Raw genomic sequence first — 56,152 nt, forward strand, 5'->3', positions numbered from 1 at the left:
GCGGCGGGCCGAGTCACCGGTGCAGGACTCCTCCTTGCCGAGGATCGCGAACTTGACGCCCGCGGTGTGCAGCAGTTCGGCGAAGGCCTTGGTGGGCGATGTGCTCAGGAGTGGACGGCTGCTCGCGCTGGACGAGGACGCGGCGCAGCTCGCCGCTGCGGGCCTGGTCCGGTTGGGTGTGCAGCAGTGGGAGGAGAGCGAGCTCGGGGCCGCCGCGTGGCGGATCCGCGCCAGCTCGTTCGCGCACGCGTGGCTGGACTTCGGCGACCCGCCGGGGCCGGACCTGCGGGTACCGGCCGGGCCGGTCCTGCGGTCGCTCGTGCGCTGGGCCGCGCAGCTGCTGCTACAGGTCCACGACGGGCACGGTCCGGCCGCACTGGAATGGCTGGGCCTGTGCTCGGCCGAGGCCCACGAACAGGCCCGCCGGGACAAGGTGGCGCACCCGGCCGAACCCACCGCCCTCGCCCTGGTCTGGCACGGCGTCCAGGCCGTCACCGCAGAAGGCGGGCGCGACCACGGCCGGCGCATCGACGACAGGTGCGAGGCGTACATCCGCGAGAACCATCAACGCCAGGACACCCTCGCGCTGATCCTGGCCTGCACCCGACTGGCTGCCACCGCCCTGGCGGAACTTACCTCGAACTCGGAACCTTCTACGGCGAGTTCGCCAAGGACTACACCGAGCGCCGCCTGCCGATACGCAGCGAAGAGCGCGACGCCGCAGTCGAGGGTGCGCACCGGCCACTTGGGCAAGCAGGATCTGGGCGACGGTGGCCAGCAGGGCAGCCAGGGCTGGACGTCGGGAGGCGGACGTCCGTGGCGTTGTGCTGGATCCAGCGTCCGTCCGCCGTGCCCGGCAGGTCCCGCATGCCGCGCAGCGGTGAGTAGTAGATCGGGACCCACACCACGGCGAGCCCCAGCGCACCGGCCCAGAGGGCGGCGCGGAGGGAGGCGACGGTGGTCAGCAGGGCGGCCAGGGCGGCGCCGATGGTGAGCGCGCCGGTGAGGAGGAAGCGCATGGTGGCGTTCATGCGGCCGAGCAGGTGGTCGGGGGTGGCGTGCTGACGGAAGCTCACCTTGATGACGTTGTCGATGCCGACCTTGAGCGTGACCAGCAGCCAGGCCCCGGCGGCGTACCAGAGCAGCGGGCCACGGTCGGCCAGTGCGACCAGGACACCCAGTGGCGCGACCGCCAGGCCCATCAGCCAGAGCACCCGCCCTGCGCCGAGTCGGCGGGCCAGCGGGCGGGCGAGCAGCGAGCCCAGGAAGACGCCCACGCCGCCGAGCGCGAAGAAGAGGCCGAGTACGCCGGCCGGCAGGTGCAGGGTGCGGGCGAAGAGCACCGGGAGCACGGTCTGGCAGAGCTGGATGGAGAGGTTGGTGCAGGCTCCGGCCAGCGCGATCGGGCGCAGCAGCGGGTCGCCCAGCACGAAGCGCAGCCCGTCCCGCACCTCGCCCGCCAACCCCCGCGCGCTGCCGCCGGCCGGCCTGGGGCAGACCGCCGGCTCCGGACGGCGCAGCCGTAGCAGCAGCACGGCCGAGCCCAGGTAGCTGACCGCGTCCACCAGCACCGCTGCGGGCGCCGACACCAGCGCAGTCAGGAGGCCACCCGCCCCGCGCCCGCCGACCTGGGTGAGGGCGTCCGCCGTGACCAGGTGCGCGTTGGCCCGGGTGAGGCCGGCCCGGCCCACCACCGCCGGCAGGTTGCTCTGCGCGGCCACGTCGAAGAAGACCGTCGCCGCTCCCGCGAGCAGGACCACCAGGGCGAGTTGGGCGAAGGTCAGGCAGCCGAGCAGCCAGGCCGCCGGAATCGAGCCGAAGAGCACGGCCCGGACCAGGTCGGCGGCTATCATCACCGGGCGCTTGGGCAGCCGGTCCACCCAGGCACCGACCGGCAGCCCGATCAGCAGGAAGGCGGCCGTGCTCAGCATCGCCAGCAGGCCCACCTGGCCGGCCGAGCAGTGCAGCGCGAGAACGGCCACCAGGGGCAGCGCGAGCGAGCTGACGGCGGTGCCGAGCTTGCTGACGGTGGCGGCGGCGAGGAGCAGCCGGAAGTCCGTATCAGGGGAGATGGCCGAATCGGGCGAGGTATCGGGCGAGGTGGAGCGGGCGGGCAGGTCGGCCCGCAGGTCGGTGGTCATGTGCGCAAGCCTGGCCGCGGCCGCCTACCCCCGGCCATGAATTTAGGCTGAGCTCAATTGACGGGCCGGTGCCCGCCGCTTACCGAGGAGGGCCTGCCCCGTGTTGGAGTTGGAGTTCACCGCCCGCGACCTGGCCCACACCCGGTTCGCCCTCTCACCGCTCTGGGAGGTGGTGGCCAGCGTCCGGGTCCTGCAGCGGCCCAAGGAGCACCCGCTGCACCGGCCATGGCTGGCGGCGGTCCGCCCGCGCCTGGCCGCCTCCCGGCTGGACTGGCGGCTGCTCGCCGACCTGGTGCCCGAGGGACCGTTGGCGATCCCGGTCTTCGTGGCACCGCCGCCGACCTCCTCGGTGCCCGATCTCGGGGTGGAGCTGGCGGCGCTGCGGGCCACCGCGCCCGAGCAGGTCCGGGCCGAGCTGGACGGGCCACGGGCGCCGCGCTCCGAGCGCATCGAGGCGCTGCGCCAGGACCCGCAGGCCGAACTGGCCCACCTGGCCGACACCGTGGCCGCGTACTGGGAACTCGCGTTGGCGCCGTACTGGCCGCGGCTGCGCGCCCTGCTGGAGGCAGACGTGCTGCACCGGGCCCGGCTGCTCGCCCAGGGCGGCATCCAGCAGCTCTTCACCGACCTGGACCCGCGGGTGAGTTGGGCCGGTGAGCGGCTCTCGGTCGAGCACCGCTACGGGGGCGGCGGGCGCCGACTGGGCGGGCGCGGGCTGCTGCTGATCCCCTCGGCGTTCGTCTGGCCGCGGCTGTTCTCGGTGACCGTCCCCGGCCGCCAGCCCACCCTGCGCTACCCGCCGCGCGCAGTGGCCACCCTCTGGGAGCGGCGCGAACGCGAGCCTGCGCAGGCGCTGGCGGCGGTGCTGGGGCGCACCCGGGCCCGGCTGCTGACCGAACTGGACGCCCCAGCAGCCACCGAGGAGCTGGCCCGCCGGACCGGGATCACGGCGGGCGGCGTCTCCCAGCACCTCGGCGCTCTGCGCGCCGCGGGACTGGTCGCCGCCACCCGGGCCGGCCGCCAGGTGCTGTACCGGCGCACCGAGGCGGCCGAGGTCCTGCTCACCGCGGCCGACCGCGACCCGAGCTGACCGGGCCCGGCCCCATGCTCCAGCGAGACCGGTAGGATCTCGTCGCACCCACTCAACGCGGCCACCACCCGATCGGACGCCCTGTGCCATGTGGCCGGTCGGGGGCCGTTCAGGTGGGCGGGTGTTGCGTCGGCGGTTGTGCCGGGTCTGGGATGAGGAGTCCTGCGGCCATGGTGGCGATCGCGGTGTCCAGGCGGTCGCGCGCGTCCTGGGGCATGGCGGCCAGCCGCAGCGGGCGGGCGGAGATCAGTGAGAGCAGCAGCCACGCGACTGCGGCGGGGTCCGCGTCGGCACGGATGTCCCCCGTCGCCTGGCCGTGGCGCAGCGCGTCGGCGAGTGCGTCGGCGATCCGGCGCACCGCGGCCTGGCCGGCCTGTGCGACGGCCGGTTTTCGGCGGCGGCGGACACGGAGTCGGCGAACAGGACGCCGAGCGAGCCCTTGGCGTGCAGCTGGTCGAGGTGGGCGGGCGAGAGCACCTCGACCACCAGGGCGGCGACGGGGATCCCGGTGGCGACCGTGTCCATCATCTGCCCGCACCCGTACGCCGGCAGGCGGTGGCCGAGATGTACCGGGTACTGCGCCCGGGTGGACGCCTGATGATCGCCGACTTCGAGCGCTGGTACAGCCGCGCTTCCGGCGGCGGGCGTGGCTCAGGGCCCGTGCCGCGCGTCTCAAGTGCGGCCCGGGCGCCGGCGCGGCGGCGCTCAGCCGTGGTAGCGGGCGATGAGCCTGGTGAACTCGTATGGCGACTGGTCGATCCCGCTGCAGGTGTCGCCGGCGGCGGTGCCGGCCGGGCAGGGGCGGTCGCGGTTGACGGCCCAGAAGGTGAAGCGAGCCAGGTGGTGGGTCCGGGCGTAGTTGAGCATGGTGGTGAAGTCGGCCGGGGACAGGGCCTCGTCGGCCTCGTCGGTGTCGCCGTTCATGGAGGAGATACCGATGTGGCGGTAGGCCGCCGCCAGGCTGCAGCCGTACGCGGCGGCCACGGAGTGCGCCAGGCTGTCGGCTGCCGCGGTGCTGGCCGCGCCCATGGAGCCGGTGTGGCCGCCGAAGTCGAACGGCATGATGACCCAGCCGTCGACCGGGAGCCGGGCCGCTGCGCCTCGGGCGATCAGGTCCAGCCCGGTGGCGTCCGGGCCGCTGGGGGTGGTGCCGAAGGTGACGTACACCTTCAGGCCCGGGTCGGCGGTCTTGAGGATCTTCAGTGCGCTGATCACCCGCTGGCGCACGGCGCCATCGGCGACCTCGGTGTTCTCGATGTCGATGTCGATCGCCCGCAGCCGGTAGGTGGCGATCACCTTCTGGTAGGCAGCCGCCAGCGCGCTCGGGGAGCCGCACGCCTGGCCCAGCTTGTTCCCGGCCCAGCCGCCGAAGGACACCACGACGTCGCCGCCCGCTGCCCTGATCCGGTCGATCGCGCTCTGGTCGCTGCCGCCGGTCAGCGGCCGAGTGCCGTCCCAGGCCGGGGCGCAGGTGCCGTCGCTGAGCATGAACGCGAGCGTCAGCTCCTTCACCCCGCCCGCCGACAGCACGCCCACCGGGTCCGGCGGGTTGCCCCACCCCAGGTACTCGTACGGGGCGTTGCGGCCGACTGGGTCGACCGCAGCGGCCTGTGCGGCGGAGGCGGTGGCGAGCGCTGCGGCGAGCAGGAAAGCGCCGGCGAGGGCGGCCAGTTGGCGGGCCAGGGTGCGTGGCGTCATGGTAGTCGAATGAACCAGGGCGGCAGGTACGCGTCAAGAGGCTGGCGTCGGCCCGGCGGACGGTGCGTCGGCCCCGCCCTGCCGGCACGCCCCAGGGTTTGCCGGACGGGCGGAGCTGCCCGGGTGGCGTCGCTCTCCCATGGTGATGGCCTGCCCTGGAGCGGTCCGGGGCAGGCCAACCACGGTGACCGGTCGGTCAGATGGTGGCGCGGACGCGTGCGGCGGCGAGGTTGGACACAACCCCACGGGCCGTAGACGTCAGCACGATGAGTAGTCGCCCCAGTTGGCGCCACTGGCGTAGGCGTGCCAGGAACCGCCGGCCTCGGAGCAGGCGTTGGGGATGGTGACGATGGCCTGCCAGGTGTCAGGGTTCGCGTTGTGGATGGGCACCCACCCGGAGTACACGTCCTGCGGGCCGTCGACCGTGTCGCCGGTGGCGCACGCCTGCCCGTGGTAGTCCAGCGTCTGCACGCACGGGTACGCCGACCAGCTGTCGCCCGAGTGGGTGTTCCAGTAGGTGGTGTCGTACTGGAAGTGGGCACGGACATTGCCGCAGCCGTCGTACTGCTGCTCCACCTCGCCCGCGTAGTAACCGTTGACGGAAATCCTGCCGGGGTTGCCGATGTTGCCGATGGTGCAACTGGTGGGCGCGGCCTGGGCGGTGCCGCCGACGCCGATGGCGGTGCCGCCGGCGATGGCGAGGGTGGCGGCGGCGAGGGCCGCGGCGCGGCGGGTGGTTCGGAGCTTGGGCATGGTGCTGTCTCCTCGATCTGACGAGTCTTCCCGGTGGGGGTTGCCAAGTACCTTCCGGCCGCCAGTGGTACGTGAGGCGGCAGGACCAGACTGGCTGAGGGGTCCGGCTGAAGTCCCGTTTCCCGTACGAATCCGTACACCCGCTCCTAGACTCGGTGGCCGGGAAGTGTTGCGTCACGGACCTGGGGGGCGTCGTGGGTGAGCGTGGGGCCGGGATGCCCGATCCGAGCAGCGCCGCCGACCTGGCCGACTTCATCGGCCTACTCGGGGAGTTGCGTGCGTGGGCCGGGACGCCGTCCTACCGCATGCTGGCCGAACGGGTGGGTCCACTGATGCGGCCGACGAGTGTGGTCTCGCACTCCACGCTGGTGGATGCGTTCAAGCCCGGGCGGCGCCGTCTGGACATGGATTTGGTGATGGCCACGGTCCGCGCCCTTGGCGTGTCCGAGCCGGAGGCGGTGCGCTGGCGGCAGGCGTGCATCCGCGTTCATGCCGAGGCCAAGACCGGCGGGCCGGTCGGGGTACTCAGTCAACTGCCCACGGATCTCGCGACGTTCACCGGGCGCCGCGAGGAACTCACGCGACTCATCGAAGCGGCGACGCACCAGCGCGATGAGGAGGCCGCGAACACGGTGGTGATCTCCGCGATCGAGGGCATGGCCGGAGTCGGCAAGACCCAGCTCGCGATCCACGCCGCGCACCAGCTGGTGCGCTCGGGCCGCTTCGCCGACGTCCAGCTGCACGCGAACCTGCGCGGCTTCGACGCCGAGCATCCGCCCACCGACCCGTCCGCAGTACTGGAGGCCTTCCTGCGCCAACTGGGTGTGCCCGCCCAGCAGATCCCCGGCACCCGTGACGAGCGGGCCGCGATGTTCCGCGACCGACTACGCGAGCGCCACGCCCTGATCCTGCTCGACAACGCCGCCGACGAGAACCAGGTCCGCGACCTCATCCCGGCCAACCCCACATGCCTGGTCCTCATCACCAGCCGCCGCAGCCTGACCGCGCTGGACAACGCGACCCCGCACCAGCTCGATGTCTTCACCGGATCCGAGGCCCTCGCACTGCTCGCCCGAATCGCCGGGCACGACCGCGTGGCAGCCGAACCAGAAGCCGCCGCCCGCATCGCCGAATACTGCGGCTACCTGCCCCTGGCAGTCTCCCTGGCCGCCGCCCGCCTGCGCTCCCGACCCGCCTGGCCCCTGCAACACCTCGCCGACAAACTGCGCGACGGCCGCCTGAGCGCCATCCGCGCCGGCAACCGCACCCTGCGCCCGGTCTTCCACCTCTCCTACCAGGAACTCGACGAGCCACTGCGCCGCATCTTCCGCCTCCTCGGCCACCACCCGGGCCCCGACACCACCCCCGCCCAGGTCGCAGCCCTGGCCGACATCCCCGCCGACCAGGCCGAGGACGCCCTGGAACACCTTCAGGACGAACACCTCCTCACCCAGCCCACCCCCGGCCGCTACGAACTCCACGACCTGTTGCGCCTGCTCGCCGTCGAGCTGGCCGCCGCCGAACCGGAACCGGAACCCGCCGCCCCACTGACCAGGCTCGCCACCTGGTGCTTGGCCACCGGGTACACCGCCGCCACCACCATCGGCACCCCCAACCTGACCGGCATCACCCGTGCCCAGGCCGCCGAGAGCGCACGCTTCGAGGACTACGACGATGCCCTGGCCTGGTTCGACGAGGAACAGCACACCCTCGCCGCCGTCCAACAGGCCGCCGCTGAAGCCGGCCTCCACCAGCATGTGTGGCAACTCGCCGAAGCCCAGAAGCACTTCTTCGTCGTTCGCCGCCACCTCGACGACTTCCTCACGGCGCAGCACCTGGCCGTGGCCGCCACCCGGGCCGAAGGTGACCGGAAGGCCGAGGCCCTCATGCTGACTACTCTCGGCGGCGTCTACTGGATGGCGGGACGGCTCGACGAGTCCGAGGACTGCTGTCTGAAGGCCCGCCACCTCTACCAGGCCACCGACGACCACATGGGTGAGGCATCCACGTTGATCGCCCACGGCGTCGTCAAGACCCACCAAGGTGACCACGAACCCGCGGACGAGCTCTTTTCCCGGGCCCTCGACCTGCTCGACGGCCCAGAGGCACTTCCCCTGCGCGCGAAGGCACTCCTCAACCGTGCTGACGTGCACAAGTCGCACCGGGACCGTCGCCCGCAGGCCATCGCAGGCTTTCGCGAAGCCCTGACGATCCTCCGGCAGATCGGCGACCGCCACAGCGAGGCATTCGCTCTGGGGAACATCGCCGACTGCCACCGCTTGGATGGCGATCTCGACACCGCACTCGATCTGTACCGTGAACAGCAGGATCTCGCCCGCACGCTCGCCGACGCCTACATCCAAGCGGAAGCACTCCTCGGCATCGGCGACACCCACGCCGGAGCCCAACGCACCGCAGCGGCACGACATGCCTGGACCAAGGCGCTCGCCCTCTACGAGAAGATCGACCACCCCAAAGCCACCGAAGCGCGCCGGCGCCTCGCCGAGCAGTGAGTGCTGACTCGACTACGGGTTGCCGGACGGTGGCACGGTCCGTGGCAGCCGGCCACCAGTCTGACGCACCATCAACACCTCTACCAAACGCGTGTCGTACACCGCAGAGCGATGCTCCCCCTCGAAGGGCCACCTCTGATCGACGGTTACAGCTGAGGCGAGACGTCCTCCCCCGGCACACCCGCCGGGCTGCGGCGACGGGGGATCAGCAGTGCGCCGAGGACCAGCAGTGCGCCGAGGATGCCGGCGATGATCGGGAGTGTCGTGCCGACCAGCTGGATCGAGTCGCGTCCGTCCTTCGCGTCGCTCACGGCGTCGGACACGGCCTTCGAGGTCTGCCGGTAGTCGGCGTCGATGACCGGGAGCAGTGGGATGAGGGAGCCGTCGGGGCGGTGACGGCGGCCGTGCGCTGCTGGGAGCGCTGGACGTCGAGCACCGCGCCGGTCTCCGGCTCGACCCAGAAGGTGTCGCTGCCCTGCAGGGTGTAGGAGAGCGGGGCCGGATCGCCGAGCGTGGGGAGCAGCGCCGTCAGTTTCTGCTGCTGATCGGGTGTCAGCGGGCCGAACTGGACGAGCAGCTTCAGCTCGCTCTGCGGCAGTGCCTTGGGCAGACCGGCCAGCACCTGGCTGTCGGTGATCCGGGTGGGGGTGACGGTCGCCTGGTACACGTAGGTCTGCAGGCCGGACCGCTGCTCCGAGCGCGCGTAGGTCACTGGGGTGGTGGTCGCCGTCTCCGGCACCCAGCCGGTGTAGGTCTCCTTCTTGGCGCCGAACGGGAAACTGATCGTCAGGCCGTGTGCGTCGACGACCGACCAGTTGCTCGGGTGGTGCGACGACGGCTCCAGGTTGCGGCGGTCCACCGCGTACTGCCAGGTGGTCTGCTCGACCTTGGTGCCCGCCGCGGTGGTCGTCCGCGCATCGCTGACCAGCGCGGTGTTCCCCGAGGTCTTCAGCACCTTGACCTGCCGGTCGACGGCGAGCGGGACGTCGTGCTTGAGCGCGGTCGCCAGGCTGCCCTGGGCCAGCGCCTGGCCGTCGAGCAGCGTCTTGAACGTGCCGGCCAGCGGGCGCTGCACGTCGACGTTGTCGGGCAGCCGGGCCACGTACGTCGGCGTGATCCAGAACGCGGTCAGGAACGCGCCCGCGATCAGCAGCACGCCGACCACCAGGGCGCAGGTACGGAGGATGTTCGGTCGTTGCATGCCAGCCACGATCCTCCGCGCCGGGCTCTGTGGTGGGCGGCACCAGGGCCACGGCGGCCGAGCGGCCCCACGGTTCACCCGTCCGGCAGGCAACGGGCGCACGTCGGCGGCGGCACCGGGTGGGCGCCGGTCAGGCGGGGGTGGGGCCGGGCGCGGGCGGACGGACGGGCGGATGTCAGACGTGCACGGAGGCTGCGGGGCTGCTCGTCAGCGCCTGCGTGCTGTCCAGCATCTGCCAGTTACCGGACGGTCCGGCACCGACGCGGTACCACTGCCACAGGCTGTTGTCGGTGCCGCGGGCGTAGACGTTGGCGCGGCCCGCGACCTCGGCCGCAGTCGGGGCACCGGTGATGACCTGGCTGCCGAGGCTGTACCAGCTGCTGGTCCAGCCGTCGCCGGCCGTCCAGTTGAGTTCGCCGACCGTGCCGCCGGTCTGTGCGGCGAAGACGTCGATCTGACCGGGGGCGGCGCCGGCCGCGGCGGGGGACGATGTCAGCGTGCCGCCGCGGCTCGTCCAGTCGGTCCACGCACCGCTGACGTAGCTCCTCTGCCACAGGGCGTTGTCATTGCCGCGGACGAAGACGTCGACGCGGTTCAGCGATGCCACGGCGGCTGGGGTTCCGGTGAACGTGCCGGGGCCGGTGGCGGTGTTCGGGCCGCCCAGGTTGGTCCAGTTGGCCGTCCACGCGACGTTCGGGCTGCCGGCCGAACCGGAACCGGGGACCTGCTGGTAGGTCTTCTGCCACAGGCCGCCGTCGGTGCCGCGGACGAACACGTCGATGCGGTCCTGCCCCAGGCTCGCCGCGGCCGGGCCGGCCGACAGGGTTCCGCCGAGGTTGACCCAGGCGCCCAAGGCGCCACTGGTGTAGCTGTCCTCCCACAGGGCGTTGTCGCCGCCCCGGACGAAGACGTCGGTGCCGGACGGCGAGGACACCACGGCCGGGTCGCCCTGCATCGAGCCGGGTCCGGTGGAGCCGGCGACACCCAGCGACAGGGACTGCCACGCCGACCACGAACTTCCGTCCCAGCTCTTCTGGTTCAGGCCCGAGGCGCCGGCGGCGAACACCGTCTCCGGCTTCTGCTCAGTGCCGCCGGTCAGCTTCAGCATCACCGACTGGTGAGCGGCCAGGGTGAAGGACAGGGAGCCTGTCTGGCTCAAGGTGCCCAGTCCGGCACCGGAGTAGAGGTTCTGCACCGACGGGGTGCCCAGCAGATCCAGGCCCTGCGTCGTGAACGAGTACGTCGTGGCCGAGGTGCCGGTGTTCAGCAGCAGCACGGCTCGGCTCCCGGACGCCGCGAGCTGCTTGGACCACACCTGGACGGCGCCGTTGGTGAGGACCTTCTGGCCCTGGTGGTCGGCACTGTCCTGGTCGACGCCGATGACGGCCGGGTTGCCGATGATGCCGGCGATGGCCGGGGTGAGGTTCGCGACGTCGGTCGACAGCACGAGCGGCGCGCCTTGGATGGCCCACATGCCGAAGTAGGACTGCTGCTCGTCAGGGGTGAGCCCGTAAAGCGTGCCGCCGTTGGACTGCTGCTGACCGGTGGTCGGGTTGTCGCCGAAGCCGGGCCCGATCAGCAGGTAGTCCGGGTCGTTGTACTGTCCCGCGGCTTCGTTGCTGGGGTGGTCGTTCAACTGGAAGTTGTTCTGCACGTTGTCGAAGTTGATCCAGGAGGAGCCGCCGTTGGACGGGGTCCCGTAGCCGTTCGCGAAGCTGATGTCGCGTCCGGTGCGCCAGGTGCGCCCGGCCGCACCGCCCCAGACCGACGGGTTGTCCGGGCCGCCCTGCCCCCATTCGCAGATCTCCAGGGCCATCGGGTGCGACAACCCACCCGTGGTCCTGGCGCCGGCCATCAGGCTGCCCCAGGCCTCGTAGTCGGCCATGGTCGAGCCGTAGGCCGACGGCACGCCGCCGCAGTGGTCGACCTTGGCCCAGTCGAAGCCCCACGTGGCGAAGGTCGTGACGTCGGCGGCCTCGTGGCCGCCGCTGCCGTTCTGGCCGCCGCAGCCGGTGGTCCCCGTGTCGGTGTAGATGCCGGCGTTCAGCCCGAGCGAGTGGATGTAGCCGGTGAGGTCGCTCATCGAGTTGAGGGTCACGGACGGCACGGTGGTGCCGTTGGACAGGGTGAGCGACTTGGTCCGATAGCCCGACAGGAAGGTCGAGTTGGGGACGATGTTCCCGTTGGCGTCGCGGCCGGCGGACCCGTTGGTCCACCAGCCGCCGTCCATGCCGACGTTCTTGTAGCCGAGGTCGGCCATGCTCTGGTGGCCGCCCGAGCCGTTGAGCGGAAGACTGGCGTTCGGCGTGGCGAGGCTGGCGGCCTCGTCGGCGATGTTCTGCGAGTTGTAGTTGTTGTTGAAGAAGTACCACGAGTTCCAGCCCATCGGCGCCGTCGTGGTGCCGAAGGCGCCGGGCGGGACCATCGCCGCGGCGGGCGGGGTGGAGACGGTGCTCAACGCCGTCAGTGAGACCGCGACCACGGCGAGGCTCAAGGCGGCCCTTGCCGTGCGGGCGGTGCGCGTGTGAGGGGACATGCAGTCACGCTCCCTGGGGGGTGTGGGTGGGGGTGGGGCGCAGCCCGGATCGGGCCGGCGATCGGCGAGATTGGCAGGAGCTGGTTACGCAGGCAGCCCGACGGCGCGTTCGCCGGTTCGGCGCTGCTGGATGATGACGGCCGTCACCAGCAGGGCGCCCTGGGCGACGTTCTGCCAGAAGGCGTTGATGCCCTGGACGGTGAGGCCGTTCTGAAGTGCGCCGAGCAGGGCGACGGCGAGGAGGGTGCCGCCGATGCCGCCCCTGCCGCCCTTGAGGGCGCAGCCGCCGAGGGCGGCGGCGGTGATGGACTGGAGTTCGAGTCCTTCGCTGCCGGAGACGGGCTGGCCGGAGCCGGTGCGGGCGGTGAGCAGGACGCCGGCGGCGGCAGCGACCATGCCGCTGAGTGCGTAGACGGCGATGAGGTACTTGTTGAGGTTGATGCCGGCCAGTCGGGCGGCGGTGTCGTTGCCGCCGATGGCGAAGATGTTGCGGCCGATGTCGGTGTACTTCAGTAGGACGTGGACAGCTGCCGCGACGAGGAGCAGCAGCCAGACCATGACGGGCAGGCCGGCGATCTTTCCGCGGCTCAGGAAGACGAACAGGCTGTCGTTGAGGACGTAGCCCTGCGCGGCGCCGTTGGAGATCAGCTGGGCGATGCCCTTGTAGGCCGCCAGGCCCGCCAGGGTGGCGATGGTCGCATTGACCCGGCCGTAGATGATGACGGCGCCGTTGAGTGTGCCGATCACGGCGCCGACGGCGATGGCGGCGCCGATCCCGAGGAGGGAGTTGGAGCCGGTCGCGGTGAAGACCATGGCACTGGTGACGGACGCGAGGCCGGCCTGGGAGCCGACGGAGATGTCGAGCGCGCCGCAGATGATCACGACGGTCTGGACCACCGCGAGGAGGCCGGAGATGGTGACGGCTTCGGCAATGACCTGGATGTTGTCCCAGCTCAGGTAGTTGGGGTTGAGCGACCCGAACAGGGCGAGCACCAGGGCCATGGCGCCGATCAGGGCCAGGTTCTGGCCCCCCGCCCTGGCCAGCCAGGTGCGTGCTGTTGCGGCAGGCCGCGGTCGGTCACCGGTGGCGTCGGGCTCTCGGTCGACAGAGAGGGCAGTCGTCATCGGGTGCCTCCGGGGGCCGGGTCGGTTCCGGTGCGAGGTGCCGTGGCGGTCTCGTACGGAAGGTCGGGGGTGAGGTCGTCGGCCATGGCGAGGGCGAGGATCGCCTCTTCGGTGGCCTCGGACTGGTCGAGCCGGCCGGTGATGCGGCCGTTCTGCATGACGAGGATGCGGTCGGCGAGGCCGAGGACCTCGGGGAGTTCGGAGGAGATCACCAGGATCGCGGTGCCCTGTCGGGCGAGGTCGGCGATGATCTGGTAGATCTCGGCCTTGGCGCCGATGTCGACGCCTCGGGTGGGCTCGTCGAGGATCAGCAGGGCGGGCCCCAGGGCGAGCCAGCGGGCGAGGACCACCTTCTGCTGGTTTCCTCCGGAGAGGGTCCGGACCTCGGCCTCGATGGAGGGGGCGCGCACCCGCAGGCGGTCCGCGTACTCCTGGGCGAGGGCTTTCTCCCGGGTCCGGTTGACGAACCGCCAGCGGCGCAGCCGGCCGAGGCTGACCAGCGAGGTGTTGTCGCGGATGGTGCGCTGGAGGAACAGGGCCTGGGCCTTGCGTTCCTCGGGGGCGAGGCCGATTCCGCAGCGGATCGCGTCGCGTGGTCCGCGCAGGCGCACAACGCTCCCGTCGACGCGGATGGTTCCGGAGCGCACGGGTGTGTCGCCGGCCAGCGCGAGCGCGAGTTCGGAGCGTCCGGCGCCGATGAGCCCGGCCAGGGCGACGACCTCGCCGGCTCTCACCTCCAGACTCACGTCGTGGACGTCGTGGGTGGTGAGGTTGTCGACCCGCAGGACGACGCGGTCGGTTGCGACGTGCTGGCGTGCGAAGAGAGCGGACAGGTCGCGGCCGACCATGAGGCGCACGAGTTCGCCCTCGCTGGTGGTCCTGGCGTCGACGGTGCCGGCGACGGTGCCGTCGCGCAGGACGGCGATCCGGTCGGCGAGCCGGAAGATCTCCTTCATGCGGTGGGACACGTAGATGACCGCGATGCCCGCGTCGCGCAGTCGGCCGATGAGGGCGAACAGGGCGTCGACCTCGTGGTCGGACAGGGAGGAGGTGGGCTCGTCGAAGGCGATGGCCCGGGCCGCGGTGTCGCCGGTCAGCGCGCGCAGGATCTCCACCAGCTGCCGCTGTGCGGCGGTGAGCCCAGAACCGAGCAGATCGGGGTCGAGGACCGTGTCGAAGCCGAGGCGTTCGAGGTCAGCGGTGATCCGGCGGCGCAGTTCGGCTCGGTCGAGTCGCCGGCCGGCGCGTCGGGGCAGGGAGCCCGCGTAGACGTTCTCGGCGACGGAGACGTGCGGGATGATCTCCGGCTCCTGCGGGATGATCCGGATTCCGGCCCGTCGGGCGTCGATCGGCGAGTCGAGGCCGAGGGCCTGGCCGTCCAGCAGGACGCGGCCCTCGGTGGGCTGGTGGTCGCCGGTGAGGATGCGCAGGAGGGTGGACTTTCCGGCGCCGTTCTCGCCCATCAGGGCGGTGACCTGACCGGGTGGGAAGTGCAGGGTGACGTCTCGCAGAGCCTGGACGGGGCCGAATCGCTTGGTGATCGCTTCGGCCGTCAGCCCGGCTCCGGACGCCGCTGCGCTGGGGGCGGTCATCTGCTCAGCTGCACTTCACGCCGGCGGACTGCCAGGTGGTGGCGTCGACCATGACGGTGGGGGCGAATGCCTCCTGCGGGAAGGGCTTGCCGTTCTTGAGCTTGTCGTACATCGTCTGGACGGCGAGCGCGCCGATGTCACGTCCGTTGATGAACAGGGATGCCTTCATGCCGGAGGGCGTGCCGGCGCCCCAGTCCTTGCAGGCGAGATAGGCGCCGAGGCCGACACCGTCGATGTTGTCGGGGGTGACGCCCGCGTTCTGCAGGGCCGTCACGCCGCCCTGCACGTTCTCGTCGTTGCAGCCCCAGAGGACCCAGTGCTTGACGCCCGGATTGGCGGTCAGCGTGGCCGCGACCTTGTCCTGGGCACCGGTCGGGGTGTTGTCGGTGGCCACGTCGATGTTCTGCACGCTGACGCCGGCGCCGCTGTTGAAGGCGTCCTTGGCTGCCTTCACGCGGTCACCGCAGACTGTGACGTCCTGCTGCCAGGCCGAGATGATCCGGGTGTCAGCGGCGTTCCACCCGGCCTTCCTGAACTCCTCGGCGGCGCGCTTGCCGACCTCGGCACCCATCTGCTGCCCGGAGAAACCGATCCGCGGGACCAGGTCGGCCGGGGCGCAGTTGGCCGGGGTCGGGCCGTTGGCGCAGACCTGGTCGTCGGAGGTGAGCAGTTGGACGTTGGCGTCCTTGGCCATCTGCACGACCTGCGGACCCACCGCCGGGTCGGGAACGACCACGATCAGGCCGTTGCTCTTCTGCGCGATCGCGGACTGGACGTCGCTGACGGTCTGGTTGGCGTCGTTGCCGAGGTTGACCACCTTCAGGTCGATGCCCAGAGCGGCGGCCTTCGCCTTCGCACCGTTGGCCTCGTCGACGAAGTACTGCTGGTCGCCCTGCTTCTGCAGATAGGTCAGGGAGATCTTGCCGGTGACCGGGGCGACCGGTGCCGCGCCGGTGGCACTCGACGTCTGGCCGGTCGAACACGCCGTCAGGCCGAGGACGACGGCCGCCCCCAGGACGGCGGCAGCACCACGGGTACGTGCAGTGAACATGTCGAGCTCCAAGAAGGGGGGGTTCTTCGGGAGTGAAGAAGAGGTGGGTGGTCCGGAACCGCGACGGCCTGCGCCCCGCTCGGCGTCTCGCCTGTCGTCCTGGGCTCGAATCCTGGGACCCGGCAATCAGCACTGTCAAGATATTTGCATAATTAATCACAAGCGCTACGGTGGCGATGTGACTGAGCAGAGCTGTCGAAGATTCCAGGGCCGCGTCGCCCTGATCACCGGTGCCGCCAGCGGCATCGGCGCCGCCACCGCCCGTCGGCTGGCCGCCGAGGGTGCGTCCGTCGTCGCCGTCGACATCGCCGACACGGCCGGGCGGGCCGTGGTCGAGGCGATCACCGACGAGGGCGGGCAGGCCGAGTACCGGCACGGCGACGTGACGTCCGCCGCGATGTGGGACGAGTTGGCCGCGCACGTGCACAGCCGCTACGGACGGCTGGACGTGCTGCACAGCAACGCCTACGCCGTGGTGGTCAAGCCCGCCCACGAGCTGACCGAAGTCGAGTGGGACACCCAGCTCGCGGTCACCCTCAAGGCCTCCTGGCTGGCGATCCGCGCCTTCGCCGGAGCCCTGCGGGAGAGCGAGGGCTCGGTGGTGCTCACCTCCTCGGTGCACGCGCTCATCGGTCTGCCGGGGCACCCGGCGTACGCCGCCGCCAAGGGCGCCCTGTGTGCGATGGGCCGTCAACTCGCCGTCGAGTACGGCCCGCAGGTGCGGGTCAACACCATCGTGCCCGGGCCGATCATGACCGCGGCCTGGGACCGGGTGGACGAGGCCGGGCGGGCCGACAGCGTCGCCGGGACGGTCACCAAGCGCTTCGGCCGGCCCGAGGAGGTGGCGGCGGCCGTGGCCTTCCTCGCCTCCTCGGACGCCTCCTACGTCACCGGCGCGAACCTGGTGGTGGACGGCGGCTGGTCCGTCGTCAAGGCATCCTCGTGACTGCACCGCAGATCGCCAACGCAGGGGAGCTGACATGAACAACCCGGTACGAGGCCTGCACCGGCAGGCCGTCGAGGTCATCGGCGAGCAGATCATCCGCGGCACGTACGCCCCGGGCGACTCGCTCCACCCCGATCAGATCGAGCAGCAGCTCGGCGTCAGCAAGACCGTCGTGCGCGAGGCGCTGCGGGTCCTGGCGTCCAAGGGACTGATCGACTCCCGCCAGAAGCGCGGCACCTTCGTGCGACCGCGCGCCGACTGGAACCTGCTGGACAGCGACCTGCTGCGCTGGCAGGGCCTGGGGATCCCCGACGCGACCTTCCTCGACAACCTCGGCGAGGTCCGCGGCATCGTCGAGCCGGCCGGGGCCCGGCTGGCCGCCGAACGCCGTGACGAGGCCGACCTCGACGCGCTGGAGGACGCCCTGGACCGGATGGCGGCCGCGGGCAGCGACGCCCACGCCGCGGTCGAGGCCGACCTTGCCTTCCACCGCGCACTACTGGCCGCCGCCCACAACGAACTCCTCACCCGCATGGAGGTCGTGATCGAGGCGGGCCTGCGCGTGCGCGACGACATCGTGCACGGCGCCGACCACAGCGCCGACGCCGTCCCGGCCCACCGGGCCGTCCTCGACGCCGTACGCGCCCGGGAGCCCGAGGCGGCCGCCCGCGCCGTCCACGACCTGCTCGCCCAGGCCGCCGCCGATCTCCACGACCTCATGGACGACAGCAACCCTGGGGAGACCGGATGAAGATCACAGCGCTGGAAACCTTCCTCGTCGCACCGCGCTGGCTGTTCCTGCGCATCGCCACCGACGAGGGGATCACCGGCTGGGGCGAGCCCGTCGTGGAGGGCCGCGCCGAGACCGTCCAGGCCGCTGTCCGCGAGCTCGCCGACCACCTGGTCGGACAGGACCCGCTGCGCATCGAGCACCACTGGCAGATCCTGACCAAGGGCGGCTTCTACCGCGGCGGCCCGGTGCTCTCCAGCGCGGTCGCCGGCATCGACCAGGCGCTGTGGGACATCGCGGGCAAGACCCACGGCGTCCCGGTCCACCAACTCCTCGGCGGCCACGTCCGCGACCGGGTACGGATGTACGCCTGGATCGGCGGCGACCGCCCCGCCGACGTCGCCGAACTCGCCCGGGCCCAGGTCGAGGCCGGCTTCACCGCCGTCAAGATGAACGGCTCCGCGCAGCTGCGCCCGATCGACACCCCCGCCCAGACCCAGGCCGTCATCGACCGCGTCGCCGCCGTGCGCGAGGTCCTCGGCGACGAACGCGACGTGGCCATCGACTTTCACGGCCGGATGTCCACCGCCATGTCCCGGCGGCTGCTGCCCCTGCTGGAGCCGCTGCACCCGCTGTTCGTCGAGGAGCCCGTCCTCCCCGAGCACGCCCGCGACCTGCGCCACCTGGTCGACGCGACCTCCGTGCCGCTGGCCGTCGGTGAGCGGCTCTACTCGCGCATCGACTTCCGCGACGTGCTCGCCACCGGCATCGCCGTCGCCCAGCCCGACGTCTCGCACGCCGGCGGCATCTCCGAGGTCCGGCGCATCGCGGCCCTCGCCGAGGTCCACGACGTCACCATGGCGCCGCACTGCCCACTCGGCCCGATCGCCCTCGCAGCCAGCCTCCAACTCGCCTTCGCGATACCGAACTTCCTCATCCAGGAGCAGAGCCTCGGCATCCACTACAACCAGGGCGGCGACCTGCTGGACTACCTTCTGGACCCCGAACCGTTCCGCTTCACCGACGGCCACGCCGCCCGACCCACCGGCCCGGGTCTGGGCATCGAGATCGACGAGGCCGCCGTGCGCCGCGCCGCCGAGAGCGGCCACCGCTGGCGCAATCCCGTCTGGCACCACCAGGACGGGTCGTTCGCGGAATGGTGACCACCCTGCCACCGACCGTCCTCACCGACCTGGCCCACGGCGGCCGTTGGACCTCCCTGCGAGCCGGCGAGCGCGAATGGCTCTGGCACCGCCCGGACCGGGCCCGCGCCACCGTCCGCCCCGGCGACCCGTTCGTCGACGCCGGCGGCCTGGAGGAGTGCGTCCCGACCGTACGCGGCACCCCCGACCACGGCGACGCCTGGTCCCGGCCCTGGCGGCGCGACGGCGACACCGACCTCGTCCAGTGCCCCGACTTCGTGCTGCGCCGACGCATCGAGACCGGGCCGACCGCGCTGCGCGCCGTCTACGAGCTGCACGCCGACCCTGGCTACCGCCTGCTCTGGGCAGCCCACGCGCTCCTGGACACCACCCCGCACGCTCGCCTCACCGCGCCCGACGCCACCACGGCCCGCCTCTTCCCCGAGGCGGCCGGCCTGCTCGACCGGCCGTGGCCCGAGGGCGCCCGCCACATCACGGGACCCTGGCCCACGCCGCACGGCCTGCCACTGGACCGTCTGGGCCCCGACGACGGCACCGCGGTCGGCGCGATCCTCACCGACTGCGCGAGCGTGACCGTCACCGACGGCCCCCACACGCTCACCTTCTCCCTTCACACCGACGCCGCCGTCCCCGTCTCCGTCGCGCTCTGGCGCAACCTGCGCGGCTTCCCCGCCTCGGCCCCCTACCGGAGCATCGGCGTCGAGCCGATGCTCGGATCCGTCTTCGACCTCGCCGAGGCCGGGCCCGACGACGCCGCGACGGTCCCGGCCGGCGGCACGCTGCGCTGGGAACTCGGCATCACCGCGACCGGCACCCGCTCCACCTGAACCGACGAGGCATCCCCGTGAACCTGACCGAACTGCCGTACCGGACCCTGGCCATCGTGCGCGGCACCGACCGCGATGCGGCGCTGCGCACCGTCCTCACCCTCGCCGAGGAGGGCATCACCGCCGCCGAGGTGTCCCTGACCACCCCCGACGCCCTGTGGGTGATCACCCGGGCCCGCCGCGAACTCGGCCCCCGCGCGACCCTCGGCGCCGGCACCGTCCTGACCGGCGAGGACGCCGCCCGCGCCGCCGACGCCGGCGCGAGCTTCCTCGTCACTCCCGGCCTCGGCGAGGACCTGCGCCGCAGCCCCACCCCGGAACTCCCCCTGCTGATAGGGGCACTGACACCCAGTGAGGTGATCACGGCGACCGAGAACGGCGCGCTCGCCGTCAAGCTCTTCCCCGCCTCGCTGGGCGGCCCCGGCTACCTGAAGGCCCTGCGCGACCCCTTCCCCACCGTGCCGTTCCTGCCCGTCGGCGGTATCGACGCCGCCTCGGCGCTCGGCTACCTCGCCGCAGGCGCGGTCGCCGTCGGCGTCGGCTCACCGCTGGTCGGCGACGCCGCCGGCGGCGGAGACCTGGACGCGCTGCGCGAGCGCGTCGCCCGCTGGCGCACCGCCCTCACCGAGGAGGTCGCGGCATGACCGGCACCCCACCGCTCGACGTCGTCACCGTCGGCGAGACCATGGCCGCGCTGCGCGCCACCGGCCCGGTCAGGCTCGGCGCGCCGATGCAGCTGTCCGTCGCGGGCGCCGAGGCCAACGTGGCGATCGGGCTGGCCCGGCTCGGACACCGCGCCGGCTGGGTGGGACGGGTCGGCGACGACGAGTTCGGCGCACTCGTCCTGCGCACGCTGCGCGCCGAACAGGTCGACGTCAGCCACGCGCGCCTCGACCCCGACGGCCGACCCACCGGCCTGCTGGCCCGTGAGGACAGGATCGCCGACCTGGTCAGTGTCGCCTACTACCGCACCGGCTCGGCCGGCTCGGCCCTTCGGGCCTCGGACGTCCTGCCTGCCCTGAACCCCGGTGTCCGCGTCCTCCACCTGACCGGGATCACCCCCGCCCTGAGCGCCGACGCCGCCGAGGCCGTCCGCGCGGCGGCCGCCAGGGCCCGCGAACTCGGCATCACCGTCTGCCTCGACGTCAACTACCGGGCCCGCCTGTGGTCACCGGCCGCCGCGAGGACAGCCCTGCTGCCGCTGGCCCGGCTGGCCGACGTGCTGGTCGCCTCCGCCGACGAGCTCCACCTGGTCTCCGAGGACCCGTCCCTGCCCGAGCCGGACGCGCTCACCGCGCTGCTCGCCCAGGGACGCCGCGAGGTGGTGCTCACCAGAGGCGGCGACGGCGCGAGCGCCACCACCATCCATGGCACCGTCGACACGCCCGCCCGCAAAGTGCCCGTGGTCGACGTGGTCGGGGCCGGCGACGCCTTCGTCGCGGGCTACCTCTCCGGCCTGCTCGACGGACTCGACGTCGAAGGCCGCCTCCAGCGGGCCGCCGCCACCGGCGCCTTCGCCGTCGCCACCCGAGGCGACTGGGAGGGCCTGCCCACCCGCCGCGACCTCAGCCTCCTCGACCAACCCGCCGGCACCACCCTTCGCTAGCCTCCCGGGAGTTCGCATGACCGAGTCCAGCCGGATCGAGACCTGGGTCGACGGCGACCACGAACTCGGCGAAGGCGCCCGCTGGATCGACGGACGGCTCGTCTACGTCGACATCCTCGCCGGGCGCCTGCTCGAAGTCGCCGACCTCCCCGGTCCGCGAACTTCGCGCGAACTCCTGCGACTTGACGTCCCCCTCGGCGCCGTCGCCCCGATCGGCGGACGCCCCGGACACTGGATCGCGGCCGCCGGCACCGGCATCGCCCTGCTCGACCCCGACGGCCGCCTCAACTGGCTCGCCCGCCCGGAGGACCGGTCCCCCGTCCCCACCAGGATGAACGACGGCGCCTGCGACCCGCACGGCCGGTTCTGGGCCGGCAGCATGGCCTACGACGCCACCCCAGGCGCCGGCTCCCTCTACCGCACCGACCGCGACGGCTCCGTCCACCGCGTCCTGGACGGCATGACCATCGTCAACGGCCCCGCCTTCACCAGCACGGGAGACCTCCTCTACGTCGCCGACTCCGCCGCCGGCGTCATCCACCGCTGCACCCTCGACCCCGACGGCAACCCCACCGGCCGCGAGGAGTTCACCCGCGTCACCGCCGGCGGCTCCCCCGACGGGATGACCATCGACACCGACGGCTGCCTCTGGGTCGCCATCTGGGGCCACGGCACCGTCCACCGCTACCACCCCGACGGCACCCGCCTGGCCACCCTGCAACTGCCCGCCTCCCAACCCACCTCCGTCTGCCTCACCCCGACCGGCGGACGCCTCCTCGTCACCACCGCCCGCCACGGCCTCACCAACCCCGGTCGCCGGGACGGATCCGTGCTGAGCCTCCCAGCCGAGGCCACGGCCCCGCCTGCCTGCGCCTACCAGCCGCGTTGACTTCCTCCCCCTCGAGGGGCTCCGCCGGGGAACATGGGGCTCGACGGACCCAGCCTGCGCGAGGCCGGTCAGGAACGACCCGCCCCCGCGGGCGCCGGGGCTACGGCCAGGACCTCTCCGCCCGTGAGCAGCAGGTCGCCGGCCTCCTCGCCACCGGCGCCACCAACCAGGACATCGCCCGCGCCCTCGCCCTGTCCGTGCGCACCGCCGAACACCACGTCGCCAGCACCCTCAGAAAGCTCCACACCACCAGAGAGCGACTGCACGGCGAACAGCACTGATCACAACGCGGGCGGAACTCCCGGGCGCCGTCGGCCTCCCGCGCGGGTCAGTCCGAGAAGTCCTGGGTCATCCACACCGTTCCCGAGGAGTCGCGCAGCAGCTCGATACCGATGTGGTGGAACGACGGGTCCAGGATGTTGCGACGGTGGCCGTCGTTCGGCGGCTGCTCGGCGAGCATGCTGTTGGTGAGCCCGACGGCCATGCCGGCTATCGCCGCCGTGGTGTCGGCGACCGGGCCGCCCTCGCCGATGTTCTCGCCGGCGGCCGTCCACTGGACGCCGGCGGCGTTCTCGCGGGCGCCGAAGGCGGGCTCGCCCGGGCACTGGTGCTCCAGTCCGCAGCCCGCGGCCATGGTGTGGTTGTGCGCGTCCGCGCTGGTTCGCAGGCCGGCGAGCATCTGCAGCGGTGCGAGGCCCTGGGCGGCGCGTGCCTGGTTGATGACGGCCAGCACCTGGGCAGCCGCCGCGTCCAGGTCGGCGCCGGAGGTGTCGGCGGAGGCGGCGTTCGGCACGGGGGCAGCCGCACCGCCTCCAACGACGGTGGAACTCGGCGCCGGGAGGGGGGAGTTGGTGCCCTGCGCGAGCTGGGGGGCGGCGGCGGTCTGCGCGTTGCCCGCTGCGGGCGCGCTCGACGGTGCACCGGCGGTGGGACGGTTCACCGCCGTCGTGCCGGCAGACGAACTGGGCAGCCGGGTGGGTCCGGTGGCCTGCGGAGCCGGGACCGCCGAGGCGGCGGGGGCCCCGGTCGGCGAGCCGGAGGCAGTGTTCGCCAGGGCGTCGTCGGTCGCCAGCGGTGGTTCCGCAGCCGACAACGGCGTGCCGTCGTGCGGGCCGGGCGACAGGGCTCTGCCGCCCATCACCACTGCTGTCGCCGTCGCCGCCAGCGCGACTGCGGTGAGCAGCGGCTTGGCGCCGCGCACCCCTCGCCTCCCCCGGTGTCGGCCGTTGCCGTCCCGGCGATGGGAGCCACCGCCCGCCCTGCGTGCCACCGGAGTCGGGTCGTACCCGCCTGCCGGCCCCTCACCGCCCCAGGGCTGCGCACTCGACTCGGCGTCGGTCGCGTACTCCATCATCTGCATCTCCTCCTGTCAACGGCCTTCCATGGCAGGAGACCCCCAGGAGGTCGGCCGATAACGGAAAACCTGGAACAGACTTTCGACCCGGGGTTCACGGGCGTCCGGACACCGTGCTCCCCCCGCTGTGTACCGGCACAGCGGGGGGAGCACGGACCTGCGGGTGGCAGCGCGCTCAGGAGACGTTGAGCGCGGTGTCGTCGAGCACGAAGCTGACCCGCGAGGAGCCGTTGGCCTCGACACCGGTGAAGGTGAGCCTCACCGTCCGGCCGGCGAGGGCCGAGAGGTCCAGGGTCTTGTGCTGGTAGCCGTCGGCCGAGTCCCGGTCGGAGTAGGTCGCCAGGGTGGTCGAGCCGGCCGCGACGGTCAGGGTGTCGGCGGTGCTGCTCGGAGTGGCGCTGTTGACGTGCAGCCAGAAGCTCAGGCTCGCCTTGCAGCCTGCCGGGATGGTCACCTGCTGCGAGACGCTGTCGGTCTGCGGGAGCAGGTAGCCGTCCAGCCACGCGTCCCAGGTGCCGGAGTGGGGAGCCTCCCCGCCGGAGTTGTCGATCACGAACGGGGTGGCCTTCCACGGCGAGGCGGTGCCGGCCTCGAAGCCGGGGTCGGCGAGCAGTTGGGCCGGGGTGCAGCGGCCGGCCGACGGCTTGGGAGTGGAGCCGGTGGTGGGGGCGGCGCTGGAGGTGGGCATCGCGGTCGGCCTGCCGCTGGACGTCGCGGTGGGCATAGCGGTGGGTATGGCGGTGGGTATGGCGGTGGGTGTGGGTGTGGGCGTCGCGGTCGGGACGGCGGTGGCCGAGGCCGATGCCGTCGGCGTGGCGGTGGGCGTCGAGGCGGCCTGCTGGCAGCCGAGGTTGGTGAGCGAGGCTGCGAGGCGCTGGGTCAGGAAGTCGAAGAGGGTCTGCCCGTTCTGCGGGGACGCGGCCACGGAGGTGAACGGCCGGTCCAGGACGATGCGCTGGGTGCCGACCGTGGCGAGGTTGGCGCAGTAGGCGGCCGGGTCACCGTTGGCGGTGGCGCCGAGCGCGGGCTGGTCGACGCCGGCGCGGTAGAGGTTGGCCTTGTTCCGGCTCTGCTGGTTGTTCTCGGTGACCATCGGGTCGTTGAGCGGGACGAGGGCGACGGGGCTCGCCTGGAGCTTGGCCGCCTGGAGTTCGTTGAGGGCGAGCGAGGTGACCGTGCTGCCGGGGTCGGCGAGGTCGGGGGCCCGCCACGGGGTGCAACCCAGGGCCGGATCCTCGAAGTTGTCGAGCAGCAGGTTGTCGCTGCCGTTGAGCAGCGCGGCAGGCTGCATCATCGCGCCGCCTGCGAGCGCGGCGGCGTTCTTCGCGGTCTTCTGGGCGATCGTGCCCTGGGTGCTGACCAGGTACTCGGTGGTGACGTTGTCGCTCTGGTCCTGGTCGACCAGGCCGAAGTCGCGGGTGGTCAGGCAGGGTCGGCCGTCCTTGGCGGTGCCCAGGGGCGGGACGGCGAGCCTGCCGGCGCCTTCGGCGGTGTTGGCCGCGGTGAAGAAGGCGGGGGCGTTGCAGTACGCGAACTGGCCGAACGGCTGGCCGCCCTGAATGCCGCCCACGCAGTTTCCGGCGGCGGTCTGACCGGCCAGGCTGAGCGTGTTGCCGTTGTAACCGAACCAGATGCCGACCACGGCGCCGGCCGGCAGGGCCGGCAGGACGGGGGCGGCCGCCGGGGTGCTCCCGTTGTCGATGACCAGCGGGTTGTAGACCGAGAGGGTGCCGGTGGCCGGGTCGATCACGGTGGCCTGGACGAAGGCCGATTGGTTGGCGTTCGACTCGTGGCAGGCGCCCTGGGCCGGATCGGTGGCCGTCAGCCGGTAGGGCGTGGCCAGGCCCTGGGCGGTGAGCGGGTTGGCCGGCACCCGCAGGGTGCAGTTCGGGTTGGGCTGGGCCGGCGGGGCGGCCGGCGGCGTGGTGGCGGCGAAGGACACGCCCAGCAGGGCGGCGCCCGCGGTGATGACACCACCGAGGCCGAGGCTGAACGTGGTCACCCGACGGCTTCGGGCACGGGAACGATGGCTGGCTGACGTAGGGGGCACGGGAGATCCTCTGAAGAAGGTGTCATGACGGTGGGACACGTCTGTGAGGGCGACGGCCGATCGCTGACGGGTGCTCAAGGGCGAGCAGGCGTCAGCTTCGAGACCACAGGGGGGAGTTCGGGCTCTCAACGTGGGAGCGAACGCCGATGTGATCGATCGTAGGAGGCTTCCGGGGCCGGAACCCGCCGTCGGGTGATCCCCTAAGGGACACATAAGGCGCCGCTCAACCGACGGCAGGCCGCCCGCTCAGTCGACGGCGGCGGTCACCGCGTCCCCCGCGCGCCAGGCGCGGGACGAGCCGCCGTCCACCGCGGTCGCCGCCGTGGCGGCCCCCAGCGACCAGGTCGTGGCCTTGAGCGGGAACCTCGCCAACCCGGCCCGACCGGCGTGCGCCGCGCTGGAGGCATCGACGTGGGCTCCGGTCGTCCGCGCCGCGAGACGTTGGGCTGCGGCGTCAGCCGCCCAGTACCAGGTTGCCGCCGTCGACCTTCACCGCGACCGCGGGCAGCGCGGACATGGCCGGTCCCCCGGCGACCGAGCCATCGGCGATCTTGAAGGTGCTGCCGTGGCAGGGGCACGTGATGACTCCGCCGGAGACGCCGGAGACCGTGCAGCCCTTGTGCGTGCAGACCGCGCTGAACGCCTTGTACTGCCCCGCCGTCGCCTGGGTGACGACCACCTTGGCCGCGGGGAAGACGACGCCACCGCCGACCGGGACGTCCATCGCCCTGCCGAGCACGGTGGGGCCGCCGGACATCGACGGGTCGGCCGTACCGTTGGCGGCGGCGCTACCGGGCGAGGGAGAGTCGGCAGCGCCCGTGGAGGTGGGGGCGTCCGAGGCGGGGGCGTCCGAGGCGGAGCCGTCTGCGACAGACGACGAACAACCGCACAGGGCCAGCGCCGCCGCGCCGCCGATACCGGCGGTTCCGCAGAGCATGGCACGGCGGGAGGGGGTGGACTGCCGCGCTTCGGCGGCCGTGTTGTCGGACATGGTGATCTCCTTCTCGAAGCCGGCGGACAAGGAGCGCCGGACCTGTTGCGGTGGACGAACTGACCTGAGGGGAACCGTGGTTGATACGGCTGCCGGCCTACCAGTGGCTGCCGTAGGCCGTGATCGTCGGGCTCGGTGAGGTGGCCGGGCTCGGTGCCGTGGTCGGCGCCATGGTGGGGGTCGGTGCCGCGGTGGGACGCGGGGTGCTGGTCGGCATCGCGCTGCCGCTCGGCGTGGCCGTCGTGCTCGGCACGGCGGTGGGCTCCGCGGTGGGGTCCACGGTGGGCTTCGCGGTCGGACCGGGGGTCGGGCCGGTCGGCGGGCAGCCGAGACCGACCAGCGAGGCGGCCAGCCGCTGGGTCAGGAAGTCGAACAGGCTCCGGCCTGCCTGCGGAGACGCCGCCCCGGCGGTGAACGGCCGGTCCAGGTTGAGGCGTTGGGCACCGAAGGTGGCGCGGTCCGTGCAGTACGCCGTCAGGTCGCGGTGCGCGGCGGCGCTGTCGCGGGGCAGTGTTCCGTCCGCGTGGTAGCCCATCGCCTGCCCCGGGTCCTGCTGCCCGGTCCTGGTGCCGGGCGGGCCGCCGATCGGGACCAACGCGATCGGTGACGCCTGGAAGTTGGCCGCCTGGAGTTCGTCGAGGGCGAGCGCGGTGGCCTTGCTGCCGGGGTCGGCGAGGTCGGGGGCCATCCACGGGGTGCAGCCCAGCGCCGGGTCCTGGAAGGTGTCCAGCAGCACGTTGTCGCTGCCGTTGAGCGGCGCGACCCCGCCATGGATCACGGCACCGTGGAGCAGCCGCCCGGTGTTCACGGCGGTCTTCTGCGCGGTCCGGCCGTGTGCGGCGGTCAGATACTCGGTGGTGACGTTGCCGGCGCGGTCCTGGTCGACCAGCCCCATGTCGCGGGTGGTCGGACAGGGCCGGCCGTCACGGGCGGTGCCCAGGGGCGGAACGGTGAGCTTGCCCGCGTGCTCCGCGGCGGTCGCGGCGGCGAAGAACGCCGAGCCGTTGCAGGAGGCGAACTGGCTGAACGGCTGCTCTGCGGAGCGGCCGACGCAACTCCCGGCGGCGGTCTGACCGTTCAGCCGGAGGGCGGCTCCGTTGAAGCTGACCCAGATGCCGACGACCGCCCGCTCCGGCAGCGCGGGGAGCACCGTACCGGCGGCGGGCTCGCTGCCCTTGTCGATGACCAGGGGGTCGTAGACCGCGATCGCGCCGCTGGCCGGGTCGAGCACGGTGGCCTGGACGAACGCGGCCTGGCCGGCGTTCGACTCGTGGCAGGGCCCGTTCGCGGGATCGGTGGCGGTCAGGGTGTAGGGAGTGGCCAAGCCTCGGGCGGTGAGCGGGGCGGCCGGCACGGTGAGAGTGCAGTTCGGATCGGACAGGGCACCCCCGGGAGCGGTGGGAACGATGTCGGCGAAGGAGACGCTGAGCAGGGAGGCGCCGACCGCGAGGACGCCCCCGAGCGCGAGGCTCCAACTGGTCACCCGGCCACGTCGGGCTGGGGAATGGTGTTTTGCTGACGGTCGAGGCATACGAGATCCTTTGGCCGATGTCGGCACTGGGGGAAGGCAGGTCGTTCCCGGTCCGGAACGAATGGCCGACACCGTCGATCGTACGAACGACTCGGGGCTGAAATCGCCGGGAACAAGAGCCGATAACCCACGCATAAGGTTTCCCTCATCCGCGATTTCGGGGCCGCCCGGTGGCCTTCCCGACCCGGAAGGCGGCCTCAGGTCAGCGCAACCTTATGCGTTGATTAGGAGCGGTTGTACTCGCGGGTTTCCGCGTCGAAGCGACCCTACGATCGGATCAGCCGGTCCTCCCTCTCCCCCGGAGAGCCAGCCTCTGCGCAAAGAGCAGCGGAACCCGAAATCCATTGCCGCCGCATTGCCGTCCCTCTCCGTCGAGGCTCTGCCAGGAGCCTCCCCCGAGCGATTTGGACACCACCTGTATGACCATCCCGGCTGCATTGTCCAACGAAGCATGGTGGCCGCCGCACGAACCACCGCGTCACGAGGAGCAACGGCCCCTGCCGCAGGCTTTCCAGGCACCGCAGCAGCCGTTCTGGGAGAGCCCCCGGCCGCAGGGGCCATGGCCACCGCAGACCCCGCTCGGGCAGGAACACGACGGGACGTGGCAGGGGTACGAGCCGGCAGCGGCCCAGCCTGCCTGGTGGGCCGGTCCTCAGCAGCCCACCGGCGGCATGCCGTACGACACGCAGGCCCTGTACTACGTCCCACCGGTGCAGCCCCTGTACTACGTTCCGCCGGTGCAGCCGCCGCTCCAGCCCCTGGCGGGGTACCACCAGGTCCCGGTGGTGCAGGCATTCCAGGGTGAGACGCTGCCGGCCGTCCGGCCCACGCCGGAGCAACTGGAGCCCGCACCCGGGCAGTGGGTGGAGTTCGAGCCGGAGTTCGAGCCGGAGTTGGAGGTCGAGTCCGGGCTGGAGCTGGTGCCCTGGCTGGAGTTCGCCCCGGAGGAGTTCCTTCCCAAACTCGTCAGCGAGAGCGAGCCGGTGAAGGTCAGCGTGGACAACAACCGCTGCCACATCTACGGCATCTGCCAGCAGGAGGCCCCGGAGGTCTTCCGCATCTCCGAGGGCGGATCACTGCACTACACCGGCAACGTGCCGGCGAACCTCGCGGCCAAGGCGCGGCAGGCGGTCCGCTGCTGTCCGATGCAGGCCATCGCCATCAGCGGCGGCACGGCGTCCACCCCGGGCCGCTCGCGCGGTACAGCGGTACGACGGGACGACTACCGCCGGATCGTGGTCGCCGGGGGCGGTCTGGCCGGGCTCAGCGCCGCGAGCAGACTGCGCGAGCGCGGCTTCGACGGCGAACTGGTCCTGGTCGGCGAGGAGTTGCACCGGCCCTACAGCCGGCCGCCGCTGTCCAAGCAGTTCCTGGCCGGTGAGTTGGACAGCGAGGATCTCACCTTCCGAGCCGACGACTCCCTCGATGCCCACTGGCTGCTCGGCACCCACATGATCGGGCTGGACACCGAGAAGAGGACGCTGAGGCTCCGGGGCGGTGAACGGCTCCCCTACGACGGCCTGGTGATCGCCACCGGCGTCGACGCCAAGCGGCTGCCGCTGTCCCCCGTCGTCAGCGACCGGATCCGCACGGTGCGGACTATGGCGGACGCGGCCGCGATCCAGCAGGCCATGCACGCCGCCCAGGCCCACCACGTGGTGATCCTCGGCGGCGGCTTCGTCGGCTGCGAACTCGCCTGCACCGCACGCGACCAGGGCATGGACGTCACCCTCGTGGTGCACAGCGCTCCGCTGCTGCGCAGGGTACTGGGCGGCAAACTGGGTGAAGTGGTCGGCCGCATCCAGGCCCGGGCCGGAGTCGACGTCCGGCTCAGCACGAAGATCAGCGAGTGGACCGACACCGGATCGGGGCTGCGCCTGCGCCTGGACGACGGCGAGGTGATCGACGCCGATTTCGTCGTCCTGGGGCTGGGCAGCGTGCCGCGCACCGAATGGCTGGAAGGCAGCGGACTGGACGTCACCGACGGCGTGCTCTGCGACACCACCTGCCATGCCGTTGACCTGACCGGTCGTCCGGTACCCGGGGTCGTGGCCGCGGGCGACGTGGCCCGCTGGCCCAACGAGCGGTTCGACTCCACGCCCCGACGGGTGGAACACCTGATCCACGCCGTCGAGATGGGCCAGCACGCCGCCGACTCCCTGCTCCACGGACCCGCGGAGGCCGAGATGTTCACCCCGGTCCCGCGCTTCTGGTCCGAGCAGCACGGGACCCGCCTCCAGGCCGTCGGCATGCCCGCGCTGGGAGAGCGGATGGAGATCGTCGAGGGTTCGCTGCGCTCCGAGAGCTTCGTCGCCGCCTACCGGCGCGACACGCCGCGGGGCACCCAACTGGTGGCCGCGGTGGCCTTCGACATGCCCCGACAGCTGCTGGACTACCGCGACCGCATCGGCCACACCGGCGCGCTCGCGCAGACCCCGACCCTGAGCAGCAGGAGGAGGCGCCGATGAGCCGCCGAGCAACCCGTCGCGGACGGAACTCACCCCGGCGGTCCGGTGACCGGCTGCCGTACCTGCGCAGCCTGCCGGCACGAAGGAACATCCGCTGGCCCTTCATCGCCGTGGTGATGTTCGCCGCCATGGGCCTCTACCTGCTGACCATGCTGACCGCGCCGCCGATGCCCCCCAGCAAGGCCCCGGCTCCTGGGAGCAGCAGCGTCGCGCCCCAACCGCCCGACAACCAGAACGCGTGACGCGCATCCGTCGTCCGCACCCGTCGCCAGATGTCGAGAGAGGGATCTCCATGTCCGAGAACCTGAGTGCCCAAGCGCAGCAGACCGCACCCACCCGCCGTGCCGTGCTCTGCGGAACCGCCGGGATCGGCGGCGCGGCCGCCCTTGCCCTGTGCGGCTGTTCGTCGTCCGCGTCGGCGGGATCCGGATACGGCTCCGCTCCCAGCTCCACGGGGTCCGCCGCATCCGATGGAGCCGCCGGCGCCGGCGCGTCCGGTGCTCCCGCGTCCGGTGCCCCCGCGTCCGACGGTGCCGCAGATCCGTCGATGTCCACCGGCGGTACCGTCCTGGGCCAGGCGATGGACGTGCCGGTCGGCGGCGGCATGGTCTTCCCCGCCGCCAAGGTCGTCGTCACCCAGGCGACCGCGGGACAGTACAAGGCCTTCAGCGCCGTCTGCACGCACAAGGGCTGCACCGTCTCCAGCGTCTCCGGCGGACTCATCAAGTGCCCCTGCCACGGCAGCACCTTCAAGATCGCCGACGGCTCGGTCGCCGACGGACCGGCCCCCACCCCCCTGCCCCCGGTCCCGGTCAAGGTCGACAACGGGAAGCTGGTCCTGGGCAGTTGACCGCCTGCCCGTCCTGACAGCTGGACCGGCCGGGAGCGCTCGCCCAGGCCCTGCGCGCGAGAGAGAGGTACCGGTGGTCACCGAGACCAGGGGCGGGCGCGGGCTCGGCGCCAAGCACTCCCCATCCGGTGGGACGTACGCGGTGGCGTCCGGGGCGCCTGCCGTTCGGGGTCGTGCGGACAGGCGCAGGACTGCTCGGCGCGCCTCACGCCGCAGGAATCGGTCCCGTATGTACGAACTCCCGACGATCACGGTGGTGGCGCTGGCGATCGCCCTGCTGCTGAAGACCTTCCTCCTGCAGCTTTTCGTGATTCCCTCCGGTTCGATGCAGAACACGATCGACATCGGCGACCGGGTCGTGGTGGACAAGTTCAGTCCATGGCTCGGCAGCCGGCCGCAGCGCGGTGACGTGGTGGTGTTCAGGGATCCCGGCGGCTGGCTGGAGACCGGTCCGCAGCACGCTTCCGACGGGCCGGTACTACGCGGGGTGAAGGAGGCCTTCTCCTTCGTCGGCCTGCTGCCCTCCGACAGCAAGCAGGATCTGATCAAGCGGGTGATCGGGGTCGGCGGCGACACCGTGGCCTGCTGCGACGGCCGCGGCAGGCTCACCGTCAACGGCGTCGCGGTGGACGAGCCCTATCTCGCGCCCGGCAACGCGCCGTCCCAGCAGCCCTTCAGCGTAACCGTCCCCAGCGGCCGACTGTGGGTGATGGGCGACCACCGCGACGTGTCCGCCGACTCGCGCTTCCACATGGACGGTCCCGGCCACGGGACCATTCCGCTGGCGAACGTGGTGGGCCGAGGAGTCGCGATCGCCTGGCCGCTCTCGCGTCTCCGGCTCCTCGGTGCGCCGGCCTCACTCGCATCGCTCCCGGCTGCCGCCGGACCCGTGAACGGCGGGCAACCCGCCGGCCGCATCCCGCTCCCGGCACAACGGCACCCCGCCGTGGGCGTGTTGAGCCTCGCCTTCCCCGCCTCGGCGTACCGCAGGAAAAACGGAGCCAGAAATCCATGACCCAGATGTCCGACACACTGCCCTCCATCGGCGCCGAGGGCGATCTGTCGAGCAGCCTCCGCGCGCGATTCGGCAACGCCCTCCCGGTACTTGCCGTCGTTCTTCTCGTCGCGGTGCTGTCCCTGCTCGCGATGCGACCGGCCGTGGCCGCGACTCCCATACCGGGCTCGCCCCTCGACGCCTACGACAGGCAGATTCCGTACGACATGGGCGCCCACGAGATCGCTCGACTGAGCGCGATCATCTCCTACACGCTGATGGTGGCCACGGTCGTCCTCGGCATCGTGCTGCGGATGCGCTACTTCCAACGCAACGTCAACCGCGGCACGGTGTACGGCGCGCACATGACCATCGCCCTCTCGGCGTTGATCTTCGGAGCCGTTCACGGCCTGACCTTCACCTACCAGCCCGTGTGGGACATCGATACCGCCAGACTCCTCATCCCGTTCACCGGCGGCCGGCAACGCGTTCCCGTCGGTCTCGGCATCCTGGGCCTGGAACTGGCCGTCGCGGTCGGATGCTCCGTGTGGCTGCAACAGCGACTCGGGTACAGACGGTGGCTGAGGTTCCACCAACTCTCGTACGTGGCCTTCGGATTGATCTGGCTGCACATCTTCACCGTCCATCCGGAACCGCGCCACCTCGACCTCGTCGCCATCGGCATCGCGGCAGGCTTCCTGTCCTGCCTGCTGGCCTTCCTGATCCGGGCCCTGCCCTCCCGGTCACGGCTCAACCAGCACTCCTTCCCCGGCGAGCGGGGAGCGCGCTGATGACACCCATGGAATCGTCGCGGGAATCGTCCCGGCGCAAGCTCATCTCCTGGCTGTCGCACGACCTGCGCGCACCCCTGGCCGGGCTGCGCGCGATGGCCGAAGCGCTGGAGGACGGTGTCGCCGAAGACCCGCACCGCTACTACGGCCAGATCCGCACCGAGGTACTGCGCCTCACCCGCATGGTCGACGACCTGTTCGAGCTCTCCCACCGGCAGCCCGGCACGCTGGGCCTCTCCCTGTGCCGGGTCTCGGTCTACGACCTGGTGGGCGACGCCATCGTCGGCGCCTCTCCGCTGGCCCGCGAGCGCGGCGTGCGGCTGCTGGACGGACACGTCGAACCGGCCCCCGTCCACGTGGACGACCGGGAGATCGCCCGGGTGCTGGCCAACCTGCTGACCAACGCCATCCGCCACACCCCGGCCGAGGGCGTCGTGGCGGTCGCCGCCCACCGGGAGGCGCACACCGTGGTGCTCTCCGTCACGGACGAGTGCGGCGGCATACCAGAACACGAACTGGCGAGGGTGTTCGACCCCGGATGGCGGGGCGGCGACGCCCGAACCGCGGCCCTGCCCCGCCCCGCCGATGCCGTGAACTCCGCAGGCGCGGTAGCCGCTTCGCCCATCGACGGCCAGGCCGGGCTGGGCCTGGCGATCGTGCGGGAGATCGTGGAGGCGCATGCCGGGCGAGCCGGCGTACGCAACGTCAGCGGCGGTTGCTGCTTCGAGATCGTCCTGCCCGCCGCCGGCCCCACGGACAGCCGCAAGGCGACCCACCAGAGCGGCAGAGCTGAAAGCGCCCGCCGGTGAAACATCAGCGTCGCCCATCAACACCGTAGGTTCCATTGCCGACGACAGGGAGTCGTGTCATGACAGGTACGCAATTCTGCCCACGCTGCGGCCGGGCGGCGGAGGCAGGACAACGTTGCGATCATCGCAGCGACGGCTGGACTGGCATGGCCACCCGCGAACAGCCGTTCCTCCTGCCCTGTGCGGCCGACCGTCGAACGCCTGGCGCAGCCGCGTCCGGGGTCGATACCGCGATTCTCGCGTTCGACACGGCCTTTCCCTCGGCCGAACCGACCGAGCCGACCGAGCCGACCGAGGAAGGACGAGAAGGGGAAGAGGGAGAGGAGGCAGAGGCGCAGAGGGCGGACAGCCGCGGCGGGAGCACCCGCCGCCGAATCTCGCTGACCGGCAACGGCACTCGGCGGCTTCCGTGGACGGTCGCCGGCATGGCCGCCGTGGCACTGATCGCAGCGGCGGCGGTGTCGGTCCAACTCGTCGCGCTGACTGCCCCGACCACGACCGAGCCGGGCGGGACGGCCATCGCCGTATCCGATGCCCCCTCCCCCGACGCGAGCTACACCTTGCCTGCGACGGCGACGCCCCCCGCCGCGAGCACCCCGCCGGACGCCTCCACGGCGTCGGCCACTGCACCGGCAGCCACGCCGTCGGCGGTCACGGCCACGCAGTCGACCCACAACCCGCCCGTCAGCAGCCGGCCCTCACCGATGCCCATCGACGCTCAGCCCGTCCCCGCGGTGCTGGTCGACCCGGCGTCGGGCCGCTGCCTGAACGTCGACACCGCTGACAGCAGCGTGGGACTCCGGTCCTGCGACGGCCGTCCCACCCAGCAGTGGGTCGCCACCGCCCATGCGGAACTGCGCACCCAGGACACCGGACTCTGCCTGGCCCCCAGCTCGGACGCCGTCCAGCCCGGTACGCGGGTGATGGTCCGCTCGTGCACCGGATCGGCAAGCCAGCAGTGGACGGCCCAGTCGGGCGGAAGTCTGTTCAACCCCTCGTCCGGTCTGTGCCTGGACGTACTCAGCGGGTACACCAACAGCACTGCTCCGCTGCAACTGTGGACCTGCGCGTAGCCCGGACGGGCCATCGGTACCGCAGCGACGCCGCCCGGACCCGCGTCGGCACCGGAGTACAGCGCGCAGGCGGCCCGGCACGCGACTCCGGCTCCGTGAACGGGTCGGCCGGTCCTATCGATTGGAGACCGCTACGGTGTGCGCCATGTCGTCCGTCCTCGTCGTCGAGGACGACCCCGCTATTCGAACTTCCCTGATCGAGGTCCTGACCGGCCACGGACTGCTGGTGCGCAGTTCTCCTGACGGCTTCGGGGCGCTGCGCGAGATCACCCGGTGGCTGCCCGACGCGGTCGTGCTCGACCTGGGCCTGCCCGACCTGGACGGCGCGGAAGCGCTCCGGATGATCCGCGGCCTGTCGCAGGTCCCGGTCCTGGTGGCCACCGCCCGCGACGACGACGCGGAGATCATCAGACTCCTCAACGCGGGCGCCGACGACTACCTGGTCAAGCCCTTCTCCGGCGGGCAGCTCATCGCCCGCCTGACGGCCGTGCTGCGCCGCTCCGCCGCTTCCGGCGCCGGGCCCGGCGCCCTCGGCGCGCCTGGTGGCGCACCGGATCCGGGCCATGCGCCCATGGTCACCGGCGAATTGCGGATCGACCCGCTGGCGCGAACCGTCCATCTCGGCGACCGGGAAGTGGGACTGACGCGCCGCGAGTTCGACCTGCTGGCCTTCCTGGCCCGCAACGCCGGACGGGTCATCTCCAAGCGGCAGCTCCTCGCCGAGGTGTGGCGCCAGCCGTACGTGGAGGAGCAGACCGTCGACGTGCACCTGTCCGGTCTGCGCCGCAAGCTGGGCGAACGGGCCTCCCGGCCCCGCTACCTGCACACCGTACGGGGCGTCGGGGTGAAGCTGGTGTCGCCCTCGTGAGGGCCGCAGCTGGGTCTGCTCACGTTGCGTCGGAGCCGCTCAGGCTCCCTGGGTGATGCGCCGGGCCTCCCCGGCCCTGCGACGCCGGTGACCCCACGGCCGGACGAGCACGCGGCGCGGCTCCGAGTCCAGGCTGAGGAGCACCTCCACCCGCGCTCCGCCCAGTGGGCTGCGCCGGATCCGCACGTCACCGCGGGTCAAGTCGGCGGCGCTGCGGGCGATGTCGAGCCCGAGGCCGGTGGAGCCGCCCGTGCTGACCCCGCGCGAGAGCGCGCCGGCCGGGTCCTCGATGCCGCTCCCGCCGTCCTCGACCACCAGGACGACGCTCTGCGCCGTCCGCTGCACGCTCACCGCGAAGCCGGTCCCCTGCGGCGTGTGCCGGAAGACGTTGCCGACCAGGGCGTCGACGACCGCGGCCAGGTCGTCCTCCGGCAGCCGGACGGGCGTCGGTTCGTCGGTCGCCTCGAAGGTGCACGCGCGGCCCTGCTGCTCGGCGAGCACCGACCAGAAGCCGACGCGGTGCCTGGCCAGTTCGGCCACCTGGCACGACCGGGCGGAGGACTGCCCGGAGCGGGCGCCGCCGTCCCGGCGTCCGATCGCGCCGCTCGGGTCCACCGGTCGGGTGGACAGGGGTGTCCGGGCGGCCAGGATGATCGAGTCCAGTTCGGCCTCGAGATGGTGAATCGCCGTGGCCGCCCGTTCCGCCCCCTGGACCGGGCCGATCTGCTCGACCGCGAGGTGCAGCGCGGTCAGCGGGGTCCGCAGCCGGTGCGACAGATCAGCGACCAACTCACGTTCGGTCGCCAGGAGTTGTTTCACATGGTCGGCCATGGAGTTGAACGCCAGACCGGCCTCGTAGAGGTCCGCGGGCCCGGCCGGCTCCACCCGTACGTCCAGGTGGCCGGCCCCCAGTGCCGCCGAGGCCTGGGAGAGCCGGCGCGAGGCCCGCACCGCCCGCGCACCGAGCCGGTCGGCCACCAGCACCGAGCCGATCACCAGGCCCAGCGCCAGAAGTGACATCACCACCCAGGCTCGGGTCACCCCCCGGACGAGCTCTGCCTGCGGGACGAACTCCTCGACGACGGCGACCCGGTCGGGGTTCAGGAAGACCGGTTGCAGGTACTCCCACCCGCCGGGGACGTCACGGCTGACGGACTCCCGGTCCTGAACGGCCTGGCCCAGCATCTGGGCCGAGGCGTGCGTGGTGCCGACGACCTGCCCGTCCGGCAGGTGCAGACAGAGCCGGTCCGAGGAGTCCAACCGAGCCACCACCGGTGCCAGATCCGCAGGTTGGCTGGACTGGGCGAGAGCAGCCACCGCCACCGCGGCCCGCTGCTGCGCGGCCGCGGTCGCCTCGGCGTGCACCTGGGTGCGCAGCAGCAGGGCGAGCGGAACCAGGAAGGACACCGCCACCATCGAGGTCGCCACCAGCGCGACCGTGGCCAGGGTGGCTCTCACAGCGGGGATACCAGTTTCACTCCGACACCGCGGACGGTGTGCAGGTAGCGGGGCAGTGCGGCTCGTTCGCCCAGCTTGCGGCGCAGGCAGGACAGGTGCACGTCGACGGTCTGCTCGTCCACGTACGGCCGGCGCCATACCTCGTCGAGGAGCTCGCGCTTGGAGATCACGCGACCGCGGTTGCGGGCCAGGAAGGCCAGCAGGTCGAACTCGCGGCGGGTCAACCTCAGCTCCCGGTCGGCGAGATGAACGGTTCGCGCCCTCGGGTCGATCCGCAGCTCGCCGGCGACCAGCGGGCTGTCGCCACCGCCCGGCGCACTCACGTCACCCGCCGCCAGGGCCCCGGTGCGGGCCGCACTGCGGCGCAGCACGGCCGCGAGCCGGGCAACCAGCTGACCACCGGAGAACGGCTTGACCAGATAGTCGTCGGCGCCCGCGTTGAGCAGCCGGATGATCTCCCGGTCGTCGTCGCGGGCGGTGGCCACCAGGACGGGGACCTGCGACAGGCCGCGGATCATCCGCAGGGTGTCGGCGCCGTCCAGGTCGGGCAGGCCCAGATCGAGCACCACCGCGTCCGGTGGCCGCTGGGTGATCTCCCGCAGGGCACCGAACCCGTAGGGAGAACTGCGCACCAGAAGTCCGTGCGCGGTGAGGATCTCTATCAGGGACGTTCGGATGATGGGGTCGTCGTCGACGACGAGGACGGACGTCATGGCGCACACCGTAGCCGACTCCTCGGCCGGGTCATCCACCCGCGGCGAGCTGGGACTTAGGGCTTCCTTAGCGGGTCCTGTGGCCCGGTGATCCGGCGCCGCGGCCAGGGTCGGCGAGGTCGGGGGCGGTCCGTGGGGACTTGAGAAGCCCGTAAGGCTCCACTCACTCGACCCTCAGGCGACGGCCGCCCACGACCCACCACCAACCTCGCCAGCCTCACCCGAACAGGCAGAAACAAAACCGGCAAATGACCCGCTCCGCGCCTTCGGCCTTGCGCGTCACAGCGTGGCCGTGTCGATGACGAAGCGGTAGCGGACGTCGCTCGCCAGGACCCGCTCGTACGCGCCGTTGATCTCGTCCGCGCCGATCAGCTCGATCTCGGCCGCCACCCCGTGCCCGGCGCAGAAGTCCAGCATCTCCTGGGTCTCGGCGATGCCGCCGATACCCGAGCTGCTCATGCTGCGCCGGTTGCCGAACAGCGACTGGAGCACGATCTGCACCGGCTCCTCCGGGAGCCCGAGGTTCACCATGGTCCCGTCGGTGCGCAGCAGCGAGGTGTAGGCGGCGAAGTCGAGCGGGGCGGAGACGGTGTTGAGGATGATACCGAAGCTGCCCGCCAGTTCCTCGAAGGTCTTCGGGTCGCTGGTGGCGTGGTAGTGGTCGGCGCCCAGCCGCAGGCCGTCGTCCTTCTTGCGCAGGGACTGGGACAGGACGGTGACCTCGGCGCCGAGCGCGTGCGCGATCCTCACGCCCAGATGGCCCAGGCCGCCGAGCCCGACGACCGCGACCCTGCTACCGGGACCGGCGTTCCAGTGCCGCAGCGGCGAGTAGGTGGTGATGCCCGCGCACAGCAGCGGAGCGGCCACGTCCAGGGACAGGCCGTCCGGGATGCGGACGACGTAGTTCTCGTCGACGACGACCTGCTGCGAGTAACCGCCGTAGGTGGGCCGGCCGTCCCTGCCGACGGCGTTGTACGTCCAGACCGGGCCGTCGGCGCAGTACTGCTCCAGACCCGCCTTGCAGTTGTCACACACGCGGCAGGAGTCGACCATGCAGCCGACGCCCACCCGGTCGCCGGGCTTGAACCCGGTCACGCCCGGCCCGACCTCGGAGACGACGCCCGCGATCTCGTGGCCGGGCACCATGGGGAAGATCGCCTCACCCCAGCCCTCGCGGACCTGGTGGATGTCGGAGTGGCAAATGCCCACGAACGCGATGTCGATCTGCACATCGCTCTCGCCGACCGTGCGGCGCTCGATGGTCGTGCGCTCCAGCGGAGCCTTGGCGGCGGGGGCGGCGTAGGCGGCAACAGTGCTCATGACGGGACTCTCCCGGGGGTGCTCCTGGTCGTGCCGACGGACTACCTCCATTGTCTGCGCCTCTCACCACCTGTGCGACTCCCGCGAGGAGACCGACCTTCCTCCTCTCGGTTCTGTCGACTGTTTCATTGCACATCCATGAACAGAACATTGCACAGCTCGGTAATTCGTTGACCTACCGTCAGAGCCTCAATAGATTGATCGTGGTCGCCCAACCAGGGGCGCCGATCACAAGAATGAGGAGACCCCTCATGGCAGTCGCTTCCATAGAGCTCGCGCAGCCACCTCTGACACCGTTCCCGGTACCGAGGGCCACCCGGTGCACCGGGAGGTTGTTGTTCCGACCTACATCCCGACGATCGAGGAGACCATCAAGGCCAGTGGCGGCCACACGCAGGGGACCTGCATGAGCTACGGCGCCACGGCGATCTGCTTCTGACCCGCGCGACCTCGACAGAAAGGCCCATCGGGTGCGCCTGAACCGTTCCCGGGTCCGGCTGCGATTCTGGGGCGTAGCCGTCGACGTGCTGTTGCAGAGCGAGGCCGACGAGGCGCACTTCGGATACTACTTCCAGGACTACCGGCGGCCTGCGGACATCTCGCGCGCGGAATTCGAGATAGCGCTCGTGTCGGAGCACAGGAGTTTTGTCGACAGTCCGCCGGGGGCATTGCGTCGAATTCATTTGAAAGGCGACGGGAACAGCTGGTCGCGCTACGACGAATACCGGGACAAGCCGAATCGGCCGACCCCGTTGCCGCCGTTCGCGCTGCCGCCGCTGAACGCCTCCGTGCGGACCGTGCACGCGAGTGCCGCCGCAGCGCCGTGGTCGCCCGGGGAGTCCGTGCTCCTGCACGGGCCGTCCAGGGCCGGAAAGTCGGTGCTGCTGCTGGAGCTCCTTCGCAACGGCTGGAGCTTCGTGTGCGATGACACGGTACCCGTCGAGGACGAGCGGTGGCTGCTCTCCTACAGTCGGCCCATCGGGGTCAGGGAGCGGACGTTGGACGTTCATCCCCGGGTCCGCGACCACCTGGCCGGGGCGCCGGGCTTCGGCACTCCCACCGGTACGACCTGGGCGGTGCACCCTGCTCTGCTGCCCGTGAGACGGGCCGCCGAGCGCACCGCCTGGGCCTGGACCGTCACCCTCGCGCCCTCCTCGGACTACCGCTTGACGAGGCTGGCCGACCGTCACTGGGCGGTGGCGTTCGACCCCGCCCGCCATACCCGACAGGCGGCTGCGGAACTCTCCGCCGCCCTGACTGGAAAATAGACGTGGATCAGGATCTCTACTTCGACTTCTACGGCGTGACCACCCGCCTGCGCTGTGCCCCCTCCGATGTGCCCGAGGCGCTCTTCAACTTCGCCGGCCAGCAGATCGATCCGGTCCCGGCCGCCGAGGTGCAGGTCAAGGTCGTCCTCACCTGCCCGGAGTGGCCCGAGCGCGGCTTCTTCACCAGCCTTCTGCGCAAGGACGGCCTGCGCAAGCGGATCGAGGTGGAGCGCCGCACCGAGGACGGGTGGCTGCGGGAGGCGGACCACACCTTCACCGACTGGTCCGAGCTCTCCTCTCCGCTGCCCCCGTTTCGCTACTCGCAGCTGTGGCAGCGCCTGGCGGTCGCCCCTGGCACCTGCCTGTGGCTGCCCGGGGACCACGGCGTCCTGCTGAGCGGGGACAACTACGTCGGCAAGACCTCGGCCGCGCTGGCCCTGTGCGCGCGGGGCGCCCGGCTGGTCAGCGACAGCCTGGCCGTCCTGGACCTGCAAAGTGGCCTCTTCCGCCGCCATGACAGCCCGCTGGGCTTTCGGCGCGGCTCTCGCCGGTACCACCTGGAGCGCATCGTGAGCGGCGACTACCGGGAGACCGTGTCGCCGGACACCGGACTGGTTCTGCTGGCACGCGCCGAGGAGTTCCTGGGCCGGCCCAACCTGGAGCAGGTACGGGTCACCCGCCTGATCCACCTGGTGCGCGCCGAGCAGGCCGGTCCCGGCCCCGCCGTCGTGCCCACGGACGTCTCCGCCTGGTTCTCCGGCGCGGACCGGCAGGACATCAGCCGCCATCTGCCCGAGCACACCGAGGTGCTGGCGTTCTCCCCGGACGCCTCCCCCGACGAGGTCGCCGATCTCATCGAGGCCCGAGTGAGCGGAGCGCCGGCATGCTGAGCGTTGACCGGATCCGCAAGACCTACCCCGGCAGTGCCGTGCCGGCCCTGGACGATGTCTCCCTGCGGCTCGGTGAGGGCGAGCTCGTCGCACTGATCGGCCACAACGGCGCCGGCAAGTCCACCCTCTTCGACATCGTGGCCGGCCTGAACCGCCCTGACTCGGGAACGGTGCAACGTCACGTCCCGGCCGGCGAGTTCGGCTGCTGCCCGCAGCGCGAGGTGATCGACTGGTCGTTGACGGTACGCCAGAACGTCGAACTCGGTGTCGCGCTGCGGGCCGGCAGCCTGCGCGGAGCACGCCGGGCGGCGACCGGGATATGCGAGGTGCTGGGCCTGGAGCGGTTCCTCGACCGGCAGGCCCAGACGCTGTCCGGCGGAGAGCTGCGGCGCTGCCAGATAGCGCGGGCGATCGCCGGGCAGCCCCGCCTGATGCTGCTGGACGAGCCCACCACCGGCCTGGACCCGGACGCGGTCCGGCAGGTCTTCGAATACCTGGCGGGCAGCGCCCGTGCGGGCGGTGCCGTGCTGGTGAGCACCCACGAGACCTCCCGCTTCGCCGGCTACTGCACCCGGGTCGTCGCCATCGCGCAGGGCCGTGTCCTGGCGGATCTGCCCACCGCGGAGTTCCTCTCGTCGGCACCGGACTCCGACGACCTGTGGGACGCCTACCGTGCGCTGGCGGGCTCGGTCGCCGGGCTTCCCTGGGCCGTGCTCTGGCTGCTCGCCGCAGGAGCCGCGGCCCTGGCCGCGCTGAGCTCGGCCGATCACCTCACCCGCGAGCGCTGACGAACCTGTGCCCCCGAGAAAGCCGTTGGAATGAAGATCACTGTTCTCGACCTCTGCCCGGTGTTCACCGATCACTCCCCCGCGGACGCGCTGCGCGCCACCCTCGACCTCGCCGTCGCGGCCCAGGCCCTGGGGGCGGCCCGCTACTGGGTGGCCGAGCACCACGGCAGCCCGGCCTCAGCCGCCACCTCTCCGGACGTGCTGATCTCCGCGATCGCCGCCCGCACCACGACGCTGCCCGTCGGAGCGGGCGGGGTCATGCTGCCCAACCACTCCCCCCTGCGGGTCGCGGAGAGCTTCGCGACCCTGGCCCGACTGCACGGACCACGCATCGAACTGGGGGTCGGGCGGGCGCTGGCGGGTCGCGCGCCGCTCAACCTCGCCCTGAACGGCACAGCCCCGAGCTCGGCGCCGCAGGAGTTCCGGGCCAAGATCGGCGAACTGCTGGACCACCAGCAGGATCTGCTGGCCCACGGGGAACCGCCCGTGCCCCTGCGGGTTCTGGGATCGAGCCTGCCGGTGGCGCTGATCGCCGCCGAACTGGGCCTGCCCTACGGGTTCGCAGGCCATCTGGGCCTGCGCGGCGCACGGGAGTCCATCACCGCCTACCGCGCGAACTACCGGCCCACGCCCCACCACCCGGAACCGGACGTGGTACTCAGCCTGGGGGTCTACCTCGCCGACACCCCCGCACAGGCCCAGGACCTGGCACAGGTGCACGCCGTGGCACTGCTGCGGCACCGCCAGAGCCGGCCCGGCCCCCTGCCGACGGTCGAGCAGGCACGTCAAGCGAACCTGACCGGTCCCGAACTGCACCTGGTCCGCCGCCGACTCGACGACTGGATCATCGGCGACCGGCAGAGCGCCCGACAGAGGCTTCAGCACCTCGCCGGCACGCTGGGCGTCACCGAGATCGCCGCCGTCACCAGCACGGCCGACAGCGCCGCACGGCTGCGCTCCTACGAACTGCTCCTGGCCGCCTCGGGCGACTGACGTCCCCTCAGCGAATCCGCGCTAGAGGACGAACGGGATCAGCATCTTGGTCGACCGCTGGTAGGCCGGGTACTGGTCCGGGAAGAGCCTGGTCATATCACGCTCCTCGACGACCGCGCTGTAGAGGAAGTAGGGGGCGATCAGCGCGATGGCCACCCGCAACGCCGCACAGCGGCCCCATCGGGCCTGCCCGGCCTTCACACCGACGGCCGCCGCGGCCCAGTAGAGCCAGAACACGACCCAGCCGACCGCGATGACGACGGCGACCACGCGCATGGCAACAGGCTCCTTCCCGGAACCGCATCACTGATCAGGATAGAGCGCCGGACAGTGTTCGGTTGGCGGCTTTCGACGCGCCCCGGGGTTCGCTGGCATGGCGGACCGAATCCGACCTGGATGGCCTCTAGCGTGGTCATTGATCGACGGGGGCAGCACATGTGAGGAGCAGAGGGCCATGACCGAGGACGCACTGAGGACCGACGCCGCGGACGCCACGGGTGAGCGTGCCGACCTGCTGGCCATGCTGGCCACGCGCCGGCACTTCCTGCGGTTCACCGTCCGCGATCTCACCGACGAGCAGGCCGGGCTGCGGACCACCGCCAGCGAGCTGTGCCTGGGCGGGCTGATCAAGCACGTCAGCGCCGTCGAGGGGCGCTGGGCGGACTTCATCGTGCAGGGGCCGTCGGCGATGGGCGACTTCGCGGCCATGACCGAGGCCGACTTCGCCCAGCGGGCCGACCAGTTCCGGATGCTGCCCGACGACACGCTGGCCGGCGTGCTGGCCGACTACGCCGAGGTGGCCCGCCGGACCGACGAGCTGGTCGCCACCCTGCCCGACCTGAGCCTCAGCCACCCACTGCCCAACGCCCCCTGGTTCGAGCCCGGCGCGCGGTGGTCGGCCCGCCGGGTGCTGATGCACATCATCGCCGAGACCGCGCAGCACGCCGGCCACGCCGACATCATCCGCGAGAGCCTGGACGGCGCCAAGAGCATGGGGTAGGCGTGCTGCCGGATGGCGGCCCGTCCCCAGCAGGACCGGGACCGGTTCGACCAGCATCGTTCGATGATGCAGCATCTGCGTCATCGATGGAACCTGTGGCCTGCTCGGTGCCAGGGCCGCCCTCGGGTCAGCTGCGGGCTTTGAGGCCGTTGAGGAAGTAGTCGATGCGGGCGGTGTCGTCGGGGTCGAGTGGGGTGGCGCCGATCAGGAGGCGGTAGTAGACGGGACCGAACAGCATCTCGATCATGGTCCGGGTGGGGATGTCCGCGCGGAGCTGCCCTGCGGTGACGGCTGCTTCGAAGCGTTCCTGCCAGCACTGGTTGCGGGGCTCGAAGAAGGTCGAGCGGAGCTCCTCGGCGAAACGGGGATCCGTCTGCGCCTCTGCCAGGAGGGCGCGCCAGACTGTGCCGAGGTCGGTGTCGAGGAGGCGGATCACGGCCTGGGTCGAGGCGGTGATGTCGGCGGCGATGTCACCGGTGTCCGGGAGTTCTCGGGCTGATCCGGTGCGGTCGTTGAACGCTTCCAGCAGGACGGCCGCCTTGCCGGGCCACCAGCGGTAGATGGTCTGCTTTCCCACGCCGGCCGCGGTGGCGATGGCTTCCACGGTGAGTTTCGCGTAGCCGTCGCGTACGGCGAGTTCGAGGGCCGCGTCGAGGATTGCCCTGCGCGCTCGCTGGTTGCGCAGATCGGGGTTGGGGATCTGGGTCATGACGTGATCCTAGCCGCGGGACGAGACGTCGCGTCTTGACAGGGTGCCAACGGGGCGACGATGATCAATTTTGCGGGACGAGACGTTCTGTCTTGCCGCGATCGCCGCTGCGTGCCCCACGGGGGTGGGCACGCGCGGCGGCCGTCACGCCGGCGTGGTCGAGCGGGCGTACTCGGTGGGTGCCCGACCGTAGTGCTTCTTGAAGGCTCGGGTGAAGTGGCTGCTGTCGGCGAACTGCCAGTGGGCCTCGAGTTCCGAGACGCTCAGCCGGCCGACGGGCGCGGTGAGGGCGAGTCGGGCTTCTTCCAGCCGCCGCTGGCGGATGTAGCCGGTCACGGACTCTCCTACGGCGGCGAAGGCCCGTTGCAGGTTGCGTACGGAGACGTTGAGTTCGCGGGCCAGCATCGTCCCGGAGAGCTCGGGGTCGGCCAAGTGGGTGTCCGCCAGGTCCTTCGCGGCCTGTGTGAGTGCGGGAGCGAGCTGCGGTTCCGCGTCGTCGACCCGGCTCCTGGCCACCGCCTTGGCCAGTTCGATGAGTGTGCTGTGGGCGGCTTGCACTCCCGCCGGGCCGAGGTCGGCGACGGTTTCGTAGATCATGTTCGCGTGGGCGACCAGCAGGAGCACCTCGGCGCAGTCGGCCGGACCGCTGACGCTCGTTCGTCGCTCCGGCGCCGTCTGGCGCGGTCTGGCGCCGATGTTCTGCCCGGATGGCGCTGTGGTCCAAGCCCTGCTCTGCCGATGTTCCTAGGCTTCGAGTGCGGGGGCAACCCCCCGCTCGGGCCCGGTAGATGCACAGGAGGAGATCCCCGTGAGCCAGCAGAAGTCCGCCCCCGTGGCCGTCGTCACGGGTGCCGGTACCGGCATCGGAGCCGCGACCGCGCACCGGTTCGCCGCCGACGGATACACCGTGGTCCTCGTGGGCCGCACCGACCAACATCGACGGCGCCTTCTTCGCCTCGCGAGCTGCGCTGCCCCACCTGCGGGCGGCGCGCGGCTGCATCGTCAACGTCGGATCCGTGGCCGCACTGCGCGGTGAACGGAACCAGGGCGCCTACAACCTGACCAAGGGTGCGCTGGTCAACCTGACCAACTCCATGGCGCTGGACCATGGACGGGAGATCCGGGTCAATGCCGTCCACCCCGGTGTGACGCTCAGCAGCGGGTTCCTGCGCGACGCACTCGCCGAGGGGACCGCGCTGCGCAAACGCTTCGCGGAGCGCGTGCCCATGGGCCGGCCGGCCGAGCCGACCGAGGTCGCCGCCGTCATCGCGTTCCTCGCCGGCCGCGACGCCGCCTACCTCAACGGCGTGCACATACCCGTGGACGGCGGACTGACCGCCTCGGACGGCCAGACCGATCTCTACCGGATCGACGCCTGACGGCGAGGACGGGATGCACCGGATCCCGGTAGGCGGCGCCCTGCCGTAGCCCTTGCCGCCCAGCACAGAACTGCCCATACTGGTGAGAGGCAACTCTCACAACGAGAGCACCCTCTCTATATAGGAGGTTCAGATGGCGGACATCTCAGTGGTCGGCCCGGATGCCGGTGAGTCGATCCAGCTCGGCCCGACCCGGATGCGGATCCTCGAGGACGGCACCACGACCGGGCACCGCCTGGGCGTCGGGGAGATCACGCTCGCCCCGCACACCGACGGGCCGCCGCAGCACCGCCACGCCCGGCACGACGAGGGCTTCTACGTGGTGTCCGGCGCGGCCCGATTCACTGTCGGCGAGAGCGTGTACGACGCGCCCGCGGGAACGCTGGTCATGATCCCGCCCGGTGCCCCGCACACCTTCGCCAACCCGACCGACGGCGTCACGGTCCTGCTCAACACGTTCACCCCGGACCTGTACGTCGACTACTTCCGGGACCTGCGCGACATGATCGCCGCCGGTCGGCCGCTCACCCCCGAGGCGACGGTCGAGGCGATGAGCCGGTACGCCACCGAACCCGCCACCGACTTCGCCTGACCATCAAGGCCCTGGCCCAGCGTCTGGGGACGCTGGAGATCCCGACCCTGGTGCTGTGGGGCGACAGCGACCGGATCGTCGACCCCGACTACGGGCGCGCCTACGCCGCCGCCATCCCGCCGGCCCGGTTCCAACTGCTGACCGACACCGGCCACAACGCGCAGATGGAGACCCCCGACCAGGTCGTGCACGCGATCTGGGACGGCGCCGACACGGACTTCTCCGCCTTCGCGCGCTGAGCCGCGACCACCTGCCGACCCCGCCCGCCAAGCACACCACGCACACCACGCACACCACGCACACCACGCACACCACCACTGAACGAGGAGGAGGGACATGACGTCGCATGAGCCCCTGGCCGACGGCAACCGTCCGCGGTCAGGACTGGTCCTGGCGGTGTGCTGCCTGAGCCTGCTGATCACCGCCCTGGACACCACCGCCGTCAACGTGGCCCTGCCCGCCGTCGGCCACGATCTGCACGCCCCGGTGAGCGGCCTGCAGTGGACCGTCGACGGCTACACCCTGGCGGTCGCCGCCTTCATGATGCTCGCCGGATCCACCGCCGACCGGATCGGGCGGCGCCGGGTGTTCCAGGCCGGACTGGCCCTGTTCACTGTCGGCTCGCTCGCCTGCTCCCTGGCCCCGGACCTGGGCCGGCTGATCGCCTTCCGCGTCGTCCAGGGCCTGGGCGCCAGCATGCTCAACCCGGTCGCCCTGTCGATCATCACCCACGCCTTCCCCGACCCGGGTGAACGCGCCCGCGCGATCGGGCTCTGGGGCACCACGGTCGGGCTGTCCCTGGCCGCCGGCCCGGTGGTCGGCGGGCTGCTGGTCGCCTCGGCGGGCTGGCGCTCGATCTTCTGGATCAACATCCCGATCGGCGCGGCCGCCCTGGTGCTCGCCGCGGTGTTCGTGCCCGAGTCCAGGGCCGCGGTGGCGCGGCGTCCGGACCCGGTCGGTCAGGTGCTGGTCGTCACGAGCCTGACCTCGCTGGTCTTCGCGATCATCGAGGGCTCCCGCTGGGGCTACGGCAGCACACCGATCATCGCCCTGCTCGTGCTGTCCACGGTCGCGGTCGCGGCGCTGCCCGGCTTTGAGCGACGTCGTGAACAGCCTCTGGTCGACCCGGTGTTCTTCCGCTCGATCCCCTTCACCGGCTCGTTCGTCGCCGCCGTCACGGCGTTCCTCGTGCTGTCCGGCTTCCTGTTCCTCAACACCCTGTACCTGCAGGACGTACGCGGTTGCAGCGCTCTGCACGCCGGCCTGCTGACCGTGCCCATGGCCGCTGCCACCGCACTAGCCTCACCGCTGTCCGGACGCCTGACCGCCGCCCACGGCTCACGCCCGCCGCTGGTCGCCGCCGGCCTGCTGATCGCCGCCGCGGCGCTGACGCTGACCACGCTCACCCCGACCACACCGTGGGCGATCCTGATCGCCGCCTATGTCCTGCTCGGGACCGGATTCGGCCTCGTCAACGCACCGATCACCAGCACCGCCGTGGCCGGCATGCCGCGCGCCCAGGCAGGGGTGTCCGCCGCGATCACCACCACCGGCCGCCAGGTCGGCAACAACCTCGGCGTCGCCGTCCTGGGCGCGATCGTCGCCGCGCGCACGCGCTCCCCGGGCCGTGCCGGACTCGCCGCCGCCAGCCACCCGGGCTGGTGGATCCTGGCCGCGTGCGGCCTGGTGATCGCGGCGACCGGCCTGGTGACCACCACCCGCCGCGCCACCGCCACCGCCGCGGGCGTCGCCGCACGCTTCCCGGCCGCTCCCGTGACCGCCTTGAGCAGCGCGCCCAGGGTGCGCGGAGGCGCACAGGCATGAGGCGTCGTCAGCACGGTCCGACGAAGCGGCCGCCTCGCCGTTGAGGGTGGTCGCGGTGTGCACGACGCGGGAGATCGCCCCTTCGGGGTCCAGTCGCGACAGGTCGGTCAGTCGGATGCGGCGCGGTAGCGGAGGCCGTCCATCAGCAGGTCGAGGAGGCGTGCCATCCGGGCGCGGTGCTCCGGGGTCGTCGCGGCCAGGGACAGGCCGCTGAGGCTGAACAGCACGTCGGCCGGCTCGACGTCGGCTCGCAGCACGCCTGCGGCGGCCCCGGCCTGCAGGAGTTCGGTGATCGCGGCGGTCAGCATCGCGCGGCTGTGCGAGAACGGGTCGCCGCCGGAGGCGATGAGGGCACGCAGTGCGTCGGACATCCCGCGTTTGGTCGTCATGTAGTGGACGAACCCGTCCATCCAGGCGCGCAACGCGGCGTCAGGTTCGGTGGTTTCCAGGAGCTCCATGGCGGAGTCGCAGAGTTTGGCGAGCTCGCTGCGATAGGCGGCCTCCACGAGTTCCTCGCGGGTGGCGAAGTGGCGGTAGAGGGTGCCGATGCCCACGCCGGCCTCCTTGGCGATCGCTTCCAGCGTCACCTCGGGCCCGTCCTGGGCGAAGGTCCGCGCGGCCACCTCGATCAGTCGGTCGCGGTTGCGGCGCGCGTCGGCGCGCAGCGGCCGGGGGTTGGCGGTGGTCACGGCGGTTGCTCCCTCGGGTCTGCGGGCGGTCGGCCGACTGCTCCGCTCGGGCGCGGGCGGTTGCAAGCGGAGGCTCCTCCGCTTAGCCTGGAGATATGCGGAGGGTCCTCCGGTTATCACTCTACCGGCCGCATGCCCCCGCGCACCCCGGCTCCAGACCCCCAGCCAGACGGGAACGACGATGAACACCAACATCCCCGCCCCACGCCTCACCACCCCCTTCGGCGCCGAGTCCACGGCCGCCGAGGTCGTCTCCGGCATCGACCTGACCGGCCGCCGCGCCGTCGTCACCGGCGGAGCCTCCGGCATCGGCGTCGAGACCGCGCGCGCCCTCGCCTCGGCCGGCGCCCAGGTCACCCTCGCCGTCCGGGACCTCGCCGCAGGCGCCCGCACCGCCGAGGACATCGGCGCGACCACCGGCAACAGGGACATCCACGTCGCGGCACTGGACCTGGCCGATCAGGCATCCGTCGCCGCGTTCGTCGCCGCGTGGGACGGGCCGCTGCACATCCTGGTCAACAACGCCGGCGTGATGGCCTCGCCCGAGCTCCGCACGCCCGAAGGCTGGGAGCTCCAGTTCGCCACCAACCACCTCGGGCACTTCGCGCTGGCCACCGGTCTGCACGCAGCCCTGGCGCAGGACGGCGGCGCGCGCGTCGTGGCCGTCAGCTCCAGCGCCCACCACCGCTCCCCGGTCGTCTTCGAGGACATCCACTTCCGCGAGCGCCCGTACGAGCCCTGGTCCGCCTACGGCCAGTCCAAGACGGCCAACGTCCTCTTCGCCGTCGAGGCCGCCAAGCGCTGGGCCACGGACGGCATCACCGTCAACGCCCTGATGCCCGGCGGCATCCGCACCAACCTCCAGCGCCACGTATCCGACGAGGAACTCGCCCGACTGCGCGCCCAGGCCGCCGGCGGCGCGGAGCTGAAGTGGAAGACGACGGAGCAGGGAGCGGCGACCTCCGTCCTGTTCGCGGCCTCGCCACTGCTGGAGGGCGTCAGCGGCCGCTACTTCGAGGACTGCAACGAAGCCGTCCGCGGCGAACTCGGTGCCCGCACCGGCGTCGCCGACTACGCCCTCGACCCCGAGGCGGCCGCCCTGCTCTGGCAGGTCTCACGCGACACCCTGGGCACCCGCGACTGACTCCCCAGCACCGAGAAGCACAGCAGACAACACCGGCGCCGCGGGCGGGCGGGCGGTCCGTGAACGTCGGGGCCGTCCGGGCGGGTCTCAGGGTTCGATGTCCTCCAGGTCCGCGAGCAGGCTCGGGTGGGTCAGCTCTGGTGACCAAGTGGCGTTCAGGGCACAGGAGTTGTGTGGGTGGCGTTGGTGTAGCGGGTGGCGAGGCGGGCGAAGGCGTCGTGGAGTTCCGGCGGGCCGATGACGTGGATGTCCGCGTCGAAGCGGCCGAGGGCAGCGGCCAGGCCGGTCCACGACCAGGAGCCGAGGGTGAGCCGACAGCGGTCGGGGCCGAGTTCTTCGACGACTGCGTCCTGGGCGAAGCGGGCAGCGGTGGTGGCGGGAAGGTCGAGGATGACCTCGCCACGGCAGGGCCAGTCGGTGGTCGTGCCGTCGGAGCCGCGGAATCGGCTGGTGACGAAGGCCGTCACGTCGCCTCCGGGCAGTTCGCGTGGGGTGAAGCGGGGCCCGGTCGGTGTGCGTGGGTGGATGCGGTCGACGCGGAAGGTCCGCCAGTCGTCGCGGTCGAGGTCCCAGGCCAGCAGGTACCACCGGCGGTGCCAGGCGACCAGGTGATGGGGGTGCACCCGGCGGCGCTGCGGCGCGTTCGGGGCCTTCCGGTCCTGCGCGTAGTCGAAACGCAGTTCGTCGCGGGCGTGGATGGCGGTGCTCAGGTCCGTGAGGACCCGGGTGTCGACCTGCGGGGCGTCGCCGGTCTCGGGTGGATGGACGGTGGTGACGCGCAGCAGGTCCATGCGGTGGCGCAGGCGGGCCGGCATGACCTGGCGGATCACGGTCAGGGCACGGGCGGCGCCCTCGGCGAGCGTGCCGGTGCCGCCGGCGGCGCTCTGCAGGGCGAGGGCCAGGGCGACGGCCTGGTCGTCGTCGAAGAGCAGTGGGGGCAACTGCCCGCCGGCGTCGAGCCGGTATCCCCCGGCTGGGCCCTTGACGGCTGTGACCGGGTAGCCGAGTTCGCGCAGGCGGTCGATGTCGCGGCGGACCGTGCGCACAGTGATGTCGAGCCGTACGGCGAGCTCCTCGCCGGACCAGTCGCGGCGTGTCTGGAGCAGCGAGAGCAGTGCGAGCAGGCGCGAGGAGGTTTTCTGCACGTCCGCCATTCTGCCTCCGGTAGAGGACGCAACCTGTCCGCTACTCCTGTCACGTTGGTCCCACAGCCGCCGAGGCGGGCGCAGCCACAGGTCACGGTGGCCGCGCTGCGCGTCTTGCGTCGCGGCGGCGCACATCCGAGGAACCAAGATCAAGGAGCGGGCCATGTCCGTCACGACCACCACCCACCTGAACTTCCGGGGGGCCGCGCGCGAGGCGCTGGACTTCTACCAGTCCGTCTTCGGCGGGAGGGTCGTCGCCGTCACCTACCGGGACGCCGGCACCGTGCAGGACGAGAACGAGGCGGGCTGGGTCATGTGGGGAGAGGTGGTCGGGGACAGCGGCTTCCACGTCATGGCCTACGACGTGCCCTCCCGACTGCCGTGGAACCAGGGTGAGCAGCCCTTCTTCGTCTCCGTACGCGGCGACGACACCGACGAGATCAGCGCCCTGTGGCGGAAGCTGGCCGAGGGCTCGACGGTGGTGCAGCCCCTGGCCGCCGCGCCGTGGGCGCCGCTGTACGGCATGCTCACCGACCGCTTCGGTGTGACCTGGGTCCTGGACGTCACCGCCCCCTACCGCGGCTGACCCGCCCGAGCCGGTGCGACGAAGGGCAGACACGCCGTCGTCGCACCGGCCCGACGGGCTCGGTGGATGCGCTGTGGTGGATGCGCTGTGGTGGTCGGCCGCTATGCCGCGCTGCCCGGCGGGAGCCGCCGGGTAATCCGGTCGAACAGCTCCGCCAGCGGCTCGCCGACGTCCCGACCGAACTCGGTCAGCCCGTAGGTGACCTGGGGCGGCGTCGTCGGCTCGACCGTCCGCCAGACCAGGCCGTCCTGGACCAGCGCGCGCAGGGTCTGGGCGAGCATCTTCTCGCTGATGCCCTGGATGCTCTCGCGCAGCTCGTAGAACCGGAGGTCGTTGCTCTGCAGGGAGATCAACACCCAGACGCCCCACCTGCTGGTGACGTGGTCGACCACGTCGCGCGCGGGGCAGTCGGTGTGAAGCACGTCATACCGCTCTGCTGCCTCGGCCCGTGTGTGCTGCGCGCTTCCCGTCATGTGATGAGCTTACCCAAAGGTATGTCCTTACCAGGAGTTAGCCCAGCTCCTAACGTGAAGGCCACAGAGGACATCTGACGAAGGAACTGATCATGATCGTGGTGACCGGGGCTACCGGGAACGTGGGCCGGCCGTTGACGCGGGCGTTGGCCGAGGCGGGGCAGCAGGTGACGGCGGTGTCACGGCACGCGGCGGCGGTGCCGGACGGCGTCCGCCACGTTGCGGCCGACCTGGCCGAGCCGGCGGGCCTTGAGCCCGCGCTGGCCGGTGCGAAAGCGCTGTTCCTGCTGCTGTCCGGCGACCTGCACGCCGCCGGAGCGAGCCCGGCCGACATCATCGGCCAAGCCGAGGCGAGCGGGGTCCGCCGGGTCGTCCTGCTCTCCACGCAGGGCGTGGCGACCAGGCCCTTCGGCGCAACGCGGATCGCGATGCGCGTGCTGGAGGACGTGCTGCGGGGGTCCGGGCTGGAGTGGGCCATCCTGCGGCCGGGCGGCTTCGCCTCCAACGCCCTGTGGTGGGCCGAGTCCATCCGCGCGCAGCGGGTCGTCGCCGCTCCCTTCGGCGACGTCGGGGTGCCGATCATCGACCCGGCGGACATCGCCGAGGTCGCCGCGGCCTGCCTGCTGGAGGACCGGCACACCGGCGGCGTGTACGAGCTGACCGGCCCGGAGGTGATCACGCCGCGCCAGCAGGCGCAGGCCATCGCCGACGCGCTGGGCGAGCCACTGCGGTTCCACGACCTCACCCGCGACGAGGCCAAGGCCGCCATGGCCCACAGCATGCCGGCGGAGCTCGCCGAGGACACCCTGACCATCCTCGGTTCCCCGAGCCCGGCCGAACTACGCGTCAGCCCGGACGTCCAGCAGATCCTCGGCCGCGCTCCGCGCCCGTTCGCCGACTGGGCCGCCCGCAACACCGCCGCGTTCCGCTGAACGAGCCCGCATCCGCCAGCCCGGCGTGATCTGCCCCCGGCAGGTCGGGTCCGATGCTGCGGTTGGGGATCGAGCCGGTGGCGCTTCCATGAAGCCGCGAGCCAGGTTCCAGCGCCTGTCCCGCTCGGCCAGTGAGCAGGCGGGAACGGAAGTGCGCTGCACCGGTGGGAGTTTCATGCCGCCCGCCCGGTCCGTGAGTCGGCGATGAGCGCGGTGGCGGTGTCGATGATCGTCTGCTCGGTGGGGCGGGGATGCCAGCCGAGCTGGGTGCGTGCTTTGCCGCTGTCGACGAGCCGCGTGCGGCCGAGCTCGGGGAGCAGCAGCGCCAGCTGCGGGTTGCGCCGTGCGAGCAGCTTGACGACGAGGTCGGGCATGGTGCGCACGGGCACCTTGGCGGCTTCGTTCGGGAGCTTCTCGCGCAGGATACGGGCGATGTCCCGGTACCACAGGAAGGTGCCCGAACCGAGGAAGCGCTGGCCTGCGGCGGCCGGGCTCGTCATGGCGAGGATGTGGAGTTCGGCGATGTCGCGCACGTCGACGATGTTCCAGCCGATGTTCGGCACGGCGGGGATCTCGCGGGCGAGCAGGCGGCGGATGACCTCGACCGTTCCTGGTCTATTCGCTGTTCCCAGCGTCGGGCCCTGCATGAACGTCGGGAGGACGGCGGTCAGTTCGAGCCCGGTCGCGGCGGCGAGATCCCACGCGTCGCGCTCGGCGAGGATCTTGGAATCGGGGCACGCGCGAACCGGGGTGCCGGACGGCGCGGTCCAGGTCGTCTCGGTCGCGGGCGTGGCCGGGTCGCCGGTCAGCCCCATCCCGCCGACGGCCGCAAGCGCACCCTGGTCCTCACCGAACAAGGGCACGAACTGTGGGAGGCGCTCAGGACGCGGCTGCACGCCTCCGGGCTGTTCGCCGGTCTCGACGCGCAGGAACAGGCCACCTTGCTCGCGCTGCTGACGAAAATGCGAAACCCGCAACGGCCGTAGCTGACGGGCCGTCGATGGCAGCAGGTTGGCCGCGAGCCCGCCCCGGCCAACCTGCTGCCATCGACGGCCCCGGGCGCAGCAATGGGGTCGCGTTGGCGCCGTCATCCAGGCTCTGAAGCGAAGGCGGTCCGGTGGCCGCATCGCAGACTCGTGGAGGGCCGGATGGAAGCCGAACTCATGGACAGCCGAGCGGTCGCGCTCGCGCAGGTGGGGAACTCCGGGGCCGCGGCGTGCGTACCGCAGTTGTTCGAGGAGGTGGTGCGGGCCACCCCCGAGGCCGTGGCCCTCGTCGCCGGGGATGTGCAGCTGAGCTACGCGGAGCTGAACGCCGGCGCCAACCGGCTGGCCGATCTGCTGAGGGAGCGCGGCACCGGACCCGAGGGCGTCGTCGCGATCAGCCTGCCGCGCGGGCCCGAGCTGGTGACGGCGGCTCTGGCGGTGCTGAAGTCGGGCGCCGGCTATCTGCCGCTGGACCCGGCGCTGCCCAGGGAGCGCCGGGCGTACCTGCTGGCGACGGCGGGCATGCGAATCGTCGTCGGCCCGGACTCCGGGGACGGCCTTGAGGTGCTCGACCCCTCCTCGCTCGACCTGACGGGTCGACCGGCCGAGGACCACGCACCGGCGGTCGGGCCGGCCGACCTGGCTTACCTGATCTTCACCTCGGGCTCGACCGGCCGACCCAAGCCGGTGGCGGTCACCCACGGTTCGTTGGCCCACCACGCGCTGGCGGTGCGCGCCGCCTTCGGGCTCGGCAGCACCGACCGGGTGCTGCAGTTCGCCAACCCGGCCTTCGACGTGTTCGGCGAGGAGATCTACCCGACGCTGCTGGCCGGCGCGACCGTCGCCGTGGCACCCGACCCGGTCCCGCCGCCGACCGAGCTGGAGGCGTACCTGCGCAGCGAGCAGGTCACCGTGGCCAACCTGCCCACGCCCTACTGGGACCAGTGGGTGCGCGACCTCGACGCGAGCCCGCGGCCCGTCCCGCAGACCCTGCGGCTGCTGGTCGTGGGTAGCGACACCGCCTACACCCGGACCCTCAAAGGCTGGTGGCGGCACTGTGCGGTGACCGTGCTCAACGCGTACGGCCTCACCGAGACCACCATCACGGCCACCCTGCAGGCCTTCACCGGGCAGCAGTTGCCGGCCGGCGACACGCTGCCGATCGGCCGACCGCTGGGCGGCGCTGAGGCGTACCTGCTCGATGCGGAACTCGACCCGGTCGCCGCCGGCACCCCCGGCGAGCTGTACCTGGGCGGCGCGCTGCTGGCCCGGGGGTACGCGGGGCATCCGGCGCTGACCGCCGAGCGCTTCGTTCCCGACGCCTTCAGCGGGCGCCCCGGGGCCCGGCTCTACCGGACCGGCGACCTCGCGCAATGGCTGCCCGACGGCACGCTGGCCTTCCTCGGCCGGGCCGACGACCAGGTGAAGATCCGCGGCCAGCGGGTCGAGCCGACCGAGATCAGCACCGCGCTCTGCACCCACCCGGCCGTCCGCCAGGCACACGTCCGGGCCGTCGACGACGCGCAGGACGGCAAGCGGCTGGTGGCCTACGTGGTCGGCGAGGGCGTGCAGCCGGCCGAGCTGCGGGCCCATCTGGCGACGAGCCTGCCGCCCGCCATGGTG

The 56,152-nt window shown here is 71.9% G+C and carries 55 protein-coding genes and 2 pseudogenes (1 of these 57 cut by a window edge); 32 read left to right on the top strand and 25 right to left on the bottom strand.

The window, feature by feature from the left end:
- Together P3T37_RS15265 and P3T37_RS15270 are read right to left on the bottom strand one after the other, a co-directional pair.
- A partial coding sequence (locus P3T37_RS15265; protein ID WP_280724173.1) for a hypothetical protein occupies positions 1-432 on the bottom strand: 432 nt, incomplete at its 3' end.
- A gap of 242 nt (positions 433-674) precedes the next feature.
- Positions 675-2,141, bottom strand: coding sequence for an MFS transporter (locus P3T37_RS15270; RefSeq protein WP_280724174.1), 1,467 nt, complete (start codon positions 2,139-2,141; stop codon positions 675-677).
- A 100-nt stretch (positions 2,142-2,241) separates the two neighbouring features.
- Between P3T37_RS15270 and P3T37_RS15275 the strand changes: the two genes are divergently transcribed.
- Positions 2,242-3,231 (top strand): DUF5937 family protein, encoded by a 990-nt coding sequence (locus P3T37_RS15275; protein ID WP_280724175.1) that lies wholly within the window; start codon positions 2,242-2,244, stop codon positions 3,229-3,231.
- A gap of 109 nt (positions 3,232-3,340) precedes the next feature.
- Here the strand turns inward: P3T37_RS15275 and P3T37_RS15280 are convergent, their stop codons facing one another.
- From P3T37_RS15280 to P3T37_RS15290, 3 genes are all read right to left on the bottom strand, one after another.
- The gene (locus P3T37_RS15280; RefSeq protein WP_280724176.1) at positions 3,341-3,589 is read right to left on the bottom strand and encodes a hypothetical protein; all 249 of its coding nucleotides are present in this window, start codon (positions 3,587-3,589) and stop codon (positions 3,341-3,343) included.
- A 347-nt stretch (positions 3,590-3,936) separates the two neighbouring features.
- The gene (locus P3T37_RS15285; protein WP_280724177.1) at positions 3,937-4,929 is read right to left on the bottom strand and encodes a chitinase; all 993 of its coding nucleotides are present in this window, start codon (positions 4,927-4,929) and stop codon (positions 3,937-3,939) included.
- A gap of 258 nt (positions 4,930-5,187) precedes the next feature.
- Positions 5,188-5,682 carry a hypothetical protein gene (locus P3T37_RS15290; RefSeq protein ID WP_280724179.1) on the bottom strand — a complete coding sequence of 165 codons (495 nt, stop codon included), beginning with the start codon at positions 5,680-5,682 and terminating at the stop codon, positions 5,188-5,190.
- 215 nt (positions 5,683-5,897) lie between these two features.
- On the opposite strand from P3T37_RS15290, the gene P3T37_RS15295 reads away from it, so the two are divergent.
- A complete protein-coding gene (locus P3T37_RS15295) occupies positions 5,898-8,195 on the top strand; it encodes a tetratricopeptide repeat protein (protein ID WP_280724180.1) in 2,298 nt (765 codons plus the stop codon).
- 146 nt (positions 8,196-8,341) lie between these two features.
- Here P3T37_RS15295 and P3T37_RS15305 read toward each other — a convergent pair.
- The 5 genes and pseudogenes from P3T37_RS15305 to P3T37_RS15325 form a co-directional block, all read right to left on the bottom strand.
- Positions 8,342-9,396: pseudogene (locus P3T37_RS15305) on the bottom strand (porin PorA family protein).
- A 175-nt stretch (positions 9,397-9,571) separates the two neighbouring features.
- Positions 9,572-11,932, bottom strand: coding sequence for a hypothetical protein (locus P3T37_RS15310; protein ID WP_280724183.1), 2,361 nt, complete (start codon positions 11,930-11,932; stop codon positions 9,572-9,574).
- An 84-nt stretch (positions 11,933-12,016) separates the two neighbouring features.
- Positions 12,017-13,057, bottom strand: a complete 1,041-nt coding sequence (locus P3T37_RS15315) for an ABC transporter permease (RefSeq protein WP_280724184.1) — start codon at positions 13,055-13,057, stop codon at positions 12,017-12,019.
- A complete protein-coding gene (locus P3T37_RS15320; RefSeq protein ID WP_280724185.1) occupies positions 13,054-14,649 on the bottom strand; it encodes a sugar ABC transporter ATP-binding protein in 1,596 nt (531 codons plus the stop codon). The genes P3T37_RS15315 and P3T37_RS15320 overlap by 4 nt, the downstream gene beginning before the upstream one ends.
- Positions 14,650-14,653: 4 nt before the next feature.
- Positions 14,654-15,700: a substrate-binding domain-containing protein gene (locus P3T37_RS15325; RefSeq protein WP_280724186.1), complete on the bottom strand. Its 1,047-nt coding sequence runs from the start codon at positions 15,698-15,700 to the stop codon at positions 14,654-14,656.
- Positions 15,701-15,878: 178 nt separating this feature from the next.
- On the opposite strand from P3T37_RS15325, the gene P3T37_RS15330 reads away from it, so the two are divergent.
- The 8 genes from P3T37_RS15330 to P3T37_RS15365 are packed head-to-tail and all read left to right on the top strand — an operon-like array spanning position 15,879 to position 22,142.
- The gene (locus P3T37_RS15330) at positions 15,879-16,646 is read left to right on the top strand and encodes an SDR family oxidoreductase (protein ID WP_280724187.1); all 768 of its coding nucleotides are present in this window, start codon (positions 15,879-15,881) and stop codon (positions 16,644-16,646) included.
- 34 nt (positions 16,647-16,680) lie between these two features.
- Positions 16,681-17,397, top strand: a complete 717-nt coding sequence (locus P3T37_RS15335) for a FadR/GntR family transcriptional regulator (protein ID WP_280724188.1) — start codon at positions 16,681-16,683, stop codon at positions 17,395-17,397.
- Entirely contained in the window at positions 17,394-18,539 is a 1,146-nt protein-coding gene (gene dgoD / locus P3T37_RS15340) for a galactonate dehydratase (RefSeq protein ID WP_280724189.1), read from the top strand. The genes P3T37_RS15335 and dgoD overlap by 4 nt, the downstream gene beginning before the upstream one ends.
- The gene (locus P3T37_RS15345) at positions 18,533-19,366 is read left to right on the top strand and encodes a hypothetical protein (RefSeq protein ID WP_280724190.1); all 834 of its coding nucleotides are present in this window, start codon (positions 18,533-18,535) and stop codon (positions 19,364-19,366) included. The genes dgoD and P3T37_RS15345 overlap by 7 nt, the downstream gene beginning before the upstream one ends.
- 17 nt (positions 19,367-19,383) lie before the next feature.
- Positions 19,384-20,010 carry a bifunctional 4-hydroxy-2-oxoglutarate aldolase/2-dehydro-3-deoxy-phosphogluconate aldolase gene (locus P3T37_RS15350; RefSeq protein ID WP_280724191.1) on the top strand — a complete coding sequence of 209 codons (627 nt, stop codon included), beginning with the start codon at positions 19,384-19,386 and terminating at the stop codon, positions 20,008-20,010.
- Complete coding sequence (locus P3T37_RS15355) at positions 20,007-20,972, top strand: sugar kinase (protein WP_280724192.1); 966 nt, start codon at positions 20,007-20,009, stop codon at positions 20,970-20,972. Before P3T37_RS15350 ends, P3T37_RS15355 begins: the two co-directional genes overlap by 4 nt.
- A 16-nt stretch (positions 20,973-20,988) precedes the next feature.
- The gene (locus P3T37_RS15360) at positions 20,989-21,861 is read left to right on the top strand and encodes an SMP-30/gluconolactonase/LRE family protein (protein WP_280724193.1); all 873 of its coding nucleotides are present in this window, start codon (positions 20,989-20,991) and stop codon (positions 21,859-21,861) included.
- Positions 21,858-22,142 carry a helix-turn-helix transcriptional regulator gene (locus tag P3T37_RS15365; protein WP_280724194.1) on the top strand — a complete coding sequence of 95 codons (285 nt, stop codon included), beginning with the start codon at positions 21,858-21,860 and terminating at the stop codon, positions 22,140-22,142. Before P3T37_RS15360 ends, P3T37_RS15365 begins: the two co-directional genes overlap by 4 nt.
- Before the next feature lie 47 nt (positions 22,143-22,189).
- On the opposite strand, the gene P3T37_RS15370 is transcribed toward P3T37_RS15365, so the two are convergent.
- From P3T37_RS15370 to P3T37_RS15390, 5 genes are all read right to left on the bottom strand, one after another.
- Entirely contained in the window at positions 22,190-23,215 is a 1,026-nt protein-coding gene (locus P3T37_RS15370) for a CAP domain-containing protein (protein WP_280724195.1), read from the bottom strand.
- Between the two features lie 175 nt (positions 23,216-23,390).
- Positions 23,391-25,217 (bottom strand): hypothetical protein, encoded by a 1,827-nt coding sequence (locus P3T37_RS15375; RefSeq protein WP_280724196.1) that lies wholly within the window; start codon positions 25,215-25,217, stop codon positions 23,391-23,393.
- Positions 25,218-25,511: 294 nt separating this feature from the next.
- Positions 25,512-25,637 (bottom strand): hypothetical protein, encoded by a 126-nt coding sequence (locus P3T37_RS15380; protein WP_280724197.1) that lies wholly within the window; start codon positions 25,635-25,637, stop codon positions 25,512-25,514.
- 82 nt (positions 25,638-25,719) lie between these two features.
- On the bottom strand, positions 25,720-26,256 hold the full coding sequence (locus P3T37_RS15385; RefSeq protein WP_280724198.1) for a Rieske (2Fe-2S) protein: 537 nt from the start codon (positions 26,254-26,256) through the stop codon (positions 25,720-25,722).
- Positions 26,257-26,353: 97 nt separating this feature from the next.
- A complete protein-coding gene (locus P3T37_RS15390) occupies positions 26,354-27,739 on the bottom strand; it encodes a hypothetical protein (RefSeq protein ID WP_280724199.1) in 1,386 nt (461 codons plus the stop codon).
- Between the two features lie 485 nt (positions 27,740-28,224).
- Between P3T37_RS15390 and P3T37_RS15395 the strand changes: the two genes are divergently transcribed.
- The 8 genes and pseudogenes from P3T37_RS15395 to P3T37_RS15430 all read left to right on the top strand — a co-directional run bounded on the left by P3T37_RS15395 (position 28,225) and on the right by P3T37_RS15430 (position 35,640).
- Positions 28,225-30,255 (top strand): FAD-dependent oxidoreductase, encoded by a 2,031-nt coding sequence (locus P3T37_RS15395; RefSeq protein ID WP_280724200.1) that lies wholly within the window; start codon positions 28,225-28,227, stop codon positions 30,253-30,255.
- Positions 30,252-30,497: a hypothetical protein gene (locus P3T37_RS15400; RefSeq protein WP_280724201.1), complete on the top strand. Its 246-nt coding sequence runs from the start codon at positions 30,252-30,254 to the stop codon at positions 30,495-30,497. The genes P3T37_RS15395 and P3T37_RS15400 overlap by 4 nt, the downstream gene beginning before the upstream one ends.
- Before the next feature lie 50 nt (positions 30,498-30,547).
- Positions 30,548-31,105 carry a Rieske (2Fe-2S) protein gene (locus P3T37_RS15405; protein ID WP_280724202.1) on the top strand — a complete coding sequence of 186 codons (558 nt, stop codon included), beginning with the start codon at positions 30,548-30,550 and terminating at the stop codon, positions 31,103-31,105.
- 229 nt (positions 31,106-31,334) lie between these two features.
- Entirely contained in the window at positions 31,335-32,120 is a 786-nt protein-coding gene (lepB, locus tag P3T37_RS15410) for a signal peptidase I (RefSeq protein WP_280724203.1), read from the top strand.
- On the top strand, positions 32,117-32,890 hold the full coding sequence (locus tag P3T37_RS15415) for a ferric reductase-like transmembrane domain-containing protein (RefSeq protein ID WP_280724204.1): 774 nt from the start codon (positions 32,117-32,119) through the stop codon (positions 32,888-32,890). The genes lepB and P3T37_RS15415 overlap by 4 nt, the downstream gene beginning before the upstream one ends.
- Positions 32,891-32,913: 23 nt before the next feature.
- Positions 32,914-33,699, top strand: a pseudogene (locus P3T37_RS15420) (HAMP domain-containing sensor histidine kinase); the annotation flags it as partial.
- Positions 33,700-34,124: 425 nt separating this feature from the next.
- Entirely contained in the window at positions 34,125-34,772 is a 648-nt protein-coding gene (locus P3T37_RS15425; RefSeq protein ID WP_280724205.1) for a ricin-type beta-trefoil lectin domain protein, read from the top strand.
- Between the two features lie 145 nt (positions 34,773-34,917).
- A complete protein-coding gene (locus P3T37_RS15430) occupies positions 34,918-35,640 on the top strand; it encodes a response regulator transcription factor (RefSeq protein ID WP_280724206.1) in 723 nt (240 codons plus the stop codon).
- 39 nt (positions 35,641-35,679) lie between these two features.
- Here P3T37_RS15430 and P3T37_RS15435 read toward each other — a convergent pair whose 3' ends face one another.
- The 3 genes from P3T37_RS15435 to P3T37_RS15445 all read right to left on the bottom strand — a co-directional run bounded on the left by P3T37_RS15435 (position 35,680) and on the right by P3T37_RS15445 (position 39,131).
- A complete protein-coding gene (locus tag P3T37_RS15435) occupies positions 35,680-37,098 on the bottom strand; it encodes a HAMP domain-containing sensor histidine kinase (RefSeq protein ID WP_280724207.1) in 1,419 nt (472 codons plus the stop codon).
- Entirely contained in the window at positions 37,095-37,811 is a 717-nt protein-coding gene (locus P3T37_RS15440) for a response regulator transcription factor (protein WP_280724208.1), read from the bottom strand. Before P3T37_RS15440 ends, P3T37_RS15435 begins: the two co-directional genes overlap by 4 nt.
- A gap of 279 nt (positions 37,812-38,090) precedes the next feature.
- A complete protein-coding gene (locus P3T37_RS15445) occupies positions 38,091-39,131 on the bottom strand; it encodes an NAD(P)-dependent alcohol dehydrogenase (RefSeq protein WP_280724209.1) in 1,041 nt (346 codons plus the stop codon).
- A gap of 470 nt (positions 39,132-39,601) precedes the next feature.
- Between P3T37_RS15445 and P3T37_RS15450 the strand changes: the two genes are divergently transcribed.
- From P3T37_RS15450 to P3T37_RS15465, 4 genes are read left to right on the top strand one after another with little or no spacing between them, the layout of a single operon-like run.
- The gene (locus P3T37_RS15450; protein WP_280724210.1) at positions 39,602-40,399 is read left to right on the top strand and encodes a hypothetical protein; all 798 of its coding nucleotides are present in this window, start codon (positions 39,602-39,604) and stop codon (positions 40,397-40,399) included.
- Between the two features lie 2 nt (positions 40,400-40,401).
- Positions 40,402-41,289 carry a hypothetical protein gene (locus P3T37_RS15455; RefSeq protein ID WP_280724211.1) on the top strand — a complete coding sequence of 296 codons (888 nt, stop codon included), beginning with the start codon at positions 40,402-40,404 and terminating at the stop codon, positions 41,287-41,289.
- On the top strand, positions 41,283-42,077 hold the full coding sequence (locus P3T37_RS15460) for an ABC transporter ATP-binding protein (protein WP_280724212.1): 795 nt from the start codon (positions 41,283-41,285) through the stop codon (positions 42,075-42,077). Before P3T37_RS15455 ends, P3T37_RS15460 begins: the two co-directional genes overlap by 7 nt.
- Positions 42,078-42,107: 30 nt before the next feature.
- Positions 42,108-43,070, top strand: a complete 963-nt coding sequence (locus tag P3T37_RS15465; RefSeq protein ID WP_280724213.1) for an MsnO8 family LLM class oxidoreductase — start codon at positions 42,108-42,110, stop codon at positions 43,068-43,070.
- A gap of 21 nt (positions 43,071-43,091) precedes the next feature.
- Here the strand turns inward: P3T37_RS15465 and P3T37_RS15470 are convergent, their stop codons facing one another.
- On the bottom strand, positions 43,092-43,346 hold the full coding sequence (locus P3T37_RS15470) for a hypothetical protein (protein ID WP_280724214.1): 255 nt from the start codon (positions 43,344-43,346) through the stop codon (positions 43,092-43,094).
- A gap of 178 nt (positions 43,347-43,524) precedes the next feature.
- Between P3T37_RS15470 and P3T37_RS15475 the strand changes: the two genes are divergently transcribed.
- Positions 43,525-44,070 (top strand): DinB family protein, encoded by a 546-nt coding sequence (locus P3T37_RS15475; RefSeq protein WP_280724215.1) that lies wholly within the window; start codon positions 43,525-43,527, stop codon positions 44,068-44,070.
- Positions 44,071-44,197: 127 nt separating this feature from the next.
- Here P3T37_RS15475 and P3T37_RS15480 read toward each other — a convergent pair whose 3' ends face one another.
- The gene (locus P3T37_RS15480) at positions 44,198-44,779 is read right to left on the bottom strand and encodes a TetR/AcrR family transcriptional regulator (protein ID WP_280724216.1); all 582 of its coding nucleotides are present in this window, start codon (positions 44,777-44,779) and stop codon (positions 44,198-44,200) included.
- Between the two features lie 144 nt (positions 44,780-44,923).
- Entirely contained in the window at positions 44,924-45,376 is a 453-nt protein-coding gene (locus P3T37_RS15485) for a helix-turn-helix domain-containing protein (protein ID WP_280724217.1), read from the bottom strand.
- A 211-nt stretch (positions 45,377-45,587) separates the two neighbouring features.
- Between P3T37_RS15485 and P3T37_RS15490 the strand changes: the two genes are divergently transcribed.
- The 5 genes from P3T37_RS15490 (at position 45,588) to P3T37_RS15510 (ending at position 48,574) form a co-directional block, all read left to right on the top strand.
- Positions 45,588-45,815: an SDR family NAD(P)-dependent oxidoreductase gene (locus P3T37_RS15490; protein ID WP_280724218.1), complete on the top strand. Its 228-nt coding sequence runs from the start codon at positions 45,588-45,590 to the stop codon at positions 45,813-45,815.
- The gene (locus P3T37_RS15495) at positions 45,715-46,158 is read left to right on the top strand and encodes an SDR family oxidoreductase (RefSeq protein ID WP_280724321.1); all 444 of its coding nucleotides are present in this window, start codon (positions 45,715-45,717) and stop codon (positions 46,156-46,158) included. Before P3T37_RS15490 ends, P3T37_RS15495 begins: the two co-directional genes overlap by 101 nt.
- Before the next feature lie 133 nt (positions 46,159-46,291).
- Positions 46,292-46,750 carry a cupin domain-containing protein gene (locus P3T37_RS15500; RefSeq protein ID WP_280724219.1) on the top strand — a complete coding sequence of 153 codons (459 nt, stop codon included), beginning with the start codon at positions 46,292-46,294 and terminating at the stop codon, positions 46,748-46,750.
- Positions 46,751-46,761: 11 nt separating this feature from the next.
- Complete coding sequence (locus tag P3T37_RS15505; RefSeq protein ID WP_348533243.1) at positions 46,762-46,989, top strand: alpha/beta fold hydrolase; 228 nt, start codon at positions 46,762-46,764, stop codon at positions 46,987-46,989.
- Positions 46,990-47,086: 97 nt separating this feature from the next.
- On the top strand, positions 47,087-48,574 hold the full coding sequence (locus tag P3T37_RS15510) for an MFS transporter (protein ID WP_280724220.1): 1,488 nt from the start codon (positions 47,087-47,089) through the stop codon (positions 48,572-48,574).
- Between the two features lie 107 nt (positions 48,575-48,681).
- On the opposite strand, the gene P3T37_RS15515 is transcribed toward P3T37_RS15510, so the two are convergent.
- The gene (locus tag P3T37_RS15515) at positions 48,682-49,263 is read right to left on the bottom strand and encodes a TetR/AcrR family transcriptional regulator (RefSeq protein WP_280724221.1); all 582 of its coding nucleotides are present in this window, start codon (positions 49,261-49,263) and stop codon (positions 48,682-48,684) included.
- A 181-nt stretch (positions 49,264-49,444) separates the two neighbouring features.
- Between P3T37_RS15515 and P3T37_RS15520 the strand changes: the two genes are divergently transcribed.
- On the top strand, positions 49,445-50,407 hold the full coding sequence (locus P3T37_RS15520; protein WP_280724222.1) for an SDR family NAD(P)-dependent oxidoreductase: 963 nt from the start codon (positions 49,445-49,447) through the stop codon (positions 50,405-50,407).
- A gap of 155 nt (positions 50,408-50,562) precedes the next feature.
- Here P3T37_RS15520 and P3T37_RS15525 read toward each other — a convergent pair whose 3' ends face one another.
- Positions 50,563-51,552 (bottom strand): WYL domain-containing protein, encoded by a 990-nt coding sequence (locus tag P3T37_RS15525; RefSeq protein ID WP_280724223.1) that lies wholly within the window; start codon positions 51,550-51,552, stop codon positions 50,563-50,565.
- Between the two features lie 163 nt (positions 51,553-51,715).
- Between P3T37_RS15525 and P3T37_RS15530 the strand changes: the two genes are divergently transcribed.
- Positions 51,716-52,138 (top strand): VOC family protein, encoded by a 423-nt coding sequence (locus tag P3T37_RS15530; protein ID WP_280724224.1) that lies wholly within the window; start codon positions 51,716-51,718, stop codon positions 52,136-52,138.
- A gap of 101 nt (positions 52,139-52,239) precedes the next feature.
- Here P3T37_RS15530 and P3T37_RS15535 read toward each other — a convergent pair whose 3' ends face one another.
- On the bottom strand, positions 52,240-52,611 hold the full coding sequence (locus P3T37_RS15535) for a helix-turn-helix domain-containing protein (RefSeq protein WP_280724225.1): 372 nt from the start codon (positions 52,609-52,611) through the stop codon (positions 52,240-52,242).
- A gap of 92 nt (positions 52,612-52,703) precedes the next feature.
- Here P3T37_RS15535 and P3T37_RS15540 point away from each other — a divergent pair, with 92 nt between their 5' ends.
- Positions 52,704-53,543 (top strand): NAD(P)H-binding protein, encoded by an 840-nt coding sequence (locus P3T37_RS15540; RefSeq protein ID WP_280724226.1) that lies wholly within the window; start codon positions 52,704-52,706, stop codon positions 53,541-53,543.
- Positions 53,544-53,716: 173 nt separating this feature from the next.
- Here P3T37_RS15540 and P3T37_RS15545 read toward each other — a convergent pair whose 3' ends face one another.
- Positions 53,717-54,520 (bottom strand): NAD-dependent epimerase/dehydratase family protein, encoded by an 804-nt coding sequence (locus P3T37_RS15545; RefSeq protein ID WP_280724227.1) that lies wholly within the window; start codon positions 54,518-54,520, stop codon positions 53,717-53,719.
- Between the two features lie 171 nt (positions 54,521-54,691).
- Here P3T37_RS15545 and P3T37_RS15550 point away from each other — a divergent pair, with 171 nt between their 5' ends.
- On the top strand, positions 54,692-56,152 hold the 5' portion of the coding sequence (locus P3T37_RS15550) for a non-ribosomal peptide synthetase (protein WP_280724228.1). The gene runs 444 nt beyond the window's last position; 1,461 of the gene's 1,905 nt are visible here — the first part of the coding sequence; it begins with the start codon at positions 54,692-54,694; the stop codon falls past the right edge of the window.

The organism is Kitasatospora sp. MAA4 (assembly GCF_029893355.1).
In the GTDB taxonomy this organism is placed as follows: Bacteria; Actinomycetota; Actinomycetes; order Streptomycetales; family Streptomycetaceae; genus Kitasatospora.

Coding starts and splice junctions, on each gene's coding strand:
- P3T37_RS15290 (WP_280724179.1), bottom strand. CDS start 5,682: ATGCCCAAGCTCCGAACCACCCGCCGCGCCGCGGCCCTCGCCGCCGCC.
- P3T37_RS15355 (WP_280724192.1), top strand. CDS start 20,007: ATGACCGGCACCCCACCGCTCGACGTCGTCACCGTCGGCGAGACCATG.
- P3T37_RS15315 (WP_280724184.1), bottom strand. CDS start 13,057: ATGACGACTGCCCTCTCTGTCGACCGAGAGCCCGACGCCACCGGTGAC.
- P3T37_RS15370 (WP_280724195.1), bottom strand. CDS start 23,215: ATGATGGAGTACGCGACCGACGCCGAGTCGAGTGCGCAGCCCTGGGGC.
- P3T37_RS15425 (WP_280724205.1), top strand. CDS start 34,125: ATGGCCGCCGTGGCACTGATCGCAGCGGCGGCGGTGTCGGTCCAACTC.
- P3T37_RS15285 (WP_280724177.1), bottom strand. CDS start 4,929: ATGACGCCACGCACCCTGGCCCGCCAACTGGCCGCCCTCGCCGGCGCT.
- P3T37_RS15415 (WP_280724204.1), top strand. CDS start 32,117: ATGACCCAGATGTCCGACACACTGCCCTCCATCGGCGCCGAGGGCGAT.
- P3T37_RS15535 (WP_280724225.1), bottom strand. CDS start 52,611: ATGACGGGAAGCGCGCAGCACACACGGGCCGAGGCAGCAGAGCGGTAT.
- P3T37_RS15470 (WP_280724214.1), bottom strand. CDS start 43,346: ATGCGCGTGGTCGCCGTCGTCATCGCGGTCGGCTGGGTCGTGTTCTGG.
- P3T37_RS15530 (WP_280724224.1), top strand. CDS start 51,716: ATGTCCGTCACGACCACCACCCACCTGAACTTCCGGGGGGCCGCGCGC.
- lepB (WP_280724203.1), top strand. CDS start 31,335: ATGTACGAACTCCCGACGATCACGGTGGTGGCGCTGGCGATCGCCCTG.
- P3T37_RS15270 (WP_280724174.1), bottom strand. CDS start 2,141: ATGACCACCGACCTGCGGGCCGACCTGCCCGCCCGCTCCACCTCGCCC.
- P3T37_RS15430 (WP_280724206.1), top strand. CDS start 34,918: ATGTCGTCCGTCCTCGTCGTCGAGGACGACCCCGCTATTCGAACTTCC.
- P3T37_RS15520 (WP_280724222.1), top strand. CDS start 49,445: ATGAACACCAACATCCCCGCCCCACGCCTCACCACCCCCTTCGGCGCC.
- P3T37_RS15295 (WP_280724180.1), top strand. CDS start 5,898: ATGCCCGATCCGAGCAGCGCCGCCGACCTGGCCGACTTCATCGGCCTA.
- P3T37_RS15385 (WP_280724198.1), bottom strand. CDS start 26,256: ATGTCCGACAACACGGCCGCCGAAGCGCGGCAGTCCACCCCCTCCCGC.
- P3T37_RS15485 (WP_280724217.1), bottom strand. CDS start 45,376: ATGATCTACGAAACCGTCGCCGACCTCGGCCCGGCGGGAGTGCAAGCC.
- dgoD (WP_280724189.1), top strand. CDS start 17,394: ATGAAGATCACAGCGCTGGAAACCTTCCTCGTCGCACCGCGCTGGCTG.
- P3T37_RS15540 (WP_280724226.1), top strand. CDS start 52,704: ATGATCGTGGTGACCGGGGCTACCGGGAACGTGGGCCGGCCGTTGACG.
- P3T37_RS15460 (WP_280724212.1), top strand. CDS start 41,283: ATGCTGAGCGTTGACCGGATCCGCAAGACCTACCCCGGCAGTGCCGTG.
- P3T37_RS15325 (WP_280724186.1), bottom strand. CDS start 15,700: ATGTTCACTGCACGTACCCGTGGTGCTGCCGCCGTCCTGGGGGCGGCC.
- P3T37_RS15360 (WP_280724193.1), top strand. CDS start 20,989: ATGACCGAGTCCAGCCGGATCGAGACCTGGGTCGACGGCGACCACGAA.
- P3T37_RS15440 (WP_280724208.1), bottom strand. CDS start 37,811: ATGACGTCCGTCCTCGTCGTCGACGACGACCCCATCATCCGAACGTCC.
- P3T37_RS15310 (WP_280724183.1), bottom strand. CDS start 11,932: ATGTCCCCTCACACGCGCACCGCCCGCACGGCAAGGGCCGCCTTGAGC.
- P3T37_RS15500 (WP_280724219.1), top strand. CDS start 46,292: ATGGCGGACATCTCAGTGGTCGGCCCGGATGCCGGTGAGTCGATCCAG.
- P3T37_RS15445 (WP_280724209.1), bottom strand. CDS start 39,131: ATGAGCACTGTTGCCGCCTACGCCGCCCCCGCCGCCAAGGCTCCGCTG.
- P3T37_RS15345 (WP_280724190.1), top strand. CDS start 18,533: ATGGTGACCACCCTGCCACCGACCGTCCTCACCGACCTGGCCCACGGC.
- P3T37_RS15320 (WP_280724185.1), bottom strand. CDS start 14,649: ATGACCGCCCCCAGCGCAGCGGCGTCCGGAGCCGGGCTGACGGCCGAA.
- P3T37_RS15400 (WP_280724201.1), top strand. CDS start 30,252: ATGAGCCGCCGAGCAACCCGTCGCGGACGGAACTCACCCCGGCGGTCC.
- P3T37_RS15335 (WP_280724188.1), top strand. CDS start 16,681: ATGAACAACCCGGTACGAGGCCTGCACCGGCAGGCCGTCGAGGTCATC.
- P3T37_RS15405 (WP_280724202.1), top strand. CDS start 30,548: ATGTCCGAGAACCTGAGTGCCCAAGCGCAGCAGACCGCACCCACCCGC.
- P3T37_RS15480 (WP_280724216.1), bottom strand. CDS start 44,779: ATGACCCAGATCCCCAACCCCGATCTGCGCAACCAGCGAGCGCGCAGG.
- P3T37_RS15510 (WP_280724220.1), top strand. CDS start 47,087: ATGACGTCGCATGAGCCCCTGGCCGACGGCAACCGTCCGCGGTCAGGA.
- P3T37_RS15465 (WP_280724213.1), top strand. CDS start 42,108: ATGAAGATCACTGTTCTCGACCTCTGCCCGGTGTTCACCGATCACTCC.
- P3T37_RS15475 (WP_280724215.1), top strand. CDS start 43,525: ATGACCGAGGACGCACTGAGGACCGACGCCGCGGACGCCACGGGTGAG.